Genomic DNA, 47851 nt, shown 5'->3' with positions numbered 1-47851 from the left:
ATCATGGCCGCGCCCATGCAGGCGAAGGCCAAAATCCACAGTGGGTTGACAAAAGTGATGTTGACCATCCAGCCGGTGATGACGAACACCCCCACGCCAACGGCCAAGCCCCGCACCACCGATGAGCCCACATAGGCCACAAACCAGCTGCGGTGCGACAAGGGTGTGAGCAACAAAAACACCAAGCTGCCCATGATCTTACTTTGCACCAAGCTGGACGAGCTGTTGGCAAACGCGTTTTGCAGCACGCCCATCATCATCAGGCCCGGCAGCAAAAACGAGGTGTAAGCCACGTTGTCATACACCTTGACATGGTCTTCGAGCACATGGCCAAAGATCAGCATGTAAAGCACGGACGTCAGCACCGGCGCGCCCACCGTCTGGAAAGCAACTTTCCAAAAGCGCAGCACTTCTTTGTAAAGCAAGGTTTGCCAACCGGTCATGCCAAGGCTCCGGTAGCGGTTTGTTTTCGGTTCATCACTTCCAAGAAAACGTCTTCCAGATCGGCCTGACGGATCTCGACGTCTTCGACCACCAGCCCGGCTGTGCGCAGGGTGGCCAGATGGTTTTCGATTTCGGCCGCGTTGTGCACAGGCAACTGCACAATGCGCCCCGTCACCCGGGCGATGGCCGACACGGCGGGAGGCAAGTCGCCGTCGAGCTTGAAGCGCAGCACCTGGCTGGTGGCCGAGCGTAGCAAATCAGACGTGCGCTCCAGCGCCAGCAACTGGCCACGCTTGAGCATGGCGATGCGCCCGCACAGGGCTTCGGCCTCTTCCAGGTAATGGGTGGTCAGCAAGACGGTGTGGCCTTGCTTGTTGAGTTTGGCGATAAAGGCCCACAAGGTCTGGCGCAGCTCGACATCGACTCCGGCGGTGGGTTCGTCGAGCACGATCACCCGGGGCTTGTGCACCAAGGCTTGTGCCACCAGCACGCGGCGTTTCATGCCGCCCGAGAGTTGGCGCATGTTAGAGCCCGCCTTGTCGGCCAGACCCAGACTTTCCAACAGCTCATCGATCCAGACCTCGTTTTTCTTGACCCCGAAATACCCAGACTGGATACGCAAAGCTTCGCGGACCGTGAAAAACGGGTCAAACACCAACTCTTGCGGCACCACGCCCAGCAGTCGGCGCGCGGCGGCGTAGTCGCTTTGCACGTCGTGGCCATGCACCAATACACGACCGGTGCTGGGCCGACTCAAGCCTGCCAAGGTGCTGATCAGGGTGGTTTTGCCCGCACCGTTGGGCCCGAGCAGGCCGAAAAACTCGCCCTCCTCCACATCGAAGCTGACCTGGTCAAGGGCTTTGAACGCGGCTGCGCCCACCTGTTTGGTCGGATAAATCTTGGAGACGGATTGGAATGAGAGCGCTGGCATGGAAGGGGACTATTTTAAGTGCTGGCCCGCCGACCCTGAGGCGCTGCCCTTGTAGAGGCCTCAAAAGACATGGAGACCACGCCTTCAAGCGGGCTGGAGCAGATCCATCACCCCATACAAACTGGCCAGTTCTCGCAAGCGCGGGGTCATACCATCGACCCGCAAGGCGCTCCCTTTTTGGATCAGAACCCTGCGCAAGCCCAACAGCACGGCCAAAGCCGAGGAGTCGAATTCAGAAAGACCCGATGCGTCCAGCACCACCGCAGACGGAAAATCAGCGGGCATTTGCGCCACCCACTTCGCCAGACAAGCATCGGCCTGGTCGTGCAGCAAAGTGGCGGGCAACTTCAGAGGGCTCATGTCCTGCGTCTTCAAGAGGTTTTGGTGTTGGATTTGTTGCGAGCAGCCAAACTGGCAATCAACGCATCGATGCCACCGACATTGATCTCTTTGGTGAACTGGTTGCGGTAGTTTTCGATCAGCCACACGCCCAGCACGTTCAGGTCAAAAATCATCCAGCCTGCACCTTGACCCGGAGTTTTTTCGAGTCGGTAGTCCAACTGAATCGGGTCCGCCTTGCCGCGCACCTCGGTGTTCACCACCAGGTTTTTGTCTTCCTGGCCGGCGCGCAGGGGCTTGACCACAACCACCTGGTCGGTGATTTGGCTGAGGGCGCCCGAATAGGTGCGCACCAACAAAATCTTGAACTCTTCTTGCAGGCGTTTTTGTTGCTCGGGTGTGGCTTTACGCCAAGCTGGGCCAGTGGCAAGAGCGGTCATGCGGCGAAAGTTCACATGCGGCATCAGCTGCGTGTCGACCAGTTGCATGATTTTGCCAATGTCGCCAGTGCGCAGGGCCTTGTCCGCCTTGATGGCGTTCAGCGTGTCGTTGGTGATGCGCTGGATGAAGGCCTCGGGTGCCTCATCGGCGGCCACGGCCAGGCCCGAAGCGCCCAGCATGCTGGCGGCACATGCGGCCACAATCACACGGCGGCGGTTCAGTAAAAGAGCGGTATCGGTTTGGAGCATGAAATAACTATACGGCCTGTAGCCAGAATGCGTGTGAACAACTGTAACGGGCTTATTTATGGCTGGCCTCGTCATCCCCATAGTCGAAACTTGAGGGCGGGTTGCCGTCGTGAATATCGTTGCGTCGTTTTTGCAGGAAGCCGTCACGCACAAACGAGTAAGGGTCCAGCGATGCGGCCATGACCACGTCCACGGTTTGCAGCAGTCCCGTGCGGATGTCCAAAACGCGTGTCACGGTCAAAGCATTGCGGGTGGCCTCATCCGAAAACTGCCGCGAAACATCGCCGCGCATGTCCAGCGGCAAGGCCAGGGTGTCGCGCACTGTGGACGGGCCCAGCAAGGGCAGCACCACATAAGGGCCTGGCTTAACGCCCCAGTAACCCAAGGTCTGTCCGAAGTCTTCCTTGCGCTTTTCCAGGCGCATTTCGGTGGCCACATCCAGCAAGCCGCCCAGGCCAAAAAAGGTGTTCACGTTGATGCGCATGAAAGTCTCCGCCGTGGCCTGCCCCTTGAGCTGCAGGGCGCTGTTGGCCATGGACCAAACATCTCCCAAATTGCCAAAAAAGTTGCTGACACCCTTGCGCACAAAGCCGGGCAAAACTTTCGCATACAGCTCGGCTGCGGGCTTGATGGCCGCGGTGTCCACCACATCGTTGAATTGGTAGACGCTGCGGTTCATCGACTCCCAAGGGTCACGCGCATCGGCGGTTTTCACGGTGGCGCAGCCTTGCAAGGCCAGCACAGCAGCCAGCAGCGCCAACGATGCACTGCGTTTGATCCAGACGATCATGGTTTTTGACTTTCGGGAGTGGATTTCTCGGCCTGGCTGAACAGGAACTGGCTGATCAGGTTTTCCAGGATGACGGCCGATTGGGTGGAGCCAATGCGGTCTCCGGCAGCCAGATTTTTCTCGTCAGCCCCAGGGGCGACATCGAGGTATTGCTCACCCAGCAAACCGCTGGTGAGGATTTTGAGGGAGCTGTCTTGAGGAAAGGTGTGCTGGGTCTGCATGCCCAACGTGACCTTGGCCTGGAAGGACTCGCCGTCGAATTCGATTTTCTTGACGCGCCCAACCACCACCCCGGCGCTCTTGACCGCAGCGCCGGGCTTGAGCCCGCCAATGTTGTCGAACTTGGCCGTGACCTCGTAATCCTGGCTGAAACTCCAGGTGAGCAAGTTGGCCGCCTTGAGCGCCAGAAACAGCACGGCCACTGCGCCCAACAAGACAAACAAACCGACCCAAATATCATTTTTTGAACGTTGCATGCCGTCCTCCTAAATGCTGAACATCATCGCGGTCAAGATGAAATCCAGTCCCAACACCGACAAAGAAGAAACCACCACACTGCGTGTGGTGGCACTGGCCACACCTTCGGGGGTGGGCTTGGCCACATAGCCTTGCAACAAGGCAATGAAGGTCACGGCCAAGCCAAACACGACACTCTTGACGATGCCGTTGCCCACGTCCTTGAAGACATCGACACCGCCTTGCATCTGGCTCCAAAAAGCACCCGAGTCGACACCGATGAGCAAGACGCCCACCACGTAGCCGCCCAAAATGCCCACTGCACTGAACACCGCCGCCAACAAGGGCAAGGCGATGATGCCACCCCAAAAGCGGGGGGCTAAAATTCTTTGAACCGGGTCCACCGCCATCATTTCCAGCGCGGTGAGTTGCTCACCGGCCCGCATGAGGCCGATCTCGGCCGTGAGCGAGGCACCGGCACGACCCGCAAACAACAAGGCGGCCACCACGGGGCCCAACTCGCGCACCAAGCTCAGCGCCACCAGCAAGCCCAGCGCCTCGGCCGAGCCATAGCGTTGCAAAGTGTAATAACCCTGCAAACCCAGCACAAAACCCACAAACAGGCCCGACACGGTGATGATGGCCAGCGAGTAATTGCCCAAAAAATGCACCTGGTCGCGCACCAGGCCAAAGCGCTTGAGCGCTGCGCCCGACATGCCCATCAACTTGAAAAACAGGCGCGCGGCAAAACCCCAATCGGCCAGCATTTGGCGGGTGGATGCACCCAAAGCGCCCAGCATGTTGGAGATCATGCCGACCTCCCGTCGTAGTCTTGTGCGGCCGAAGGGGCCGGGTAATGGAAAGGCACCGGCCCATCGCTCAATGCATGTACAAACTGGTAAATCAACGGGTCGGTGCTGGCCCGCAGCTCGGCAGGCGTGCCCTGCGCGGCCACTCCGCCATGCGCCAGAATCACCACATGGTCGGCGATCTCGAAGGTCTCGGTCACGTCGTGGGACACCACCACGCTGGTGATGCCCAAGCTGTCGTTCAGGCGACGAATCAATCGGGCCGCTGTGCCCAGCGAGATCGGGTCGAGGCCGGCAAAGGGCTCGTCGTACATGATCAAGTCCGGGTCGAGTGCGATGGCGCGGGCCAGAGCCACTCGGCGGCTCATGCCGCCAGAAATTTCAGAGGGTTTGAGGTCCCGCGCTCCGCGCAAGCCCACCGCATCGAGCTTCATTAGCACGATGTCGCGGATCAGGTCTTCCGACAAACGGGTGTGTTCGCGCAAAGGAAAAGCCACGTTGTCGAACACGCTCATGTCGGTGAACAAGGCCCCAAACTGAAACAGCATACCCATGCGACGCCGGGCCTCATAAAGCTCGGCTTGTCGCATCGGCGTGATGTCATGGCCATCAAACAACAATTGACCCGCGCTGGCACGGATCTGCCCGCCGATCAAGCGCAAGACCGTGGTCTTGCCGCCCCCAGACACGCCCATCAGGGCCGTGACTTGGCCACGCGGCACGTTGAAGCTGAGGTTCTTCAAAATGACACGGTCGCCGTACCCGAAAGTCAGGTCGCGCAATTCAACAAGTGGCGGTGGTGTGGATGGGGTGTTCATGTAAAACAAGAGTCGGAAGTGCGGCTCTTGTGGTTTTGGCAGCTCTGGGCGGACTTTTGCATACCAAAAACATTCGAGGGATTTTACCTAGAACGAATGTACTTAACGCGGCAGGTCGCTCTGGCCCATCAGGAACTCGTCCACCGATCGTGCCGCTTGACGTCCTTCACGGATGGCCCAGACCACCAACGACTGACCACGGCGCATGTCGCCTGCAGCAAAGACCTTGGGCACGTTGGTGGCGTAGCCCCCTGTGAAGTTGGTGTTCGCCTTGGCGTTGCCACGGGCGTCTTTGTCAACGCCAAAGGCGTCAAGCACGGTGGCAACCGGGTTGGTGAAACCCATGGCCAGCAAAACCATGTCGGCTTTGTATTCTTTCTCGGTGCCAGGCACCTCGACCATCTTGCCATCCTTGAATTCGACGTGAACCGTCTTCAAGCCCGTGAGCTTGCCTTTTTCGCCAATGAACGACTTGGTGGAGATGGCAAATTCTCGCTGCAGCAGTCCTTTTTCGGCGCTCTCGTCGTGGCTTGAGCTGGTGCGCAGCTTCATGGGCCAATAGGGCCAAACCATGGCCTTGTTTTCTTTTTCGGGCGGCTCAGGCATCACCTCGAACTGGGTCACGCTCACGGCGCCGTGGCGTGTGCTGGTGCCCACGCAATCGCTGCCGGTGTCACCGCCGCCAATCACGATGACGTTTTTGCCATCGGCACGCAACTGGCCCTTGACCTTGTCGCCCGCATTCACCTTGTTTTGCTGGGGCAAGAATTCCATCGCAAAATGGATGCCATCCAGATCGCGGCCAGGGACGGGCAAGTCGCGCGACTGCTCAGAGCCACCGGTCAGCAGCACCGCATCAAAGTCTTTCTGGAGCTGTTCGGCGCTGATGGTTTCCTTGGCCCAGTTGGTGATCTTGGAATCCTTGGGCCACTCACCGACCAGCACGCTGGTGCGGATTTTCACGCCTTCGGCTTCGAGCTGTTGAACGCGGCGGTCGATGTGCGTCTTTTCCATCTTGAAGTCGGGAATGCCGTAGCGCAACAAACCGCCCACTCGGTCGTTCTTCTCGAACAAGGTCACCTCGTGGCCCGCACGCGCCAGCTGCTGCGCAGCGGCCAGGCCTGCAGGACCAGCGCCGATCACGGCCACGGTTTTGCCAGTCTTGATTTTGGCGGGACGGGGCGTGACCCAGCCTTCGGCCCAGGCGCGGTCGATGATGGCGTGCTCGATGGACTTGATGCCCACGGCGTCGTCATTGAAGTTGACCACGCACGCCGCCTCGCAGGGGGCGGGGCAAATGCGGCCGGTGAACTCGGGGAAGTTGTTGGTGCTGTGCAGCACCTCGATCGCGTTTTTCCAGTCGCCTTCAAACACCAGGTTGTTGAAGTCGGGAATGATGTTGTTGACCGGGCAGCCGCTGTTGCAAAACGGTGTGCCGCAGTCCATGCAACGCGCCGCTTGTGTTTTCGACTGCGCTTCGGTCAGACCGATCACGAATTCGCCGTAGTTTTTCAAGCGCTCGGAGACGGGTTTGTAGCCCTCTTCGATGCGCTCAAATTCCATGAAACCGGTGATTTTTCCCATGATGATTTTCCTTCAATCTTGACGTTCGGCTCAGGCGGCCACGGGCTGGGCAGCCTTGGCCGCGTTCGCCGCTTTGCGTGCGTTGATCTCGCCCAAGGCGCGCTTGTATTCGTTCGGGAAGACCTTGACGAACTTGGTGCGGGCGGTGGCCCAGTGGTCCAGCAACTCGCGGGCTCGCTGGCTGCCGGTCCACTTGTGGTGGTCCTCCAGCAGTTTCTTGAGCTGCGCTTCGTCGCTCTGGTCGCGGTGCCAGACCTTGCGGTCCACTTGCGCTTCTTGCTCGGCCACAGTCAACACTTTTTCCATGCTGACCATGGCGGTGTTGCAGCGAGAGGCGAATTCGCCGTCTTCGTCGTACACATAAGCGATACCCCCACTCATGCCTGCGCCAAAGTTGCGGCCGGTCATGCCCAACACAGCCACCGTACCGCCGGTCATGTATTCGCAGCCGTGGTCGCCCGTGCCTTCGACCACCGAAGTGGCACCCGACAGGCGCACCGCAAAGCGCTCACCGGCCACACCAGCGAAGAAGGCTTCACCGGTGGTCGCTCCGTACATGACGGTGTTGCCGACGATGATGTTTTGCGAGGCCACGCCACGGAACTCCAAGCTTGGGCGCACCACGATGCGGCCACCCGACAAACCTTTGCCGGTGTAGTCGTTGGCCTCACCAATCAAGTACAGCGTGATGCCCTTGGCCAGGAAGGCACCAAAAGACTGACCGCCTGTGCCTTCCAGTTGGATTCGCAGGGTGTCGTCCGGTAAACCTTCGGGGTGTACCTGGGTCACTGCTCCGGACAACATGGCACCGACCGAGCGGTTCACGTTGCGGGTCACTTCCATGAACTGCACTTTTTCGCCCTTGTCGATGGCGGCGCGGCTCTTGGCGATCAGCACGTTGTCCAAGGCTTTTTCCAGGCCGTGGTCTTGCTTGTCCACATGGCGCACGGCCACAGTAGAGGCCACTTGCGGCACGGCCAGCAAGCGACCAAAGTCCAGGCCCTTGGCTTTCCAGTGCTCTACACCGCTTTTCATGTCGAGCAGGTCAGCGCGGCCCACCAGGTCGTCAAACTTATGGATGCCCAGCTGAGCCATGATCTGGCGCACTTCTTCGGCGATGAAGAAGAAGTAGTTCACGACATGCTCAGGCTTGCCGGTGAACTTGGCGCGCAAAGTGGGGTCTTGCGTGGCCACGCCCACAGGACAGGTGTTGAGGTGGCACTTGCGCATCATGATGCAGCCCTCGACCACCAGCGGCGCGGTGGCGAAGCCGAATTCGTCCGCACCCAACAACGCGCCAATGGCGACGTCACGGCCAGTCTTCATCTGACCGTCGGCCTGCACGCGGATGCGACCGCGCAGGCCGTTGAGCACCAGCGTCTGCTGGGTTTCGGCCAGACCGATTTCCCAAGGCGAGCCTGCGTGCTTGACCGACGACCAAGGCGATGCGCCTGTGCCGCCGTCGTGACCTGCGATCACCACATGGTCGGCCTTGCACTTCGCCACGCCGGCAGCAATCGTCCCGACGCCAATTTCAGACACCAATTTCACGCTGATGTCGCTGTGCGGGGCCACGTTCTTCAGGTCGTGGATCAGCTGGGCCAAGTCCTCAATCGAGTATATGTCGTGGTGCGGCGGTGGCGAGATCAGTCCCACGCCGGGCACCGAGTGGCGCAGCTTGCCGATGTAGTCGGACACTTTGCCGCCAGGCAACTGACCGCCTTCCCCGGGTTTGGCGCCCTGGGCCATCTTGATCTGGATCTGGTCGGCACTCGAGAGGTATTCGGCAGTCACACCGAAGCGGCCCGAAGCGACTTGCTTGATGCGCGAGCGCAGCGAGTCACCTGCTGCCAAAGGCATGTCGACTTCCACGTTCTCTTCGCCAATCACGCTTTTCAACGAATCGCCCAATTTGATCGGGATGCCCTTGAGTTCGTTGCGGTAACGGTTGGCGTCTTCACCGCCCTCGCCGGTGTTGCTCTTGCCGCCGATGCGGTTCATGGCCACGGCCAGGGTGGCGTGGGCTTCGGTGGAGATCGAGCCCAGCGACATCGCGCCGGTGGCGAAACGCTTGACGATCTCGGCGGCAGGCTCGACCTGCTCCAGCGGGATGGCTTTGGACGGGTCGATCTTGAACTCGAACAGGCCGCGCAGCGTCATGTGGCGCTTGCTTTGGTCGTTGATGATCTGCGCGTATTCCTTGTAAGTACTGAAGTTGTTGGCACGGGTGGAGTGCTGCAACTTGGCGATCGCATCAGGGGTCCACATGTGCTCTTCGCCGCGGGCGCGCCAAGCGTATTCACCGCCCGCATCCAGCATGGTGGCCAGCAGCGGGTCGTCACCAAAGGCTGCGGCGTGCATGCGGAAGGCTTCTTCGGCGATCTCGAACACGCCGATGCCGCCCACGCGGCTGGAGGTGCCGGTGAAGTACTTGTTGATGGTTTCTGTATTGATGCCGATGGCTTCAAACAACTGCGCGCCGCAGTACGACATGTAGGTGGACACGCCCATCTTGGACATGATCTTGGACAGGCCCTTGCCGATCGCTTTGACGTAGTTGTAAAGGGCTTTTTCGGCCGACAAATCACCGGGCAGCTCTTTGTGCAACGCGGCCAGTGTTTCCATCGCAAGGTAGGGGTGCACGGCTTCGGCGCCGTAACCGGCGAGCACCGCAAAGTGGTGCACTTCGCGGGCGGTGCCGGTTTCGACCACCAAGCCGGCGGTGGTGCGCAGACCCGCAGTGACCAGATGCTGGTGAATGGCCGACAGAGCCAGCAAGGCGGGTACCGCCACCTGGGTGGCGGTCACGCCCCGGTCGCTGATGATCAGGATGTTGTGGCCACCCTTGATGGCGTCCACCGCTTCGGCGCACAGCGAAGCCAGCTTGGCTTCCACGCCTTCGCGGCCCCACAAGACGGGGTAAGTGATGTCCAGCGTCGCGCTCTTGAACTTGCCCTGGGTGGCTTGGTCGATGTGGCGCAGCTTGGCCATGTCGGCGAAGTCCAGGATTGGCTGACTCACTTCGAGGCGCATCGGTGGGTTGACCTGGTTGATGTCGAGCAGGTTCGGCTTGGGGCCGATGAAAGACACCAGGGACATCACGATCGCTTCGCGGATCGGGTCGATCGGGGGGTTGGTCACTTGCGCAAACAACTGTTTGAAGTAGTTGTACAGCGGCTTGTTCTTGTCGGACAGCACGGCCAACGGGCTGTCGTTGCCCATGGAGCCGATGGCTTCTTCGCCGGCAGAGGCCATGGGGGCCAATAGGAACTTGATGTCTTCCTGGGTGGTGCCAAAGGCTTGTTGCAGGTCGAGCAGGGCCACGTCAGAGGCGGGTGCCACGGGGGCGGCGGCCACATCGTCCAACTTGACGCGCAGGTTTTCAATCCATTGCTTGTAAGGCTTGGCACTGGCCAGCCCGGCTTTCAATTCTTCGTCGTTGATCATGCGGCCTTGTTCCAGATCAATCAGGAACATCTTGCCGGGCTGCAGACGCCACTTGCGTACGATCTTGCTTTCGGGAATCGGCAACACGCCGGTTTCCGAACCCATGATGACCATGTTGTCGTCGGTGATGATGTAGCGTGAAGGGCGCAGGCCGTTGCGGTCCAAGGTGGCACCAATCTGGCGGCCATCGGTGAACACGATCGACGCAGGGCCATCCCATGGTTCGAGCATGGCCGCATGGTATTCGTAAAAGGCCTTGCGGCGCTCGTCCATGGTGGTGTGCTGCTCCCAAGGCTCGGGGATCATCATCATCACGGCCTGGCTGATGGGGTAGCCCGCCATCGTCAGCAGTTCCAAGCAGTTGTCAAAAGTGGCGGTATCGGACTGACCGGCGAAGCTGATGGGGTAGAGCTTTTGCAGGTCGGCGGCCAGCACGGGCGAAGACATCACACCTTCGCGGGCCTTCATCCAGTTGTAATTGCCTTTGACGGTGTTGATCTCGCCGTTGTGCGCCACATAGCGGTAGGGGTGCGCCAATGGCCACTCGGGGAAGGTGTTGGTGGAGAAACGCTGGTGCACCAAGCCCAATGCCGAGACGCAGCGCTCGTCTTGCAGGTCCAGGTAATACGTACCGACCTGATCCGCCAACAACAAGCCCTTGTAGACCGCTGTGCGGCTGGACATGCTGGGGATGTAGTACTCGTTGCTGTGGGTCAGGCGCAGGTTCTGGATGGCGGCGCTGGCGGTCTTGCGGATCACATACAACTTGCGCTCCAGGGCGTCTTGCACGATCACGTCGGCACCACGGCCTATGAAAATCTGGCGCATCACAGGCTCTTTTTCGCGCACGGTGGGCGACATGGGCATGTCACGGTTGACGGGTACATTGCGCCAGCCGAGCACCACTTGGCCTTCGGCCTTGACGGCGCGTTCCAGTTCTTGCTCGCAAGCCATGCGCGAAGCGTGTTCCTTGGGCAAAAACACCATGCCCACGCCGTACTCGCCAAACGGGGGCAAGGCCACGCCCACAGAACCATCGGGGGCCGTTCCAGCCCGGGCCATCTCTTCGCGGTACAGCGCATCGGGCAGCTGAATCAAGATACCGGCACCGTCGCCCATGAGCGCATCGGCGCCCACAGCACCCCGGTGGTCCAGGTTTTGCAAAATCTGCAGCGCTTGGGTCACGATGGCGTGCGTCTTGTGTCCTTTGATGTGGGCGACAAAGCCGACACCGCAAGCATCGTGTTCATTGGCCGGATCGTACAAACCGGTCGATTGGAAATGTTCTTTTGCACTGGCCGAAGTCATGGGCGCTCCTAAGGGTTTTCACGCAGACCGAAGAGTGTAGTGCAGAGCAGCATCCATGCCAAACTTTTTAATTGGGGTCAGATCCCAATTAATTTAGATTTTGGCTTGACTTTGAATTAATTGGGGACAGATTCAATCAGCCATCTTCTTGAATGGCCGCCCGGCCTTGCCTGGCATCAGTCGGCGCGCTGTGGATTGCTGCAATTGCCCCACAAAATCAACCGAACCCAGGGCCCAACCCGACAGGGCGCTTTGCGTCAACTGCTCCTTTTGTGACTGCGCCAAACCGCCTTGCACCAAACCGGCATAGGCCGCTTCTCGCGCAAAGGGCGTGTTGCCCAAGCCCCAAAACAGCGCATGCGGCGTCACCCATTTGTCGCTCAACTGCCCAATACAGTGCCTGTGGCTGGACCATTTGAAGTCGGCAGCCTGCCCAACCATGCCCGCCCGCACCGGGTTCAGGTCGATGTAAACCATGCACGCCAACAGATAACGCTCACTCTCAATGAGGTTGCTGCGGTAACGGCCTTCCCACAAAGTGCCGGTGCGCTGGTGCCGCAAATTGAAGTAACGCACATAGGCCCGGCCTACCGCCTGCATCATCTGCGGCAGGCCATCGTCTGTTTCAGGCGTGAGCAGCAAATGAAAGTGGTTGTCCATGATCACGTAAGCATGGATGGCCACCTTGAAATTTTGCGCATGCTCTTGCCACAGGGCCAGCAAGCGCTCACGGTCTGCATCGTCGCGCACGATGGCCTGTCGGTCGTTACCACGCTGGATGACGTGGTGGGGATAGCCTGCAACGGTCAGGCGGGGCTGACGGGCCATGAGAGAACTCCGAAAGTGAGAGCGCCAGTTTAATTGGGATCTGACCCCAATTAATGACCCCAATTAAATCAATCATCAAAAGTACTTCTCATCGATGCAAAAATAGAGATATATTTTTGTATTTTTGTATTTTTGCCCAAGGTCATCATGAACCCTGTTTTCAAAGCTTTGGCTTTTTGTCTGTCGCTTTGGCTGTCCGCCAACGCTCATGCCATGACCTTGGAGCGCGTGGGCAATGACCTTTACGCCACTGGCCCCACCGTCGATCATGATTTTTTGCAGTTCAAGGAAGCCTTCGCCAAAGGCGGCATTGAGCGGCTGGTTTTGGTCAACGGACCCGGGGGTGACCTCTGGACCGGTATGCAGGTGGCGCGCATGGTGCAAGACGCCAAGATCACCACCGTGGCTTCGGGCGCCTGCATGTCGGCATGCTCTCTGATTTTCATGGCCGGCCAAGCCCGAACCTTTGGCACGGGGAACTTGCCAAGGGTGACCATGGTCGGCATTCACGGCGCACACGACCGGGACACCAAACGCGTTAATCCCACGCTCATGCCCCAAATGTACGCCTTGTACAAGCAGCAAATGGGCAACAAATTTGATGCCCAGGTCATCAACCAGGCTTTGTACGACATCAAGGAAGCTTCTGGATTTTTAAGGATTCGCGAACTCCAACGCACACAAGAAAAGGACCGCACGCCCTGGTTCTGCCCCACCGGTCAAACCCCTTTCGATCAGTGCCAACGACATACCGGCAAAGACGCCTTCAGCCTGGGCGTGGTGACCCAAACCGAGACCGTACCCCTGCAGTTGCCTGAGAGCATGAAGGTGCAGCTCGGCTTTTTTGGCAAGTCCTTGGGGGCGCCCATGGTCGATCTGCATGACCGCTCCGATACCCTGATTGAGGGACTGTGCAAAGGGCAGTTGCTGTGCAAGACCATTGGACAACGCACCTTCAACAACTATTTGAGCGCCAACCACAACAAAGCCATGGCGATTGGCTGGGGCAAAACGGGTTATGGCGTGCGCTGGGGCGCAGATGACCCCGGACTTGCCATGCTCGGGGCGCTCTACCACTGCAACCACGCCAAAAACAACCCCAAACTCTGCCGCCTGGTGTCTGTCAACGAGCACGAGGTGCTGCCGCTCTACGACGAGGCGAGTACCCAAGCCGCTGCCTTCTTGGGTCAGTTACAAACACCTTCACCCGAACGCACCCAGGCAGAACGCGAAGAACCCGGCGCAAGAACGCCGTCCAAATTGCGTTGGGGCCATGCACTCACGGGCATGACCCCTAAAGCGCTGGAGGGAATTCAACGCTGGGATACCGCCACGTTGGTCCAAGCCCTGCAGCAACCCGGTCGACCAGTGGTCATTGATGTAGCGAACTTTGGACCTGTGATTCCCGGCGCACTCAGTTTCATCAAAAGCGGCCTGGCTTTCGAAGATGACAAGTTGGAGCAGCCCTACGCAGAGCGCTTTGGCCAGATGCTGCGGGCGGCTGCACCAGACCTGAACCAACCGGTGGTTTTTTACTGCAGCAACTCGGAAAGCTGGCTGTCCGTGAATGCGGCCATGCGTGCGCGCCTGATGGGCTACACCCAAGTCATTTGGTACCGAGGCGGTTTCACGGCATGGACCCAAGCGGGCTTGCCCACCGTGGGCAGGGTGCCAGTGGCCGTGTTGTATTGAACCCAACCTATGAGATCGCATGGCGCCCGCCACGCGGATCGGAAAACGATACAGACTGGATCATCAAACGCCTGAATCAGGTGCTTGCTTTTACAACAGCAGCCGCCACCATCGGATACCGCCCACCCATCAGCCCCTCCACCCCAAACTCCTGCAGAAGCGCCAGCAGCCGCTCGCCCGCTGCACGCTTTTTTTGACCGGTGTATTTGCCCAGAATCAGCTCGTTCTTCATGGAGTGCTCCCAGCCCACCAGCTCGGTCACGGTGACGGTGTAGCCTTGCGACTCCAGATACAGGCAGCGCAGCACATTCGTGAGCTGACTGCCGACTTCGCGGGTGTGCAAGGGGTGCCGCCACAGCTCGGCCAATGGCGAACGCTGCAGGTTCAACGCCTTGCTCTGGTTCAGGGCGCGGGCCAGCTCGGCTTGGCAGCAGGGCACCAGCACCATGTATTGGGCTTTCTTTTGCAGGCCAAAGGCGATGGCGTCGTCGGTGGCGGTGTCGCAGGCGTGCAACGCGGTGACCACGTCGATTTGCTCGGGCAGCTCGGCGCTGTGCGCCGACTCGGCCACGCTCAGGTTGAGGAACTGCATGCGCTCAAAGCCCAGCCGCTGGGCCAGTGCTTGGGACGACGCCACCAATTCGCTGCGGGTCTCGATGCCGTAGATCGTGCCTTGGCCCAAGGCTTTGAAAAACAGGTCGTAAATGATGAAGCCCAAATACGACTTACCCGCCCCGTGGTCGGCCAGCGTGGGACCGGTGTCGCTGGCGGGCAACTCTTTGAGCAGCTTGTCGATGAACTGGAAGAGGTGATAAACCTGCTTGAGCTTGCGGCGCGAGTCCTGGTTGAGCTTGCCGTCGCGGGTCAGGATGTGCAATTCTTTGAGCAGCTCCATCGACTGGCCGGGGCGCAGGTCGAGGTCAAGAGGTTTGGGGGCGATGGTGAGTTTCTGTTTGGGCATGTATCCATTGAACCTATTTTTTGACATTGAGACAGATTGATGCCGTTGCAACCATGTATTTCTTCCACAACTTGGAAGAAATTCATGGTTTGTCTCCCTCAAAAGTCGTGCAACCGGTGTCCGCATCAATGAAGGCAATAGCTTCATTGGGGGCGCACTGCCAAATGAGACTCTACTCAGGACGTCAGAATGACCGACTCAGTCGTGCGGCCCCACATCCAGCTTTTTCCAGCCCTCAGTCCCCAGCTTCTTCAGGGTCTCGATGTTGGTCTCGTAAATCATTTCGGCTTCGGGGAAAGCTTCCACCGCCCGGTCGATGCTTTCTTCGCGCAGCAGGTGCAGCGTGGGGTAAGGCGAACGGTTGGTGCAATTGCCGATGTCGTCCGGCTCGGTGTCAGCGAACTGGAACTGCGGGTGAAAACTCGCCACCTGAAACACGCCCTCCAAATCGAGCTCTTGCAACACGGCGTCGGCCTCGTCCAGAAAGTCGTTGAACTCCAGAAAATCCTGCAGCATCTGCGGCACGATCAAGAGCACGGTCTCGCGCTCTTCGGCGGGCGTTGCGGCCAGCGCCTGCAACTGCTCAATCAGCTCATCACGCAAGCCTTCCAGGCCTTTGGCCTCGCTCAGCACGCAATGGATCTGGCCCTTGACGTGCGGGGCTTTGGCAAAAGGGCACAGGTTCAGGCCAATCACGGCGCGTTCGAGCCAACGCACGGTGTCGGCGATTTCGGGGGTGTTCAGGTCGGTCATGGGCGAGATTGTGCCTGCGAGAGCAAACGTCCTGCAGCCCAAGCCAGCACCGCACCTACCGCACAACATCCCAGGGTAAACAACGGTGTGAGCTGCCAGCCGCCCGCGCGCGCCGCCAAGGCCGCCACCACGGGCGGCCCGACAAACTGGCCCAGCGCGGACAACTGCTGCACCCAGCCCACAGTGGTGGCCACCTGCTGCTCGCCCGGGGCCAGACGCACCGCCAGGCTGAACAGCGTGCCCGGCACCAGACCGCCCATGCCCGAGAACAGCAGCACCCCGGCAAAGCGCAGCCAAGGCTGGGTTTCGGTGAAGCTCGTAAAGGCCACGGTGCTGCCCAGCGCCATCGCGCCGAAGCCCAGCCACAGCGTGGCGCGAGGAGCCCAGCCGCGCTGCAGCAAGCGACCCGAGGCCATATTGCCCACGATGTTGACGGCGGCCGCCAAGGCCGTCAGCAAGCCCAGCAGCACTCCGCTGACGCCAGCGGCTGCGTAAATGGAGGGCAAAAAACCCACCACCGCCAACCACTGGCCCGAGTACATGCCAAAGGTCAGTGCCACCAGCCAAGGGCCGGGGGTGCTCAAGGTCAGGCGCAGGCGATGCCATGGGCCTGGGCGTGTTTGGCTTGGCTCCACCCTTGGCCCGGTGCATGTCACCACGGCGGGCAGCACCGTTGGGTCGGCAGGCAAGCTGCGAAAAACCCACATCGCCATGGCCAACGACACGGCGGCAAACAGCCACCACCAAGCAATCCAGCCCCAAGCAGGAATGAACAACGGTCCGACCAGCAGCGCCAACGCCGTGCCGGTCGGCATGTACGCACCCCACACACCCAGCATGCCGGGCAACTGCGCGGGCGGCACCAGACGGCGGATCAATGCAGGTGCGGGCAAGGCCACCAGCAAAAAACCCAGTCCTTCGATGGCCCGCAGCGCCAGCAAAGCGGTGACCGAGGTGGCGAAACCACCCCAGCCACTGGCCAGCGCCAGCAGGCACAGGCCGCGCACCATGCTGCGCCGCAGGCCCATGCCGTCGGCCCACAAGCCCATGAACACCGCCAAACTCATGCCGGCGAGTTGCACCATGGACAAGAGGAAACCGGACTGCACCAGCGTCAGGCCCAGCTCGGCTTGCAGCGCGGGCAAGGCGGGGGGGAGCTTGCCCACCTGCAAAGCTGCCACCCCCCCGGCCAGCACGACGAGCCAGGCGGCGCGCTGAGCTGGCAAAGAACTCACAACAGCTTGCGCCCCGTCAGGCGTTCGTGTTCGCGCAGGGCAAAGCGGTCGGTCATGCCGGCGATGTAATCGGGCACCGAACGGTGCAGGTTGGCGTTGGCGGCGAAGTCGGCGGGCATTTCTGCTGGTTGACTGACGTAGGCAGCAAACAACTCGCGCACCACCTGCTGCGCCTGCACGGTCGTGTGCATGACCTGCGGGTGGCGGTAGAGCTGAGCAAACAAAAACTTTTGGAGTTCGCTGCTGCGTGTCTTCATCCCGGCGCTGAAAGCCACCAACGGCCCGGCCAATCGGGCTTCGACCAGCGTGCGCACACCCGCCTGAGCCACGGCCTGGCGCGTGGTGTCGATCACGTCGTACACCTGGTCGCTCAGCATGCGGCGGATGGTTTCGTACAGCAAGCGGCGCGGTTTTTCAGACAAATCCGGATACTCGTCTAAGGTCTGCCGGTGGTAGTGCGCAAACAGTTCCACTTGCAGCAGTTGTTCGATGCTGATCAGACCCGAGCGCACGCCGTCGTCGATGTCGTGCGCGTTGTAGGCAATGGCATCGGCCAGGTTGCACAGTTGCGCCTCCAAGCTGGGCTGGGTGCGGTCGATGAAGCGCCGCCCCACCCCACCGGGCTCGGCCCGTTCCAAATGTTCGGCATTGGCGCGTGAGCAGTGTTTGAGCACACCCTCGCGGGTTTCAAAGCTCAAGTTCAGGCCATCAAACGCCGGGTAACGCTCTTCGAGTTGGTCGACCACGCGCAAGCTTTGCAGGTTGTGTTCAAAGCCGCCGTGCTCACGCATGCATTCGTTCAGCGCATCTTGTCCGGCGTGGCCAAAAGGCGTGTGGCCCAAGTCGTGCGCCAGCGCAATGGCTTCCACCAAATCCTCGTTCAGGCCCAGGGCGCGGGCTATGGAGCGGCCCAGCTGCGCAACTTCGAGCGAGTGCGTGAGCCGCGTGCGAAACAAATCGCCTTCATGGTTCAGAAAGACTTGCGTCTTGTAAACCAGCCGCCGGAACGCGGTGGAGTGCACGATGCGGTCGCGGTCTCTTTGATACGCATTGCGCGTGGGCGCTGCGGCTTCAGCAAACCGTCGACCCCGGGTTTGCGCCGGGTCGCAGGCCAGGGGCGACAAAGGGCCGACTGCTTGCACAGACCCGGGTGATGAATCGCTGAGCAACATCGCAGCGCCTCAGGCGCAGCAGGCGTTGATCACCTCGCGCACCATGGCATCGGGCGCACCGCACACAGTGGCTTTGCCAGGCCCATCGATCACCACAAACTGGATATCGCCGCCGATGGCTTTTTTATCGAGGCGCATGTGTTCGATGTAATGGCCTGCGTTGTCGGTCGCATCAATCATGGGGCCGCGCACCGGCAGCCCCGCACGCTCAATCAAGGCGCGCAGGCGTGCCACAAAAGCAGCATCGACCTTGCCCAGACGCTGCGACAGCTCGGCCGCCATGACCATGCCGCAACCCACCGCCTCGCCGTGCAGCCAGACGCCAAAGCCCAGACCGGCTTCGATGGCATGGCCAAAAGTGTGGCCAAAGTTGAGGATGGCGCGCAAGCCCGCTTCGCGCTCGTCTTGCCCGACCACCCAGGCCTTGATCTCGCAGCTGCGCTGGACAGCGTGCGCCATCGCGGCCGGGTCTTGTGCGATCAGGGCGTCGATGTTGGCCTCGATCCAATCGAGGAAAGCCATGTCGGCAATCGGGCCGTATTTGATGACTTCGGCCAGGCCCGCGCTCAACTCGCGCGAGGGCAAGGTGACCAGCGTGTTCAGGTCGCACACCACCCGCACGGGTTGGTAAAACGCACCGATCATGTTTTTGCCCAACGGGTGGTTGATGGCGGTTTTGCCACCCACCGACGAGTCGACCTGCGACAAAAGCGTGGTCGGCACCTGCACAAAGGGCACACCGCGCATGTAACTGGCGGCCGCAAAGCCCGTCATGTCGCCCACCACACCGCCGCCCAAGGCAAACAGCACGGTTTTGCGATCGCAACCGTGGCCCAGCAGCGCGTCAAAAATCAAGTTCAGAGTTGGCCAGTCTTTGTGCGCCTCGCCATCGGGCAGCACCACGGTGTGCACTTGTTTGTAATGCGGGGCGATGGCGCTGCGCAACGCGGCTTCGTACAGCGGGGCAATCGTGTCGTTGGTCACGATCATGGCGGTGCTCGCCTTGGGCAAGCCGACCCAAGTTTCAGTGCGGCCCAACAGGCCTTGACCAATCTGGATGTCGTAACTGCGGTCGTCCAGTGAAATGGCGACCGTTTGAACAGGTGCGGTTGGGGGGGCGGTTTGGAGGGGGAATGTGGACTCAGACATAGGCCCCAAGTGTAGATGTTTCGATTGGCCATCCCACTGACCCAGCGAACCGGTACTGGGCGCAGACTGGCGTGCAGCCTGTCAAACGGACGGACGCATGGCAGGGCTGAAGGCCCAGGCCATGCGCCTTGCCAGCGACTCAGAGCTTGAAGGCCACCACTTTTTGGGTCTGCTCGCCCAGACCGTCGATACCCAAACGCATGACGTCGCCGCGCTTCAAATACACAGGCGCAGACTTGCCGTCGACCTTGACACCCATGCCCACGCCCGGCGGTGTGCCGGTGGTGATGATGTCGCCTGGCTCCAGCGTCATGAATTGGCTGACGTAGCTCACAAGTTTGGCCACGCCAAAGATCATGGTCTTGGTGTTACCGGTTTGAAAGCGCACGCCGTTCACATCGAGCCACATGCCCAAGGCTTGGGGGTTGGGCACTTCGTCGCGCGTGACCAACCAAGGACCCACGGGGCCGAAGGTGTCGCAACCCTTGCCCTTGTCCCAAGTGGCGCCGCGCTCGAGCTGGTATTCACGCTCGCTCACGTCGTTGACCACGCAATAGCCGGCCACATGGTTCAAGGCGTCCTTTTGAGTGACATAGCGGGTGCGGGTGCCAATGACGATGCCCAGCTCGACTTCCCAGTCGGTTTTCTTGGAGCCTTTGGGCAGCATCACGTCGTCATCCGCACCTTGAATGCAAGAGATGGTTTTGGTGAACACAATCGGCTCGGCCGGAATGGGCATGTTCGACTCGGCCGCATGGTCGGCGTAGTTCAGGCCGATGGCGATGAACTTGCTGGTGTACGAGATGGGCGTGCCGAAGCGTTTTTTGCCGCGCACCAGGGGCAGCTTGTCGGTCTTGACCTTGGCCAGTTTGGCCAGGGCCTTGTCGTTCAGTTGGTCGGGCGAGATGTCTTTGACGACGCTGCTCAGGTCGCGCAAGCGGCCGTCGGCGTCGATCAGGCCGGGTTTTTCTTTGCCGGGTTGGCCATAGCGAACGAGTTTCATGGTTGCCTTTCAGTTTTCAAAAGAATCAATACGTGGAGCGGCCGCCGGACAGGTCAAAGACCGCGCCGGTGGAAAAGGAACATTCTTCGGTGCTCAGCCAAGTCACCATGGCGGCGACTTCTTCGGGCTCGCCAAAGCGGGCCATCGGGATCTTGGAGAGCATGAACGCGATGTGCTCGGGCGTCATTTGATCAAAAATCGCCGTCTTCACAGCCGCCGGGGTGACACAGTTGACGCGCACGCCGGTGTCGGCCAACTCTTTGCCCAGCGATTTGGTCAGCCCAATCACGGCGGCCTTGCTCGCGCTGTAAGCGCTGGCGTTGGGGTTACCGTCTTTGCCCGCGACCGAGGCGATGTTGACGATGCGCCCGTAGTTGCGCGACTTCATGTGGGCGCTGATTTCGCGGCAGCAATGGAACAAGCCGTGCACGTTCACATCGAACACCTGCTTCCAGGCATCGACCGGGTAATCCCACACTTTGACGTTGGGGCCGGTGATGCCGGCGCTGTTGACCAGCACATCGACACCCGCCAGCGCCGTGGTCTGCGCGGTGGCTTGCACCACCGAGGCATGGTCGGCCACATCGACCTGCACGGTGTTGACCACCGCACCCAGCTGGCCCTTGCGCAGTTGCTCGGCCGCTTGGGCCATGCCCACCACATCGCGGTCCCAAATGGTGACCGGTGCACCGGATGCGAGCATGCGCTGCGCGATGGCATAGCCCAGACCGGTGGCCCCACCAGTGATGACCGCGTGGCGGCCTTTCATGTCAAGCAAGTTCATGTGTGTCTTTCTGCGGTTGAGGTGTGGCGGATCAAATGGTCATGCCACCGTCGACCATGTAGGCATTGCCGGTGGCGAAGATGGATTCGTCGGAAGCGAGGAAGGTGACGATGGGCGCGATCTCGTGCGCCTGCGCCAAACGCCCCATGGGCTGGCGGTTGATGAAGTCCTGCCGCGCCTGCACCGGGTCGGCATAGCTGTTGATGCGGTCTTGCAGCGAAGGCGTGTCTACGGTGCCGGGGCAAATGCAATTGCAGCGAATGCCCTTGCGCACATAATCGGCCGCCACGCTCTTGGTCAAGCCAATGACGGCCGCTTTGCTCGCACCATAGATGAAACGGTTGGGCAGGCCGCGAACGCTGGAGCACACGCTGGCCATGTTGATGATGCTGCCCCCCTGGCCGTCTTTTTCAAACTGCGCCAGCATTTTGGGGATGGCCGCTTGGATCATCCAGAACTGCGAGCGCACGTTCAGGTTGAAGGCGAAGTCCCAATCCTCGTCGGTGGCCAGTTCGATGCTGCCGTTGTGCACAAAGCCTGCGCAGTTGAAGATGATGTCGATGCGCGGCAGGCTGGCCACTTGGGCGGCAATCGCTTTTTTGTCGAGCACGTTCAGCACGGCGGTGTGAACATTCGCCACGCCTTGGTAAGACTTGAGCAGCTCGGCGTTCACATCGGTCGCATAGACCGTCGCGCCCTCAGCGGCCATGGCCAATGCCGCCGCTTGGCCAATGCCTTGCCCGGCGGCGGTGACGAGTGCAATTTTTCCTTTGAGTCTCATGGTGCTTTGATCTCCAGTTGGGTGATTTGTTTGGCGGTGATGGCGGCCCAGTCCCAGGCGATGCCCAGGCCAGGGGTTTCGGGGGGCAGTGCAAAACCGTCCCGAACCTGCATGCGCGAGGTGGTGATGTCATCGAGCTGCGGAATGTATTCGACCCAGGTGGCGTTGGGCACGGCCGCGCACAGGCTCACATGCAACTCCATCAAGAAGTGCGGGCACACCGCCACGTCAAAGGTTTCTGCCAGGTGCGCGGTTTTGATCCATGGCGTGATACCGCCAATACGCGCCACATCGGGCTGCACGATCGAGCAAGCGCCCTGCTCCAGGTATTCGCGAAACTGCATCGGGTGGTACATCGATTCACCCACCGCCACAGGGATGGTGGTGTGCTCGCGCAACTGGCGGTGGCCGGACACGTCTCCGGCGGGCAAGGGCTCTTCCATCCAAGCCAATCCCAGACCGTCAAAAGCCCGCGCCCGGCGCACTGCTTCGGCCCGGTTGAAGCCTTGGTTGGCATCGGTCATCAGCTCAAAGCCTGGCCCCACCGCATCGCGCACCGCAGAGAGGCGCGCCACGTCTTCGCTCACATGAGGGCGGCCAATCTTGATCTTGGCGCCCTTGAAGCCTTGGGCTTGCGCCTCCAGCGTTTGGTCCACCAGCGCTTGGGGCGACAAATGCAGCCAGCCGCCTTCGGTGGTGTAAAGCGGTACGCGCGGCTGCGCCCCGCCCAGCAGCTGCCACAGCGGCAAGCCCTGGCTTTGCGCACGCCAGTCCCACAAGGCGGTGTCCACACACGCCAGCGCCAGGCTGGTCATGGCCCCCACGGCGGTAGCATGGGTGTGAAAAAACAGGTCTTTCCAGATGGCCTCGACCAAGACCGGGTTGCGGCCGACGAGGCGCGGCGCCAGGTGGTCCTTGAGCAATGCCATGACCGAAGAGCCACCGGTGCCAATCGTGTAAGCGTAGCCCGTGGCCGCGATGCCGTCGCTGCAATGGAGCGTGAGCAAAATCGTTTCTTGCGTCACAAAGGACTGGATGGCGTCGGTGCGCAAAACCTTAGGTGGCAAGTTGACTTGCCGAAGGCTCACGCGGTCAATGGTGACGGGGGTCATGTGGGGCAGCAGGGAGGGTAAAAAAACAGGCGAAAGAGATCAGCTGCCAGCAGCGGCACCTGCAGCGACACATGCCGCATTGTGGGTTTCAAGGCCTTGCAGCATGAGACATCTCCACCGCACCGTGCGTCGTTTGCGTGACAGCCGCCATGCGGGTTTGTGCGGAGTTGCAATGGCTTTTGATCATGTGATGATTGTGCAACTGGTCTGACCACTTGTCCAATTCACGTTATCCCTGATTCCCCATGCCCTTGCATACCGTTGCCCCGCAGCGCCTTTACCGCCAGATTGCCGAGCAGCTTCGGCAGCTGATGGCGTCGGGCGAGTTCGCGCTGGGCTCGCGTCTGCCGGCTGAACGTGACCTCGCCATCCAATTGGGCGTGAGCCGCCCTTCGGTGCGCGAAGCCCTGATCGCGCTGGAGGTCGAAGGCATGATCGAGGTGCGCACGGGGTCTGGCATTTATGTGCGGCAAAACACAGGGGCCAAGTCGGCAGCATCCACGGCAGAGTCAGACGACAACACCCCGGCCAACTGGGGGCCTCTGGAGGTCATGAGCGCCCGCATTTTGGTCGAGGCCGAAGTGGCGGCCCTTGCCGCTGCCAACGCCCAAAAGGGCGACCTCAAAGCCATCAAGAGCGGACTGCAACAAATGAAGCTCGAAGCCGCGCGGGATGAAGTGCCTCGCCAAGGCGATGAAGCGTTTCACGAAGCCATTGCCCAAGCCTGCGGCAACAGCGTGCTGCTGGACACGGTGCAGCGCTACTGGATGGCCCGTAACGGACCCTTGTTTGAACGGCTGGGAGATTATTTTGAACACCCCGTCTCATGGCAAACCGCCATTGCAGAACACATGGAAGTGATGCAGGCTATCGAGGCGCGTGACAGCAGCGCAGCCCGAAAAGCCATGCAAAAGCACCTGAAGCAAGCCCACAAAAGATACAGCGCGAGCTGGCGCCGCGCACCCGCCCGTTAGGGTGGTTTTTCTGTTCCCGCGTCAGCAATTTTCAAACCCCAATGAGGAGACCAAGATGAGCAAACGATTCACACTGAAAACCCTGGCCGCCGTCGGCGCCATAGCCATGGGCACGCTGCTGGTCAGCACCGGCGCCATGGCCCAGCAAAAGCTGAAATGGGCCCACGTCTATGAGACATCAGAGCCGTACCACACCGAATCGGTGTGGGCTGCCGAAGAGATCAAAAAGCGCAGCAACGGCAAGTTCGACATCCAGGTCTTCCCGGCCTCCACACTGGGCAAAGAGACCGACATCAACCAGGGCCTGACCCTGGGCACGGTGGACATGATCATCAGCGGCTCTTCGTTTGCGGCACGCAATTACCCACGGTTTGGCATCGCCTACTACCCCTTCATCTTTCGGGATGATGCGCATTTGATCGCCTACTCCAAAAGCCCAGTTTTTCAGGAAATGGTCAACGAATTTCGCGCCAAGACCGGCATCCAGGTCACGGCCTACACCTATTACGGCGCGCGCCACACCACGGCCCAAAAAGCCTTCACCAACTGCGCAGGCATGAAGGGCATCAAGATTCGCGTGCCCGACGTGCCCGCCTACCGCGCCACGCCTGAGTCCTGTGGTGCCAACCCCACGCCCATTGCTTTTGCCGAGGTGTACCTGGCCCTGCAAAACGGCACTGTGGAAGCGCAAGAAAACCCCTTGACCACCATCGAAGCCAAGAAGTTCTATGAAGTGCAAAAAGCCATCATGCTGACAGGACACATCGTGGACGGTTTGATCACTCAAGTTGCGCCTCACGTATGGAATAAATTGAGCGATGCAGAAAAAAGAATGTTCACTGAAGTGACGCAGCAAGCAGCTGCGCGTGCCACGGCCAAAATCAAGGCTCGTGAGTCCGAGTTGGTGGACGAGTTCAAGAAAAAAGGACTGCAAGTGGTGCAGGTAGACCGCAAGTCTTTCCAAGACGCTGTCCTGAAAAACAAGCCCCTGACCGGCATGGGTTTCACACAGTCTGACTTCGATAAGATCCAAGCGGCCAAGTAAGCCCAATGGCTGAGCAGGTCGGACCCGCAAGGTCCGACCTGCTGCGTTTTTCGATTTCAAGGATTCCCCATGAGCAACCTCCCCGACATCGACGCCATGCCCAAAGTCATGGGCGACGACGGCCAGTTTCACGCGACCGATGACGAAGTCGATCTGTCAGGGACTCCCATTGAGGCTTGGGTGGCTCTGGCCTTCTTCTGGGCCTTGGGACTGACGGTTTTTTACCAATTTTTCACGCGCTATGTGTTGAACAATTCGGCCTCGTGGACCGAAGAGATTGCGCGTTATTTGCTCATTGCCACCGTCTTCACGGGGGCCACGATGGGTGTGGCCAAAAACAACCACATCCAGGTGGACTTCTTCTTTCGCTTCATGCCCGACTGGATGGGTCGCGCCATGGGCACTGTGGTCGATGTGGTGCGCATCGCCTTTTTTGCCACCGCCACATTCCTCACCGGCCAGATGATGCAAAAGCTGGGCAGCTACAAGATGACCATCATCGACTTGCCGATGAACCTGGTTTATGGCGTGGTCATGGCCGGTTTTGCGGCCATGTGCTTGCGCTCCATTTGGGTGGCCAAGGTGCATTGGCAACGCGGCTACACCGTACTTCAACGACCCGAATCCGAAATGACCGACCGCTGAAATCGCTCCTCCTGAAAGTGTTCCCATGTTGAAAATCATTTTTCTATTTCTCATGAGTGGCGGTATCCCGGTGGCCATTGCCATGGCGGGCGCGTCTTTGATTTACATCTTGTTTACCCAAAGCTCGCCGCCCTTTGTGGTGATCCACCGCATGGTCTCGGGCATCGACAGCTTTCCATTGCTGGCCGTGCCCTTCTTCATCTTGGCCGGTAACCTGATGAACAACGCGGGCATCACCAACCGCATTTACAACTACGCGCTGGCCTTGGTGGGCTGGCTCAAGGGCGGTCTCGGTCACGTCAACGTGGTGGGCTCGGTGGTGTTTGCGGGCATGAGCGGCACGGCCATTGCCGATGCTGCAGGCTTGGGCACCATCGAGATCAAGGCCATGAAAGACCATGGCTACAGCACCGAATTTGCCGTGGGCGTCACCGCCGCATCGGCCACGTTGGGCCCCATCATTCCGCCCAGCTTGCCCTTTGTGATCTACGGCATGATGGCCAACGTCTCGGTGGGTGCCTTGTTTCTGGCGGGCATCTTGCCCGGCATCTTGATGGCGCTGCTGATGATGCTGACGGTCGCCTACTTTGCGCACAAAAACGGCTGGGGCGCCGATGTGAAGTTTGAGTGGCCCAAGGTCATCAAGGCCTTGGCCGAAACCGCTGTGGTGGTGGGCTGGCCTTTGGCCGTTTGGTGGCTGGTCACAGCCATGGGCACGCCCCCTCAACTCACGGTGTTTGCGGCCCTGATCGTTTTGTTCGCCGCCGACAAGTTTTTCAACTTTCAGGCCGTGCTGCCCATCATGACCCCGGTCATCCTGATCGGCGGCATGACCACCGGCGTGTTCACCCCCACCGAGGGCGCGATCGCCGCTTGCGTTTGGGCCATTGCATTGGGCTTCTTTTGGTACCGCACGCTCAACTTCAAGATGTTCGTCAAGATCAGTCTGGACACCGTTGAAACCACGGCCACCGTGCTGTTCATTGTGGCTGCTGCCAGTATCTTCGGCTGGATGCTCACCGCCACAGGCGTGACCACCGCCATCTCCGCTTGGGTACTGGGCTTCACCCAAGAGCCTTGGGTGTTCTTGCTGCTGGCCAATGCGCTGATGCTGTTTGTCGGTTGCTTCTTAGAGCCCACTGCCGCCATCACGATTCTTGTGCCGATTTTGGTGCCGATTTGCCAGCAGCTGGGCATCGACCTGGTGCACTTTGGACTGGTGATGGTGCTCAACTTGATGATCGGCCTGTTGCACCCGCCCATGGGCATGGTGCTGTTTGTGTTGGCGAGGGTGGCCAAGCTCAGTGTGGAGCGCACCACCATGGCCATCTTGCCCTGGCTGTTCCCTTTGCTGGGCAGCCTGGCGGTCATCACCTACGTCCCCAGCTTGGTGTTGTGGTTGCCTAAGCAGTTTTATTGACCCCTCGGGGTGAAGTCTGGCCCCGTTTTTGAACGACGCTCAACATGTCCAATCTCTTCATCCGCCTGCACCCGTCTGACGACGTGGTCATCGCCCGCGCCCAACTCATGAGCGGCAGCACCGTAGACGGCATAGCCGTGCGCGGCCTGATCCCCCCAGGCCACAAAATCGCCGCCCGCGCCATCGCTGTGGGCGAGCCGGTGCGCCGTTACAACCAGATCATTGGTTTTGCACACCAGCCCATTGCGCCAGGCGAACATGTGCACACACACAACCTGAACATGGGTGCCGAAAAAGGCAACTTCGAGCGCGACTACGCCATCGGGCAAGACGTCAAGCCCGAACCAGTGCGCCAACAAGCGACCTTCATGGGCTACCAGCGCAGCGGCGGCCGCGTGGCCACACGCAACTACATCGGTGTGCTGTCCAGCGTGAACTGTTCGGCCACTGCAGCACGCGCCATTGCCGACCATTTTTCCAAGCGCAACAACCCCGCCGCGCTGGCCAACTTTCCGAATGTGGACGGCGTGGTGGCACTGACCCACGGCACGGGCTGCGGTATGGACACTGAGGGCATGGGTATGCAGCTGCTGGAGCGCACGCTGGCCGGTTACGCCACACACGCCAACTTCTGGGGCGTGGTGGTGGTGGGCCTGGGCTGCGAGTCCAACCAACTGGGCACCTGGCTGGCACACAGCAGCCTGCGCGTGGGCGACACGCTCAAGGTCTTCAACATCCAGGACACGGGTGGCACGCGCTTGACGGTGGAAAAGGGCATCCAACTCATCGAAGAGATGCTGCCCCGCGCCAACGCCACCCAACGCGAGCCTTGCAGCGCCGAACACATCACCATCGGTCTGCAGTGCGGCGGCTCGGACGGATATTCGGGCATCAGCGCCAACCCCGCTTTAGGCGCGGCGGTGGACCTGCTGGTGCAGCACGGCGGCACCGCCATCCTGAGCGAAACCCCTGAGATTTATGGCGCCGAGCATTTACTCACGCGCCGCGCCGTCAAGCCCGAAGTGGCGCACAAACTCATCGAGCGCATCAAATGGTGGGAAAACTACACCGCCATCAACGGCGGCGAGATGAACAACAACCCCTCACCCGGCAACAAAGCCGGTGGCCTGACCACCATCCTTGAAAAGTCGCTGGGTGCGGTGGCCAAAGGCGGCACCAGCAACCTGCAAGCGGTGTACGAATACGCCGAGCCGGTCAAGGCCAAAGGCTTTGTCTACATGGACACCCCCGGTTACGACCCGGTGAGCGCCACGGGCCAGGTGGCGGGTGGGGCCAACCTGATTTGCTTCACCACCGGGCGCGGCAGTGCGTACGGCTGCGCGCCCTCGCCCAGCCTCAAGTTCTCGACCAACACCGCTCTGTGGAAAAAGCAGGAAGAAGACATGGACCTGAACTGCGGCGAGATCGTGGACGGCGGCGTGAGCATCGCCGAGATGGGCCAACGCATTTTCGACATGATCCTGGCCGCCGCATCGGGCGAACCCACCAAGAGCGAACGCCACGGCTACGGGCAAAACGAATTCGTGCCGTGGCAAGTTGGCGCGGTGATGTGAGCCCTTGCGACTTCTTAACCCAGAAAAATTTCACATGAGCCAAAACATCCAAGCCGCAGAACTGCGCCAACACGTCACCCGCATCATCGCCATGACCGGCAGCACCCATGCCGAAGCCGCGCAGGTGGCCGACAACCTGGTCATGGCCAACTTGAGTGGCCACGACTCGCACGGTGTGGGCATGGTGCCGCGCTATGTGGACGCGGTGCTCGAAGGGGGCCTGTCCCCGAACACGGGCGTGAAAGTGCTGCTCGACACCGGCCCGCTGCTGAACCTGGACGGCCAGCGCGGCTACGGCCAGATCACCGGCGTGCAAGCCATGCAAATGGGCATCGAACGCGCCAAGCAACACGGCGTGTGCACCGTGGCCCTGAGCCGATCGCACCACCTGGGCCGCATTGGTCACTTTGCCGAAATGGCCGTGGCCCAAGGTTTGGTGTCAGTGCATTTTGTGAACGTGCTCTCGCGTCCTGTGGTCGCCCCCTTTGGCGGTGGCGACGGCCGCTTTGGCACCAACCCCTGCTGCATCGGCGTGCCCATGGGCAAGCGCGCGCCCTTTGTGCTGGACTTTGCCACCAGCCGCGTGGCGCAAGGCAAGATGCGCGTGGCCCACAACAAGGGCGAGCAAGTGCCGCCCGGCTATTTGATCGACGAACACGGCCACCCCACCACCGACCCCGGCGTGGTGGTGGTGCCGCAGTCGAACGGCCTGTTCGGTGCGCTCATGACCTTTGGCGACCACAAAGGTTTTGGCATGGCCATGGCTTGCGAGCTGCTTGGCGGCGCACTGACCGGCGGTGGTACCTGGCACCGCGAAGCCGACCACCAACGGGCGGTGCTCAACGGCATGCTGACCATGCTGATCGACCCGGTGCGCCTGGGCACACAAGCCGTGTTTGAACAAGAAGCCCTGGCCTTTGAGGACTGGCTCCGTCAAAGCCCCGATGCCCCAGGCAGTGATGGCGTGCGCATGGCAGGCGAACCCGAACGCTCGGCACGCGCTGACCGCGAGCAAAACGGCATCTGGATCGACGACGCGACTTGGGCCGAGATCGAGGCTTCTGAAAAAAAACTACAGCGGGGTTGAGCGTTCGGCGTTCGGCGTTCCGCGTTCGGTGTCGAGACTTAATCTCTATTCGCACAACCCTCAACCCTCAACGCCCAATTCTGGACAAGTAGCGTGTCACTTTCTGCCCTCAGCCTTTCATCGCTGCCCCAGCGTGTTCAAACGCCCAGCTATGACCGCCTCCACCACGCCCCCGGCGTGGTGCACTTAGGCTTGGGCGCTTTTCACCGGGCGCACCAAGCCATGGTGTTTGACCAATTGCTGAGCGGTGGTGACACACGCTGGGGCATCCACGGGGTGGGCATGACACGGCCGGATCTGGTGAACCAACTCGCAGCACAAGACGGCCTGTATGCCGTGCGCGTGGCCGATGGTCAGGGTGTGAAGTGGCAAGTGCCCGGTGCACTGTGGCGCACGAGCGTGGCCACCACCGGGCGCGATGCCGTGGTGCAAGCCATCGCCGCGCCCAGCACCCGCTGGGTCACGATCACCGTCACCGAAAAAGGCTACACGCCTGCCCTGGCCCAGCTGCTGCTGGACGGCTTGCGCCTGCGCCAGCAAGCGGGTCTTTCGGGCATCACCATCGCATCGTGCGACAACCTGCAAGGCAACGGCCACAAGCTGCAGGCTTTGGTCAAAGCCGCCGCTGCGTCACAAGACTCCGAGGTGCTGAGCTGGATCGACGCGCACTGTGCCTTTCCGTGCAGCATGGTCGACCGCATCGTGCCCGCTGCCACACCTGAAGTGCTGGCCGCAGCGCAAGAGTCGCTGGGCGTTAAAGACCACTGCGCTTTGAGCACTGAAGGCTTTTGGGAATGGGTGATCGAAAACCGCTTTGCCGACCCGGCTGACGTAGCCCTGTTGCAAAGCGCAGGCGTGCGTGTCACGCCCGATGTGCACAGCTACGAAGAGGCCAAGCTGCGCATGCTCAATGGCAGCCACACGGCCATGGCGCTGATGGGCGCGGTCACGGGCAGACCTTTCATTGCCAGCTGCATTGGCGCGCCACACATCCGAGAATTTGTGTTCCGCTTGATGGGCCAAGAAGTCTCGCCGCACCTTAGCCGCAGCGACTGGGCTGATTACCGAACTGCCTTGATCGCCCGCTTTGGCAACCCGTATCTGAAACACAGCGTGCACCAAATCGCCACCGACAGCTCGCAAAAAATCCCGCAGCGCTGGCCGCCCTCGGTGATGGGGCAAATCGCGCAAGGCGCTGCGTTTGAACACCACGCGCTGGCCGCGGCCGTGTTCGTGCGCTACACACTGGGCGTGGACGAGCAAGGCCAGGCCTACGCCCTGAACGACCCACAAGCCGAGAGCCTGATGGCGATGGGCGCTGCGCAACGCACCACACCCGAGGCCTGCGTGCTTGCCCTGCTGGCCCGCGAAGACCTGTGGGGCAGCGCCCTGCCCCGACACGCAGACTGGATCGCCCGCGTCACGCACTGGCATCAGCAAGTTTTGCAACACGGCGTGGACCAGGCTGCCCAGCAACTGCTGTTGACACAAGCATGACTTCAACGGCAAAACATGAAACCCCGTTGCTTTTTTCCGTAGGTCGGCGCCTTCAGGTCCGACGTTTGTCCGCTTCGGCACAGGCCTCATGTCGGGGCTAAAGCCACCGACCTGCCAAATCCAGTCCGACGTTATTGCAGGACACTGCAACCACTCACGCTCACCACGCCATGAAAATCACCGCCGCCCGCGTCATCGTCTGCAGCCCCGGCCGCAACTTCGTCACCCTCAAGATCGAGACCGACCAAGGTGTTTATGGCGTGGGCGATGCCACGCTCAACGGCCGAGAACTGGCCGTGGTCAGCTATCTGGAAGACCATGTTCTGCCCTGCCTGATCGGGCGCGACCCGCAGCAGATCGAAGACATCTGGCAATACCTCTACAAAGGCGCCTACTGGCGGCGCGGCCCGGTGACCATGAGCGCGATTGCCGCGGTGGACACCGCGCTGTGGGACATCAAGGCCAAGATGGCGGGCATGCCGCTCTACCAGTTGCTGGGCGGGCGCAGCCGCACCGGGGTGATGGTCTACGGCCACGCCAATGGCCGCGACACGGCAGAAACCGTGGACGAAGTTTTGCGCCACAAGGAAGAAGGCTACCTGGCCATCCGCGCTCAGAGCGGCGTGCCAGGCCTGAACAAGGTCTATGGCGTGAGCGGCACGAACCGCATGTACGAGCCCGCTGATGGCAACTTGCCCAGCGAGCACGACTGGAGCACCGAAAAGTATTTACGCCACACCCCCGGTCTGTTTGAAGCCGTGCGCGAAGCCGTGGGCCCCGACATCCATTTGCTGCACGACGTGCACCACCGCTTAACGCCCATCGAGGCGGGGCAACTGGGCAAAGCGCTGGAGCCGGTGCGCATGTTCTGGATGGAAGACCCGACCCCGGCCGAGAACCAGGAAGCATTTCAGTGGATACGTCACCACACCACCACGCCGATCGCGGTGGGTGAAATTTTCAACAGCATCTGGGACTGCAAGACGCTGATCGAAAAACAGCTGATCGACTACATCCGCACCACCGTGGTCCACGCGGGCGGCATCACGCACCTGCGGCGCATCGCTGACTTGGCAAGCTTGTATCAGGTGCGCACCGGCTGCCACGGAGCGACCGATCTGTCACCCGTGTGCATGGGCGCAGCCCTGCACTTTGACACCTGGGTGCCCAACTTTGGTGTGCAAGAGTTCATGCCCCACAGCGAAGAAATGCTGTCGGTTTTCCCACACGACTACCGCTTTGAGCGCGGCATGATGCACTGCGGCGAATCCCCCGGCCACGGGGTGGACATCGACGAAAAGCTGGCCGCCAAGTACCCGTACCAAAGGGCTTATTTACCCGTGAACAGGCTGCAGCATGACGGGACGCTTTGGAATTGGTGAGGTGCTTTGAATGAGGGCTCTGGTTGCTGGGGCGGCAGGCTTCAAGGTCTTTGCATCGTCAGCAGCCAAGAAGTCATAAGTGGGCGCGCAAGGGTGCCTCCATTTGGCGGTGCATAGGTCATTGCTAAATCTCCTCGACTTGCGCCAAAAACTCGGCAAGTATTGTGCAAAATAAAACATTCCGCTCCAAATGCACAGCGTGAGCGCACCTGGGTAAAACGGCGAGCGATGCGCGTGGGATGCAACGCCACAGCAGCTCAATTTGTGACCAACTGTAGGTTCGGTCATTTTCCCCCCAGATGACCAGGGTGCTCTGCTCAATGCGAGGCAAATTCTCGCGACCATCCCAATGCTCCATGGCGCTCAGACCGGCACTCGCAGCCTGTTCGCTGGCAAGAGTAGCCAGCGAAGCCAAGTCTTCAAAAGCCGGTGAAGATTCGTTATCGAGCAGCCAAGTTGCACTGATGCGTCTGGCCGTCCTTTGCACGCCGTCTTCTCTCAAGCGCTCGCGAGAGCGCTCCATGGTTTCAAAACGACCCGGAATGCACCCAATAGGACCTGTGGCGTAAAGCACCAATTTGAGCACCCGATGAGGGGCCTGTTTGACGATTTCCTGTACCACCATGCCACCCATTGAATGGCCCAACAAATGGAAGCGATTGATGCCCATATGTTCCAGCGTGGCCAGCACATTTCGAGCATGATCGGCCATATTGGAGGGGGCGGTCAGGTGATTGGCCATGCCGTATCCAGCCAGATCCAGCGTCACCACTTCAAAGTATTGATCGAGCAAGGGCAGCTGCGAATCCCACTGACTGGAACCTCCCAAATAACCGTGCACCAGCACCAATGGCGTGCCAGCGCCATGCCTCTGAGAAGGCAGAATTTGCAATGCATCCATTTCAAGATTTTTGGAGTTCATGTCAGGGTCTTTGGTCATTTTTGCCATCTTTTTGGGACTGCCACCAAGCCACGCAGGCTGTAGCCAGTGCCGCAGTGCTGTCAACACACTGCGTGCGAAGCGGTGATTGGATTGCATCCAGCGCCAAAGGTGTTTCGGTGCAAGCCAGAATCACTGCGCTTACGCCTTGGTTCAGCAGTGACTCAACGGCTTTTTCAATGAGCTTTCCTGCGCTCAAAGCGTCGCCAGCCTTGACCCGCTCAATCCCAGGCAAAACCAAGGTGCTCATTGTGATCACGTCTGGCAAAACGACGGTATAGCCCGCGCGGTGCAGTACTGGATCAAAAATTTGGGCCGCCAAAGTAGCGCGTGTGGCGATCACGCCGATTTTTGAACCCGCATCAGCCAGAAGCGTGAGCCGATTGACACTCGCATCCACAATGCTTAAAAAAGGAACTTTGCATCCCTTCAGCAGATCGGGGTACCAAAAATGTGCGGTGTTGCAAGGCATGGCCAAGGCCATGGCTCCAGCGGAAATCAGGCGATCTCGCCCGGCCATCAATTCAGGCAGTGGCGAGCGCCCCCCATTCAAAATTGCTGCGGGTCGCGGCGCAATACGTGGGTCGGACTGCATCAGAATGGGGACATGATCGGCATCTTCTTTGGCAGGCGTTGCCGCAATAACTTTGCTGAAGAAATCAAGGGTTGCCAAGGGTCCCATCCCGCCTAAAACACCGATCATGATGGTGACTCCTACAGATATTGCTCATTGAACGGTGATCAAATAACCACCAGCCATAAATGCCAAGCCAAGAGTGACAAAGAAAATCATGGCTATTGGCCTCCAGCCGAGCTGAGTGACCTCTTTAAGAGAGGTCTTCAAACCCACGCCCGCAATGGCAAGCACCAGAAATGATTGCGATAAAAAGGATGCTCCAGACTGCACGCTGGTGGGAACCCAACCCGTGCTGTTGAGCAACATGAATACGACAAACGCAACGGTGAACCATGGGAGCAATGGCGTTTTGGAAGTGTTCACATCATCTTCCGATGCCGGCTTGTCAGCCGTTCGAACGCGAAGCACCAAGGAGATGACAACCAGCACGGGCATCAAAAAAGCCACCCGCATCAACTTGGTGATGGTTGCCGCATCACCCGCTTCTGTAGACAGACTGTAGCCAGCACCAACCACCTGCGCTACATCGTGAATCGTTGCGCCTATAAACTTGCCTGACATCACCTCATCAAAACCCAGCCACTTTGTGATGAGCGGGTACACCACCATCGCCATGGTGGACAGGGTGGTCACACCCACCACCGTCAAAGTGGTATTGCGCTCGAGGTGGGCGTTTTTGGGCAATACGCTTGAAATGGCCAGTGCGGCTGATGCACCGCAAATAGCGGTTGCCCCCCCTATCAACAAACCCAAGCTGCTTTCCACTTTAAACAATCGGGCTAAGAACAAGCCCATCAAAATCGTAAGACTCACGGCCAGCATCAAAGCGACAACGGTTTGCCAGCCCAGCGTGACGACGTGGTCAATCGTTATCCTCAAGCCCAGCAAGGCAACACCAAGACGCAAAACCGTACTGGACGCAAACTGAATGCCAGCAGAACACCGTTTGTCTTCGCTGACAAAATGCAAGGCTAACCCAAGCAGCAGGGCAAAAAGGAGCACCGAGCCTTTGTAATGGCTGCCTAAAAAGGCAGCAGCCATTGCGACCACAAGGGTCACCAGCAGGCCGGGTGCACGTGATTTTGTAAACTCCAGTGCAGAACCCGGCGCAAGCTTAGTCATCAAGTCAGGACTTAAAGAGGTTCCAAACCATTAAAAGCATCCATGTAGCCGTACAGCGCTACCGAGCCACCGGTGTGCAGGAAAACGACGTTTTCTCCCTTCTTGAAATGCCCCTTGCGGCACAGATCAATCAGGCCCGCCATGCCCTTACCCGAATACACAGGGTCAAGCAATATCCCTTCGAGTCTGGCCATCATCGTCACGGCTTCAATCATGCCGTCTGTCGGGACACCGTAACCGCCACCCACATAATCGCAGTTGGCTTTCACGCTGTCGCGACTGATGCTGCCGGGCACACCCAAGAGTTCGGCTGTTTTGACGGCCAGGTTGTAGACGTTGGTTTCTTGGGTTTCTTTAGCAGCACGCACGCCAATGCCCAGTACCGGAATCTGACTGCGTGTGCCTTCAAATCCAGCCACCAAACCAGCCTGTGTGCCGGCACTTCCGGTGGCGTGCACCACGGAACTGACATTTAATCCTTGGGTATTGAACTGATCGACCAACTCTAATGCACAAACCACATAACCCAGTGCACCAATGGGGTTAGAGCCGCCGCCAGGAATGATGTAGGGCTTCTGGCCTTTGGCAACCAGCTCTTCAGCCAGCTTGGCCATAGCGGCATTCATGTCTGTTCCGCCTGGCACTTCTTGCACGTTGGCACCATACAAAATATCGAGGAAAACGTTTCCAGATTTTTTGTAATTTTCATCTTTCGAACCGGTGCGATCTTCGAGGATTATTTCGCACTTCATGCCCATCTTTGCGGCAATGGCCACGGTCTGACGTGCGTGGTTGGATTGGGTGGCACCTTGCGTGATGATGGTGTCTGCACCGTGCTTGACGGCATCGGCCATCAAAAACTCAAGCTTGCGCGTTTTGTTACCGCCAGAGCCCAGCCCAGTACAGTCGTCCCGTTTGATGTAAAGGTTGGGGCCACCCAATGCCTCCGTCATGCGGGGCATGAATTCAAGCGGTGTAGGACCATGGGTGATGCGAACTCGGGGGAAGTTGGTGATTTTCATATGTGCTTTCTTTTGTGGTTTGAAATGGATGCAGTACCCGTGATCTCTAAGTTGCTGCGGCTATCTGGGTAGAAACCAAGACGATTTTTCCGATCAAAACGCAGTCCTCGTCGGTCAACGACAAGGGCGTGCGCAAATCCAGCAATTGATCCAAAACTGCCTTTGAATTTGGAATTTCAGGCTTGCAGGCAAGGTAATGCCAGTGCTCGTAATTGCTGGTAAATGCGACCGGTGCAGGGGTGCCAAACCACTTGATGTAGAGACCACGCAAACCGCATTGCTTGAGAAATTGCTCAATTTGATGTGGCTTTAGATTCAAGGTGAATTGAATCGAGCTGGCAATGAATTCTTCTCTTGGATCGCGCGCAGGAACCATCACATGTTGTGCTTTTGTCAGCTCGCGCTCAAGTGTGGCGTAAATATGATTCCAACGGCGGCCACGATCTCCCAACTGCCCGATTTGTGGCCGCAGCAATGCAGCGGCCAAGTTTGACATGCGCATACTGAAATTGGGTGTGACGTACTTCCAACGCTCAAACACCTCTGCATTGGGCTTGAGGACATGCTGGTCGTACATCATGTAGCAACCCGACATCAATATGGCTTGGGCTGCGACATCCTCGTCATCGGTCACCAGCAAACCACCTTCACCCGAGTTGATGTGTTTGTAAGTTTGCGCGCTGTAGCAACCCACATCGCCCCAAGTACCCGTGTGTTTCCCATCCCACTTTGCGCCCATGGTGTGAGCGCAGTCTTCCACGATCGCGATGCCGTTTTGATCGCAAATGGCTTTGATGGCTTGCAAGTCAGCAATGTGGCCACGCATGTGCGAGAGCAAAAAAACTTTGGCACCACTTGTCGCTGCCTTGCGCTCCAGGTCAGCCAAGTCAGTCATGTAGTTGTCGCTGGTTTCGATCAAAATCGCATCAGCGCCAGCATGGGCAATGGCCCCCGGTACAGGAGACAGTGTGAAGGTATTGGTTAACACCTTGTCTCCCGTTCTCACACCCAGCGCCTTGAGCGCAATGAACATTGCCGCACCGCAGGAACTGACGGCTACGCAGTATTTGCTGCCCACATATTCAGCGTATTCTTGCTCCAGCAGCGAAGGCTCCGGATAACCCTTGCCTTGCTCACCGTAACGGTGCAAGCGTCCCGAACGCATGAGAGCAATGGCGCGCTCGATGGCTTCTTCAGGTATCGGCTCGCTGGTGCTCAAGTCTTTGCCGAACCACAGGCCGTCAGGCTCAAGCGGCATGGCAGAAGTGGGTGTGGAGATGCTTGAGGACATGGCTTGATCAGTGTTGATGGCCAGCCAAGTTGCCCAGCTCAAAGGCCTCTTGCGGATAGTATTTTTTCAACCGGATGTCACCGGTGCGCGCATGTCCTTCCATGCCTTCAAGGCGCGAAATTCTGGCGGCAACCTGCCCTACGGCACGACTGGCGCTTTGCGTGAGACGTTGGTAGGTCACGGTTTTGATGAACTTGCCGACGCTCAGACCCCCTGAGTAGCGAGCAGCGCCACGTGTCGGCAGGATATGGTTCGGGCCAGCGCATTTATCGCCATAAGCCACCGTGGTTTCTTCACCCAAAAACAATGAACCGTAATTGGTCAGATGGCTCAACCACCAGTCAAGGTCTTTGGCGAAAACTTGTAAATGCTCCGGCGCGTATTGGTCACTGATCTCTACCATTTCCTCGCGGCTCCCGACCAACACGACCTCGCCATAATCACGCCATGCAGCCGTAGCTGCATTGCGGGCCAATTCGGGCAGTGCGGCAATCACGGAGGGCATGAGCTCTATGACTTTGAGCCCCAACTCACGTGACGTGGTGTACAGCCAGACCGGGGAATCCGGTCCATGCTCAGCTTGACCAGCAAGATCGGCTGCAACCAAATTCACATCGGCTGTTTCATCCGCAATGATGGCGGACTCTGTAGGTCCCGCCAGTACATCAATACCGATGCGGCCAAACAATGCGCGCTTGGCCTCTGCCACAAAGCGGTTGCCCGGGCCAACGATCACATCGGCAGCTTTGGGTGAATACAAACCATAGGCCATCGCAGCAATGCCTTGTACACCACCCAGTGCCAGCACAATGTCGGCACCACACAACTTCATGGTGTGCAAAATGGCGGGGTTGATGCCCGCATCCTTGTGACCCGGTGAGGTGGCCACAATGTTGGGCACACCAGCCACCTTGGCCGTGCAGACGCTCATGATGGCTGATGCAGCGTGAGCATATCTACCCCCTGGCACGTAGCAGCCAGCCGTATTGACCGGGATCAGTTTTTGCCCTGCAATCAGGCCATCTATCAGTTCGACTTCAAATTCATGCAGTGACTCCCGCTGACGTAAAGCGAAGTCCTTGATGCGAGCGTGCGCAAAGACGATGTCGTCTTTGACACCTTGTGATAACTTTTTTGATGCATTCACAAAGTCATCTTCACTCACCACGATACTGCCGTGCCAGCCGTCCAAGTCGCGCGCGTACTTTTCAACTGCTTCGCGGCCATTCTTTTGGATATCTGCCAGCAAAAGCTGCACCGTCTCTGAAGTTGCCGTGTCGATGGCCAGTTGCGAAGGGGTGGCTTTTTTCAAATATTCAATCGTCATGCCGTACTTTCAAAAAAGTTTGAAATGAATCACCCACGCCCCTTCCAGGGCACAACGCGTCGCTCAACAAAACGCACCAGGTGGTCAAAGGCATAAGCAATGATCGCGATCACCACAATCCCCATAATGACAATATCCGTTTGCAAAAACCTGGACGCTGACAAAACGGTGTACCCCAAGCCAGAGGTAGCGGCGACCATTTCGGCAGCCACCAGCGTCGTCCAGCCAAAGCCAATGCCAACGCGCATCGCAGTAATGATCTCTGGCATCGCTGCCGGCAAAATGACCATACGAATCACTTGCCAGCGCGTCGCTCCGAATGAATAGGCGGCATGAATCTGCTCTATGGCTGCCGACCTAACGCCTGCGCGCGCCCCCAATACCAACGGTGCGAGCACCGACAGGAAGATCAGCAGTACCTTGGATAACTCATCAATGCCAAACCAGATGATCATGAGCGGCAGATAGGCCAGTGGTGGAATTGGGCGATAGAATTCAATCGGTGGATCAAAAATACCGCGTGCAAGCGGGCTCATGCCCATTGCAATGCCCAGAGGAATCCCGATCACGCAGGCGAGCAAGAATGCGCCAAAAACCCGCAGAGTGCTGATCCATGTATGTTCCCAAAAGCTGACGCCCGTAAACCCGTCTCTCAGCATGGTCGTAAGAGCATTGATCACGTCCATCGGGGAAGGTAAGAAAAGCGGCTTGATGAAGCCGGCATAGGTGACAAACCACCAGAAAAAAATCAGGCAAGCAATCACGAACGCACTGATTTTTAAGCTATCGCCTTGGCCAGGTACGCCATATATTTCGCCGGGCTTGGCTGGCTTTGCCTTCATGAGGACAGACAAAAAGGCAGTACCGGAATTTGTGTGGGCATCACTCATCAAGGGCTCCTGCTTCGTCAGCAAAGATAATTTTCAAAATCTCTTCTCTGAGGGCAATAAACTCTGTAGAGGCTTTAATCTCTCGCGCATTACCAGTCTCAAAATAGCGCCGGCTAAATGGCAAGTCGAAAACATGCGAAATGCGGCCAGGGCGAGGTGACATGACGATCAGCTTGGTGCCCATAAACAGGGCTTCCTCTACGCTGTGGGTGATGAAAAACACCATCTTTCCGGTGTCGCGCCAAACTTTCAAAATCAGCTCTTGCGCGCGCTCTCGCGTCAGCGCATCTAGCGCGCCCAACGGTTCGTCCATGAGCAAAATTGCTGGGTCACTGGTCAGCGCCCGGGCAATACCAACACGCTGCTGCATACCGCCCGAAAGCTCATAGGTGGCAGATTGCTCAAACTGCTCCAGGCCGAGTAACTTGATGAAGTCTCGCGCAATGCTTTCGCGCTTGGCTTTGTCGTGACCTTGAATTTTCAAGCCGAAAGCGACGTTTTCCAGCACGTTGAGCCAAGGTAATAACGCATGCTTTTGAAACACCACCGAACGGTCAGCACCGGGCCCAGTGACGACGCGGCCATTGAGAGAAATTTCACCCTCGCTGGGCGCCATGAATCCGGCAATGAGATTGAGCAGAGTTGATTTGCCGCATCCCGATGCCCCCAATGCCACCACAAACTCTTTCTCAAGAATTTCGAGATTGATGTTTTTAAGAGCGTGAACAGGCGGCTTACCAGGAACCGGATAAAACACCGAAGCGTTTTTGATGGCAAGTGCAGTCATGGTGGGTCTCAAGGGTTTTGTGTCGCGTGTTGACCAAGCCGGCGCAGGTCAGGCCAACACGCGATGCATGCGAAGCCAATTACCTGCCTGCAGCCGCTCTTGCAAATTCAGGGTTGATAAATTTGCTGTAATCGTCTGCCGTCCTGGCGATGCGGCCCGCGCCCTTGAGGAATTCGGCGGTGGACTTGATGGTGGTGGCTGCACCGCCGCCCATCCAGGTGGCGGACATGACCAGATTTCCGTCTGGGTAAGTCGTGCCATCGAGCATGGGCACCACTGCTGCAGAAGTCACACCCACATTGGCCGCCACGGCCTTGACTTTGGGCGAATCCGCGTTCCATGCGGCCTTGTTGCGGTGGTAGTCGGTATTGATCTCATTCATGGCTTTCAGGAAGGCGATCAACCCTGTGCGATTGGCTGCCGAAAATTTGTTGGTAGCTACCCAGGCATTGAAGGTGGGAAAGCCTGTCTTGGCAACTTCACCTGCGGTAACCATGACCTTGCCGTTTTCACGCAATTTGGCTTGAACAGGAACCCAAACAAAAGCCGCATCAATGTCGTTTCGCGCCCACGCTGCGGCGATTTCGGCTGGCGACATGCCGAGTATGGAGACGTCTTTTTCAGTCATGCCATACATCTTCAGTGCGCCCATGAGGGAGAAATGCGCGGTGGAGCCAATCGGCACCGCAATGCGCTTGCCTTTCAGGTCAGCAGGTTTGTCAATGCCTGAACCATTACGGGTGACCAATGCTTCGGAGCTGTCAATGACTTTGCCAAAGGAGATCACCTGATAATCAATTCCGGAGCTCAGGCCGGCTGAGAGTGGCGAAGAGCCGATTTCAGAAATTTGAATGCCGCCAGAGGCCATTGCTGCGTTGACTTCTGCGCCCGAGGCGAACTGACGCCATTCAATGGTCCAACCGGTCGCCTTGTCCAGCGTCCCATCAGCAATTAGCGCTTTGTAAGGTAACGGGTCACCAAAGTGGCCGATCACCACCTTGGTTTGCACTACGGCAAGAGACACGAGACCGAAAGTAAATGCTGAGCCGACTAGCAGTGTTTTGAGCAGATTTTTCATGGTGTTTTTTCAGTAAAAAAGTTGCGGGAATTTGGTGGACTGAAATCGGTTCACATGCTCTCATCACACATGACCTCAATCAATGGTAGATAAAGCTATTTTTTAAAAATAGTGCCAGATTAAATTTTGTATAGTGCCAAAATTCAATAAGTTGAAATTTTGTTGGCTTCACTAACAAAACCTCAGACCCACCCTTAAATAATTCCGGGTTAACCCTTGCTTGATGCCTGCGTATCAACCAGGTGTCGCCTCAATCACAGTGTTGAACAGGAAAAAAGCATGCGGCAAAAACAGGAAATCACTGATATTTGGGCCAAACTTTTTCCAAAATTTTCTGGCAACAGTGCCACGCTTCAAGGTCGAGTGCGAGAGATGATGGTGCACTCCATTTTGATGGGCCTCATTCCGCCTGGCGCAAAAGTTCCAACCAGTCGCGCGCTGTCGAGTGCCTTGGGCTTGTCTCGCAACACGGTTTCACTGGCTTTACAAGTGCTCGTTGACAAGGGGTTTCTGATTGCCAGTCCTCGAAGTGGGCTGATCGTCAATGGCGATATTTTGCTTGGCCAGGTAGACCGATCGCCCCCTTCAGAGCCTGTAACCGCAGGCTTGAAGTGGTCTGAGCGGTTTAAATCGCACCTGATCAATCAGCGCAACATCATCAAACCCGCTAACTGGCAGGATTACGCTTATCCTTTTGTTTATGGCCAATTTGACGCAAGCTTGGTGCCGCTCAAAGAATGGCGCGCCTGCTCTCACCAAGCCTTGTTTGTACCGGCTGTCAAGAAATGGGCTCAGAACCATATTGACCGCGACTCTGAGGCCTTGGTGGAGCAGATTCAACACCGATTGTTGCCAGCAAGAGGCATCATGGCCAGGCGCGATGAAATTCTTGTGACCGCAGGCTCGCAAATGGCCTGCTACCTGTTGGCCAATGTGTTGGTCGATAAAAAAACCGTTGTTGGCATAGAAGACCCTGGGTACCCGGATGCGCGCAATAATTTTTTGCTGCGCAGCGACCATGTCAAAGCACTGCCCATGGATGCCGACGGACTGACTGCCTCTCGTGCCATGGGGCAATGTGCCTATGTTTTCGTGACCCCCAGTCATCAGTGCCCCACCACCGTCACCATGCCATTGAGTCGCAGACAGGAGATCTTGGGGTTGGCCAAAAAACGTGATGTTGTTTTATTCGAAGACGACCATGAGAGTGAATTGAACTTTTCCGGTCGCCCTCTGCCTGCGCTGAAAAGCCTGGATACGGATGGTCGGGTTATTTACCTTGGCAGCCTGTCCAAAACACTGGTGCACGGCCTGAGAATTGGCTATATCGTTGCACCTGCTGAATTGATACGCGAGCTTCGGGCCTTGCGTCGATTGATCATGCGCCATGAAGCCACCAACAACTCGCACACAGCCAGCTTGTTTATTGCACAAGGGCACCACGATGCATTTATGCGCAAGTTGAACGTGACTTACAAAGAGCGGCGCGAAATTTTGACCAGTGCATTTTCAAAATATTTGCCAGATTTTGAAATCGTTCCCTCACAAGGAGGTTCTGGCGCCTGGATCAAGGGGCCTGAGAGTTTGAACAGCCAGTCTTTGGCAGATTTATGCGCTACTCGTGGCGTCTTGATTGAGCCAGGTGATATTTTCTTCAGTAAATCATCGAACAAGAACCAAGCTTACTTTCGCTTAGGGTATTCAGCCATCCATGGCTCATTGATCGATGCTGGTGTGCGTGAAATCCAACAAGCTTTCAAAGACATCAAGATGAATTCATGACGCCACTTGAAACAAGTCGCCTACGGGCAGGCTCTGGTCTATTGGCGGAAAAAGGTCGCCGTCCTGCCAAGCGAGCTGCCCATGGCTTGCAAATTAACCACTTAAGTTGCAAGCCCTCTGACTCAAGGCAGAACCAAAGCTTGCTTAAATCATCCGCACCAACGCCGCCTGCAAATGCTCAGATGGCAAACGCTTGAAGCCCGAATGGGCAAAGCGCTGCAAGCGCCCCTGAATGAACGCCACCAAGATGGATGCGGTCACTTGGGCATCGGATGTGAACGTGGCGGATCCGGTGCCTTTGAGAGATTGGCGCAGTTGCGCTTCGATCTTGTCAAACAGCAAGTTGATGCGCTCTTGCAAGCGCTCGTGCTCCAGTACCAGCGCGTCGCCGTTCATGACGCGGCACATGCCAGGGTTCTTTTCGGCAAATTGCAGCAGCAGCGCCACGATGCGACTGGCTTGTTGCAGACCGGCGGGTTCACGGTCGGTCACTTGACGGATCAGGCCCATGACGGACTGGTCCACAAAGTCGATCAGGCCTTCGAACATTTGCGCCTTGCTGGCAAAGTGCCGGTACAAGGCCGCTTCGCTCACGCCAATTTTGGTGGCCAGGCCTGCAGTGGTGACGCGTTCAGCACCAGGCTGCTCAAGCATGGCCACCAGGGTTTGCAATATCTGCAACCGGCGCTCTCCGGGGCGTGGCCGCTTGCGTGCCGGCGTCGCTTCCTCGTCACGCTCGTGCTCTGAAGATGGATCTGAATCTGACATGTCTTCCCTTTGTTGAGTCGCCGCTCTTGCTGTCGGTCTGGTTTTATCGGCTGCGGATCATGGTGCCAAAAGCCTGCTCGGACAGCACCTCAAGCAGCATGGCGTGGGGCACGCGGCCGTCGATGATGTGCACCGCGTTGACGCCGCTCTTGGCCGCATCGAGTGCACCCGCAATTTTGGGGATCATGCCGCCGCTGATGGTGCCGTCGGCACACAGCTCGTCAATGCGGTTGGGCGTCAGATCGGTAAGCAGGTTGCCTTCTTTATCGAGCACGCCACGGATGTTGGTGAGCATGAGCAACTTTTCGGCTTGCAGCACGGCGGCCAGTTTGGCGGCCACCACGTCGGCGTTGATGTTGTAGCTTTCGTTGTTGATGCCAAAACCAATGGGGCTGACCACGGGAATGAAGGCGTCGTCTTGCAGGCATTGCAGGATAGAGGGGTCGATGCTTTCGATCTCGCCGACCTGGCCCACATCGTGTTCTTTGCTCGGGTCTTGGGCATCCACCAGGCGCAGCTTTTTCGCGCGGATCAAGCCGCCGTCACGGCCCGTCAGGCCCACGGCTTTGCCGCCTGCGCGGTTGATCATGCCCACGATGTCTTGCTGCACTTCGCCGCCCAGCACCCACTCCACGACTTCCATGGTTTCGGCATCGGTCACGCGCATGCCCTGAATGAATTCGCCGGTTTTACCCAAACGCTTCAAAGCCGTTTCGATTTGCGGGCCGCCGCCGTGCACCACCACCGGGTTCATGCCCACCAGCTTGAGCAGCACCACGTCTTCGGCAAAGGCTTGCTGCAGGGCCGGATCGGTCATGGCGTTGCCGCCGTATTTGATGACCAGCGTCTTGCCATGGAACTTGCGGATGTAAGGCATGGCCTGCGCCAGGATCTGGGCTTGGTCATGCGGTGCAACGGTGGAGGCAGCGGTGGTGTCGGTCATGGTGCGAAACGGGGTTGTCGAAGAAGGTTCACAAAGTTCAGGAGATTGTGCCGCAAGCCCAAGACAGCTCAGAGAATCTCGGCCAGCATGCGGTTGACACCTTGTTGCCACGGCGGCAGCACCAGCCCAAAGGCCAGTTGCAGCTTGTGGGTGTCTAAACGTGAATTCAAAGGCCGCTTGGCAGGCGTCGGGAAAGCCGAAGTGGGCACGGGGGCGATGTCGGTCACTTTCAAAGCCAGTACCGGCTGGATCTGCCGGGCCTGAGCGATCACATGGCTGGCGTAACCATGCCAGCTGGTCTCTCCCGCAGCCACCAAGTGGTAAGTGCCGGACAGGCCCGCTGCCGGGTCAGTCATGGCAATCACCAAAGCATGTGACGTCACATCGGCGATCAGGTCTGCTCCGGTAGGTGCGCCGTGTTGGTCATCGATCACCGTCAGGCGCTCGCGTTCACCGGCCAAGCGCAGCATGGTCTTGGCAAAGTTGCCGCCCCGCGCCGCATAGACCCAGCTGGTGCGGAAAATCAGGTGTTTGCACCCACTGGCCACAATGGCTTGCTCGCCCTCGAGTTTGGTCTGACCGTACACGCTGAGCGGCCCGGTGGCGTCGCCTTCTCGCCAAGGCTGGACGCCCTGGCCATTGAACACGTAATCGGTGGAGTAATGCACCAACCAGGCACCCACTTGAGCGGCGGCCTGCGCCAGTGCGGCGGGGGCGGTGGCGTTGAGGCAGCGGGCCAGGTCGGGCTCAGACTCGGCCTTGTCCACAGCCGTGTGGGCGGCGGCGTTGACGATCACGTCGGGCCGCCAGTCACGCACCGTTTGCGCCAGGCGCTCCGGGTGGCTCAAGTCACCGCAAAAGTCTGTGCTGTGCCGGTCCAGCGCCAACACTGGGCCCAAGGGGGCCAGGCTGCGCTGCAGCTCCCAACCCACTTGGCCGTTTTTGCCCAAAAGCAGAATTTTCAAAAAAGGCTCCCAAAGTCATCGCGAGGAGCGAAGCGAGGTGGCGATCCATGGATGGCCGCACTGCGCTCGCCATGACGCATCATGCGTACTGCTTGTTCACCCAGTCTCGGTAAGCACCGCTTTGCACATGGCTGACCCATTGAGGGTTGGCCAAATACCACTGCACGGTTTTGCGGATGCCGGTTTCAAAGGTCTCGGCCGGCTTCCAGCCCAACTCGGCTTCGAGCTTGCGCGCATCAATCGCATAACGTCGGTCGTGGCCGGGGCGGTCGGTCACGTAGCTGATTTGCTGGGCATAGGGCTGGCCATCAGCTCGGGGGCGCAACTCGTCCAGCAGCGCGCACACCGTTTTGACAATCTCGATGTTGGGCTTTTCGTTCCAGCCGCCCACGTTGTAGGTCTCGCCCAGACGCCCAGCCTCGAGCACACGGCGAATCGCACTGCAGTGGTCCTTGACGTAGAGCCAGTCGCGGATCTGCATGCCGTCGCCGTACACCGGCAAGGGCTTGCCCGCCAGCGCATTGACGATCATCAGCGGGATGAGTTTTTCAGGGAAATGGAACGGGCCGTAGTTATTGCTGCAATTGGTGGTGAGCACCGGCAGGCCATAGGTGTGGTGCCAGGCGCGCACCAGGTGGTCGCTGGCAGCCTTGCTCGCGCTGTAGGGGCTGTTGGGCTCGTAGCGGTGGGTTTCACTGAAGGCTGGGTCGTCTTTGGCCAGTGAGCCGTAGACCTCGTCGGTGGACACGTGCAAAAACCGAAAGTCCTTCCTCGTGGGAGCGGTCTCTGACCGCGAAGGCGCTTGTTCGGGGTCAGAGTCCGCACCCACGGGTAGGGTGCCCCAGTACCCGCGCACCGACTCCAGCAATCGGAAGGTGCCCACGATGTTGGTTTCGATGAAGTCTCCCGGGCCATGGATGGAGCGGTCCACATGGCTTTCGGCGGCGAAGTTGAGCACAGCGCGGGGTTGGTGCTCGGCCAGCAAGCGGTTGACCAGTTCGGCGTCACCGATGTCGCCTTGCACAAAGACATGCCGCGCATCGCCTTGCAGGCTGGACAAGGATTCCAGATTGCCCGCGTAGGTGAGTTTGTCGAGGTTGATGATGGGCTCTTGACTGGATGCCAGCCAGTCCAGCACAAAGTTGGCGCCGATGAATCCGGCTGCGCCGGTGACAAGAAGGGTCATGGATGAAATCTGCTCAAGGGTGCCACGGGAGGCTGCACCAACAAATGCCGATTTTAGAAGCATCGCCGAGCGATTCTGGCAAACAGCGGCTGGCTGCAACCCAGTGCCCAAAGCGGCGGCATCAGGTTACAGTGGCGGACTGTTCAGGAAGTGCACCATGGCCTCATCAAAAGACACCCCCCACAAGACCCACCCCAAGGCCGACGCCTCCGACAGCCTGGCGCCGCCGGCGCAGCATGTTTGGCTGGCCGGCTTGGGAGCGCTGGCCAAAGCGCAGCAAGAAGGCAGCAAAGCGATCGAGGCGCTGGTCAACGACGGACTGGCCTTACAGCGCAAAAGCCAGTCCGAGGCGCAACAACGCCTGCAAGAGGCCACCGAACGCCTGAGCCACATGGCGACCGACT

Annotated in this window: 44 protein-coding genes (1 of these 44 cut by a window edge); 11 read left to right on the top strand and 33 right to left on the bottom strand. The window is 58.9% G+C overall.

The genetic code is table 11. From position 1 onward, the window contains the following. The 11 genes from Q0O99_RS07750 to Q0O99_RS07700 form a co-directional block, all read right to left on the bottom strand. The coding region (locus Q0O99_RS07750; RefSeq protein WP_293750131.1) for an ABC transporter permease at window positions 1–443 on the bottom strand (443 nt) is incomplete at its 3' end. Beyond that, a complete protein-coding gene (locus Q0O99_RS07745) occupies window positions 440–1375 on the bottom strand; it encodes an ABC transporter ATP-binding protein (RefSeq protein ID WP_293750129.1) in 936 nt (311 codons plus the stop codon). The genes Q0O99_RS07745 and Q0O99_RS07750, both read right to left, overlap by 4 nt. An 84-nt stretch (window positions 1376–1459) precedes the next feature. Beyond that, window positions 1460–1735: an STAS domain-containing protein gene (locus Q0O99_RS07740; RefSeq protein ID WP_293750127.1), complete on the bottom strand. Its 276-nt coding sequence runs from the start codon at window positions 1733–1735 to the stop codon at window positions 1460–1462. A gap of 11 nt (window positions 1736–1746) precedes the next feature. Further along, window positions 1747–2403, bottom strand: a complete 657-nt coding sequence (locus tag Q0O99_RS07735; RefSeq protein WP_293750125.1) for a phospholipid-binding protein MlaC — start codon at window positions 2401–2403, stop codon at window positions 1747–1749. A gap of 52 nt (window positions 2404–2455) precedes the next feature. Further along, window positions 2456–3193: a VacJ family lipoprotein gene (locus Q0O99_RS07730; RefSeq protein ID WP_293750123.1), complete on the bottom strand. Its 738-nt coding sequence runs from the start codon at window positions 3191–3193 to the stop codon at window positions 2456–2458. Beyond that, the gene (gene mlaD, locus Q0O99_RS07725) at window positions 3190–3669 is read right to left on the bottom strand and encodes an outer membrane lipid asymmetry maintenance protein MlaD (protein ID WP_293750122.1); all 480 of its coding nucleotides are present in this window, start codon (window positions 3667–3669) and stop codon (window positions 3190–3192) included. The genes Q0O99_RS07730 and mlaD overlap by 4 nt, the downstream gene beginning before the upstream one ends. A 9-nt stretch (window positions 3670–3678) precedes the next feature. After that, the gene (gene mlaE / locus Q0O99_RS07720; RefSeq protein WP_293750120.1) at window positions 3679–4461 is read right to left on the bottom strand and encodes a lipid asymmetry maintenance ABC transporter permease subunit MlaE; all 783 of its coding nucleotides are present in this window, start codon (window positions 4459–4461) and stop codon (window positions 3679–3681) included. After that, entirely contained in the window at window positions 4458–5276 is an 819-nt protein-coding gene (locus tag Q0O99_RS07715; RefSeq protein WP_293750118.1) for an ABC transporter ATP-binding protein, read from the bottom strand. The genes mlaE and Q0O99_RS07715 overlap by 4 nt, the downstream gene beginning before the upstream one ends. A gap of 102 nt (window positions 5277–5378) precedes the next feature. Further along, window positions 5379–6860, bottom strand: coding sequence for a glutamate synthase subunit beta (locus tag Q0O99_RS07710; protein ID WP_293750116.1), 1482 nt, complete (start codon window positions 6858–6860; stop codon window positions 5379–5381). 30 nt (window positions 6861–6890) lie between these two features. Further along, window positions 6891–11615: a glutamate synthase-related protein gene (locus Q0O99_RS07705; RefSeq protein ID WP_293750114.1), complete on the bottom strand. Its 4725-nt coding sequence runs from the start codon at window positions 11613–11615 to the stop codon at window positions 6891–6893. Between the two features lie 132 nt (window positions 11616–11747). Then, window positions 11748–12443 (bottom strand): transposase, encoded by a 696-nt coding sequence (locus tag Q0O99_RS07700; protein WP_293750112.1) that lies wholly within the window; start codon window positions 12441–12443, stop codon window positions 11748–11750. Window positions 12444–12590: 147 nt separating this feature from the next. Here Q0O99_RS07700 and Q0O99_RS07695 point away from each other — a divergent pair, with 147 nt between their 5' ends. After that, window positions 12591–14135 carry a rhodanese-like domain-containing protein gene (locus Q0O99_RS07695; RefSeq protein ID WP_293750110.1) on the top strand — a complete coding sequence of 515 codons (1545 nt, stop codon included), beginning with the start codon at window positions 12591–12593 and terminating at the stop codon, window positions 14133–14135. Window positions 14136–14211: 76 nt separating this feature from the next. Here the strand turns inward: Q0O99_RS07695 and Q0O99_RS07690 are convergent, their stop codons facing one another. The 9 genes from Q0O99_RS07690 to Q0O99_RS07650 all read right to left on the bottom strand — a co-directional run bounded on the left by Q0O99_RS07690 (window position 14212) and on the right by Q0O99_RS07650 (window position 23085). Further along, complete coding sequence (locus Q0O99_RS07690) at window positions 14212–15096, bottom strand: SAM-dependent methyltransferase (RefSeq protein ID WP_293750109.1); 885 nt, start codon at window positions 15094–15096, stop codon at window positions 14212–14214. A 198-nt stretch (window positions 15097–15294) separates the two neighbouring features. Beyond that, a complete protein-coding gene (locus Q0O99_RS07685) occupies window positions 15295–15849 on the bottom strand; it encodes a DUF1415 domain-containing protein (protein WP_293750107.1) in 555 nt (184 codons plus the stop codon). Next, window positions 15846–17084, bottom strand: coding sequence for a CynX/NimT family MFS transporter (locus Q0O99_RS07680; protein WP_293750105.1), 1239 nt, complete (start codon window positions 17082–17084; stop codon window positions 15846–15848). The genes Q0O99_RS07685 and Q0O99_RS07680 overlap by 4 nt, the downstream gene beginning before the upstream one ends. Next, the gene (locus Q0O99_RS07675) at window positions 17081–18256 is read right to left on the bottom strand and encodes a deoxyguanosinetriphosphate triphosphohydrolase (protein ID WP_293750104.1); all 1176 of its coding nucleotides are present in this window, start codon (window positions 18254–18256) and stop codon (window positions 17081–17083) included. Before Q0O99_RS07675 ends, Q0O99_RS07680 begins: the two co-directional genes overlap by 4 nt. A 9-nt stretch (window positions 18257–18265) precedes the next feature. Then, window positions 18266–19405, bottom strand: coding sequence for a 3-dehydroquinate synthase (gene aroB, locus Q0O99_RS07670; protein WP_293750102.1), 1140 nt, complete (start codon window positions 19403–19405; stop codon window positions 18266–18268). 139 nt (window positions 19406–19544) lie between these two features. Continuing rightward, on the bottom strand, window positions 19545–20408 hold the full coding sequence (locus Q0O99_RS07665) for a fumarylacetoacetate hydrolase family protein (RefSeq protein WP_293750100.1): 864 nt from the start codon (window positions 20406–20408) through the stop codon (window positions 19545–19547). A gap of 25 nt (window positions 20409–20433) precedes the next feature. After that, window positions 20434–21192 carry an SDR family NAD(P)-dependent oxidoreductase gene (locus tag Q0O99_RS07660; RefSeq protein ID WP_293750098.1) on the bottom strand — a complete coding sequence of 253 codons (759 nt, stop codon included), beginning with the start codon at window positions 21190–21192 and terminating at the stop codon, window positions 20434–20436. Between the two features lie 31 nt (window positions 21193–21223). After that, window positions 21224–21973, bottom strand: coding sequence for an SDR family oxidoreductase (locus tag Q0O99_RS07655; RefSeq protein ID WP_293750096.1), 750 nt, complete (start codon window positions 21971–21973; stop codon window positions 21224–21226). Further along, complete coding sequence (locus tag Q0O99_RS07650) at window positions 21970–23085, bottom strand: mandelate racemase/muconate lactonizing enzyme family protein (RefSeq protein ID WP_293750095.1); 1116 nt, start codon at window positions 23083–23085, stop codon at window positions 21970–21972. The genes Q0O99_RS07655 and Q0O99_RS07650 overlap by 4 nt, the downstream gene beginning before the upstream one ends. A gap of 245 nt (window positions 23086–23330) precedes the next feature. Here Q0O99_RS07650 and Q0O99_RS07645 point away from each other — a divergent pair, with 245 nt between their 5' ends. From Q0O99_RS07645 to manD, 8 genes are all read left to right on the top strand, one after another. Further along, complete coding sequence (locus tag Q0O99_RS07645) at window positions 23331–24059, top strand: FadR/GntR family transcriptional regulator (protein ID WP_293750093.1); 729 nt, start codon at window positions 23331–23333, stop codon at window positions 24057–24059. Between the two features lie 55 nt (window positions 24060–24114). Beyond that, window positions 24115–25104 carry a sialic acid TRAP transporter substrate-binding protein SiaP gene (locus Q0O99_RS07640; RefSeq protein ID WP_293750091.1) on the top strand — a complete coding sequence of 330 codons (990 nt, stop codon included), beginning with the start codon at window positions 24115–24117 and terminating at the stop codon, window positions 25102–25104. Window positions 25105–25173: 69 nt separating this feature from the next. Next, window positions 25174–25749, top strand: coding sequence for a TRAP transporter small permease (locus Q0O99_RS07635; protein WP_293750089.1), 576 nt, complete (start codon window positions 25174–25176; stop codon window positions 25747–25749). Between the two features lie 25 nt (window positions 25750–25774). Beyond that, window positions 25775–27169 (top strand): TRAP transporter large permease, encoded by a 1395-nt coding sequence (locus Q0O99_RS07630; protein ID WP_293750087.1) that lies wholly within the window; start codon window positions 25775–25777, stop codon window positions 27167–27169. Between the two features lie 44 nt (window positions 27170–27213). Beyond that, window positions 27214–28743, top strand: a complete 1530-nt coding sequence (locus tag Q0O99_RS07625) for a UxaA family hydrolase (RefSeq protein WP_293750086.1) — start codon at window positions 27214–27216, stop codon at window positions 28741–28743. A 34-nt stretch (window positions 28744–28777) separates the two neighbouring features. Continuing rightward, on the top strand, window positions 28778–29830 hold the full coding sequence (locus Q0O99_RS07620; RefSeq protein WP_293750084.1) for a malate/lactate/ureidoglycolate dehydrogenase: 1053 nt from the start codon (window positions 28778–28780) through the stop codon (window positions 29828–29830). Window positions 29831–29923: 93 nt separating this feature from the next. After that, window positions 29924–31327, top strand: a complete 1404-nt coding sequence (locus Q0O99_RS07615; protein WP_293750082.1) for a mannitol dehydrogenase family protein — start codon at window positions 29924–29926, stop codon at window positions 31325–31327. Between the two features lie 170 nt (window positions 31328–31497). Then, a complete protein-coding gene (manD, locus tag Q0O99_RS07610; RefSeq protein ID WP_293750080.1) occupies window positions 31498–32709 on the top strand; it encodes a D-mannonate dehydratase ManD in 1212 nt (403 codons plus the stop codon). Window positions 32710–32833: 124 nt separating this feature from the next. Here the strand turns inward: manD and Q0O99_RS07605 are convergent, their stop codons facing one another. The 9 genes from Q0O99_RS07605 to Q0O99_RS07565 all read right to left on the bottom strand — a co-directional run bounded on the left by Q0O99_RS07605 (window position 32834) and on the right by Q0O99_RS07565 (window position 41803). After that, window positions 32834–33631 carry an alpha/beta hydrolase gene (locus Q0O99_RS07605; RefSeq protein WP_293750078.1) on the bottom strand — a complete coding sequence of 266 codons (798 nt, stop codon included), beginning with the start codon at window positions 33629–33631 and terminating at the stop codon, window positions 32834–32836. 1 nt (window position 33632) lies between these two features. After that, the gene (locus tag Q0O99_RS07600; protein ID WP_293750077.1) at window positions 33633–34352 is read right to left on the bottom strand and encodes an amino acid racemase; all 720 of its coding nucleotides are present in this window, start codon (window positions 34350–34352) and stop codon (window positions 33633–33635) included. A gap of 24 nt (window positions 34353–34376) precedes the next feature. Further along, the gene (locus Q0O99_RS07595; protein WP_293750137.1) at window positions 34377–35408 is read right to left on the bottom strand and encodes a putative sulfate exporter family transporter; all 1032 of its coding nucleotides are present in this window, start codon (window positions 35406–35408) and stop codon (window positions 34377–34379) included. An 11-nt stretch (window positions 35409–35419) separates the two neighbouring features. Beyond that, window positions 35420–36430: a D-cysteine desulfhydrase gene (locus tag Q0O99_RS07590; RefSeq protein WP_293750075.1), complete on the bottom strand. Its 1011-nt coding sequence runs from the start codon at window positions 36428–36430 to the stop codon at window positions 35420–35422. 46 nt (window positions 36431–36476) lie between these two features. Further along, a complete protein-coding gene (locus Q0O99_RS07585) occupies window positions 36477–37649 on the bottom strand; it encodes a DegT/DnrJ/EryC1/StrS aminotransferase family protein (protein WP_293750073.1) in 1173 nt (390 codons plus the stop codon). Between the two features lie 79 nt (window positions 37650–37728). Beyond that, window positions 37729–39048, bottom strand: a complete 1320-nt coding sequence (hisD, locus tag Q0O99_RS07580; protein ID WP_293750071.1) for a histidinol dehydrogenase — start codon at window positions 39046–39048, stop codon at window positions 37729–37731. 29 nt (window positions 39049–39077) lie between these two features. Further along, a complete protein-coding gene (locus Q0O99_RS07575) occupies window positions 39078–39938 on the bottom strand; it encodes an ABC transporter permease subunit (RefSeq protein ID WP_293750070.1) in 861 nt (286 codons plus the stop codon). Continuing rightward, a complete protein-coding gene (locus Q0O99_RS07570; RefSeq protein WP_293750068.1) occupies window positions 39931–40725 on the bottom strand; it encodes a taurine ABC transporter ATP-binding protein in 795 nt (264 codons plus the stop codon). Before Q0O99_RS07570 ends, Q0O99_RS07575 begins: the two co-directional genes overlap by 8 nt. 79 nt (window positions 40726–40804) lie before the next feature. Further along, window positions 40805–41803 carry an ABC transporter substrate-binding protein gene (locus Q0O99_RS07565; RefSeq protein WP_293750067.1) on the bottom strand — a complete coding sequence of 333 codons (999 nt, stop codon included), beginning with the start codon at window positions 41801–41803 and terminating at the stop codon, window positions 40805–40807. A 279-nt stretch (window positions 41804–42082) separates the two neighbouring features. On the opposite strand from Q0O99_RS07565, the gene Q0O99_RS07560 reads away from it, so the two are divergent. Beyond that, window positions 42083–43585: a PLP-dependent aminotransferase family protein gene (locus Q0O99_RS07560; RefSeq protein WP_293750065.1), complete on the top strand. Its 1503-nt coding sequence runs from the start codon at window positions 42083–42085 to the stop codon at window positions 43583–43585. A 144-nt stretch (window positions 43586–43729) separates the two neighbouring features. On the opposite strand, the gene slmA is transcribed toward Q0O99_RS07560, so the two are convergent. The 4 genes from slmA to rfbB all read right to left on the bottom strand — a co-directional run bounded on the left by slmA (window position 43730) and on the right by rfbB (window position 47447). Beyond that, the gene (gene slmA, locus Q0O99_RS07555) at window positions 43730–44353 is read right to left on the bottom strand and encodes a nucleoid occlusion factor SlmA (RefSeq protein WP_293750063.1); all 624 of its coding nucleotides are present in this window, start codon (window positions 44351–44353) and stop codon (window positions 43730–43732) included. A 43-nt stretch (window positions 44354–44396) separates the two neighbouring features. Continuing rightward, window positions 44397–45296 carry an acetylglutamate kinase gene (gene argB / locus Q0O99_RS07550; RefSeq protein ID WP_293750061.1) on the bottom strand — a complete coding sequence of 300 codons (900 nt, stop codon included), beginning with the start codon at window positions 45294–45296 and terminating at the stop codon, window positions 44397–44399. Between the two features lie 68 nt (window positions 45297–45364). Further along, complete coding sequence (gene rfbD / locus Q0O99_RS07545; protein WP_293750059.1) at window positions 45365–46261, bottom strand: dTDP-4-dehydrorhamnose reductase; 897 nt, start codon at window positions 46259–46261, stop codon at window positions 45365–45367. A 79-nt stretch (window positions 46262–46340) separates the two neighbouring features. Continuing rightward, window positions 46341–47447: a dTDP-glucose 4,6-dehydratase gene (rfbB, locus tag Q0O99_RS07540; RefSeq protein ID WP_293750057.1), complete on the bottom strand. Its 1107-nt coding sequence runs from the start codon at window positions 47445–47447 to the stop codon at window positions 46341–46343. Between the two features lie 157 nt (window positions 47448–47604). Here rfbB and Q0O99_RS07535 point away from each other — a divergent pair, with 157 nt between their 5' ends. Next, window positions 47605–47851 carry the 5' portion of a phasin family protein gene (locus tag Q0O99_RS07535; RefSeq protein ID WP_293750055.1) on the top strand. It continues 344 nt past the right edge of the window, so the window shows 247 of its 591 coding nt (coding positions 1–247); its start codon is at window positions 47605–47607; its stop codon lies off the right edge, out of view.

It is taken from the genome of Limnohabitans sp. Rim8 (assembly GCF_945901735.1).
GTDB lineage: Bacteria > Pseudomonadota > Gammaproteobacteria > Burkholderiales > Burkholderiaceae_C > Limnohabitans_A.
This window is presented reverse-complemented; position numbering and strand designations above follow the sequence as displayed.

Bases quoted from the DNA above. Each gene is read 5' to 3' on its own strand.
- Q0O99_RS07630 (WP_293750087.1), top strand. From the start codon at position 25,775: ATGTTGAAAATCATTTTTCTATTTCTCATGAGTGGCGGTATCCCGGTG.
- rfbB (WP_293750057.1), bottom strand. From the start codon at position 47,447: ATGACCCTTCTTGTCACCGGCGCAGCCGGATTCATCGGCGCCAACTTT.
- Q0O99_RS07730 (WP_293750123.1), bottom strand. From the start codon at position 3,193: ATGATCGTCTGGATCAAACGCAGTGCATCGTTGGCGCTGCTGGCTGCT.
- manD (WP_293750080.1), top strand. From the start codon at position 31,498: ATGAAAATCACCGCCGCCCGCGTCATCGTCTGCAGCCCCGGCCGCAAC.
- Q0O99_RS07685 (WP_293750107.1), bottom strand. From the start codon at position 15,849: ATGACCGACCTGAACACCCCCGAAATCGCCGACACCGTGCGTTGGCTC.
- mlaE (WP_293750120.1), bottom strand. From the start codon at position 4,461: ATGATCTCCAACATGCTGGGCGCTTTGGGTGCATCCACCCGCCAAATG.
- Q0O99_RS07745 (WP_293750129.1), bottom strand. From the start codon at position 1,375: ATGCCAGCGCTCTCATTCCAATCCGTCTCCAAGATTTATCCGACCAAA.
- Q0O99_RS07640 (WP_293750091.1), top strand. From the start codon at position 24,115: ATGAGCAAACGATTCACACTGAAAACCCTGGCCGCCGTCGGCGCCATA.
- Q0O99_RS07600 (WP_293750077.1), bottom strand. From the start codon at position 34,352: ATGATCGGTGTTTTAGGCGGGATGGGACCCTTGGCAACCCTTGATTTC.
- Q0O99_RS07690 (WP_293750109.1), bottom strand. From the start codon at position 15,096: ATGCCCAAACAGAAACTCACCATCGCCCCCAAACCTCTTGACCTCGAC.
- Q0O99_RS07710 (WP_293750116.1), bottom strand. From the start codon at position 6,860: ATGGGAAAAATCACCGGTTTCATGGAATTTGAGCGCATCGAAGAGGGC.
- Q0O99_RS07675 (WP_293750104.1), bottom strand. From the start codon at position 18,256: ATGTTGCTCAGCGATTCATCACCCGGGTCTGTGCAAGCAGTCGGCCCT.
- Q0O99_RS07650 (WP_293750095.1), bottom strand. From the start codon at position 23,085: ATGACCCCCGTCACCATTGACCGCGTGAGCCTTCGGCAAGTCAACTTG.
- Q0O99_RS07595 (WP_293750137.1), bottom strand. From the start codon at position 35,408: ATGACTAAGCTTGCGCCGGGTTCTGCACTGGAGTTTACAAAATCACGT.
- mlaD (WP_293750122.1), bottom strand. From the start codon at position 3,669: ATGCAACGTTCAAAAAATGATATTTGGGTCGGTTTGTTTGTCTTGTTG.
- Q0O99_RS07740 (WP_293750127.1), bottom strand. From the start codon at position 1,735: ATGAGCCCTCTGAAGTTGCCCGCCACTTTGCTGCACGACCAGGCCGAT.
- Q0O99_RS07620 (WP_293750084.1), top strand. From the start codon at position 28,778: ATGAGCCAAAACATCCAAGCCGCAGAACTGCGCCAACACGTCACCCGC.
- slmA (WP_293750063.1), bottom strand. From the start codon at position 44,353: ATGTCAGATTCAGATCCATCTTCAGAGCACGAGCGTGACGAGGAAGCG.
- Q0O99_RS07700 (WP_293750112.1), bottom strand. From the start codon at position 12,443: ATGGCCCGTCAGCCCCGCCTGACCGTTGCAGGCTATCCCCACCACGTC.
- Q0O99_RS07660 (WP_293750098.1), bottom strand. From the start codon at position 21,192: ATGAACTTGCTTGACATGAAAGGCCGCCACGCGGTCATCACTGGTGGG.
- Q0O99_RS07560 (WP_293750065.1), top strand. From the start codon at position 42,083: ATGCGGCAAAAACAGGAAATCACTGATATTTGGGCCAAACTTTTTCCA.
- Q0O99_RS07645 (WP_293750093.1), top strand. From the start codon at position 23,331: ATGCCCTTGCATACCGTTGCCCCGCAGCGCCTTTACCGCCAGATTGCC.
- Q0O99_RS07575 (WP_293750070.1), bottom strand. From the start codon at position 39,938: ATGAGTGATGCCCACACAAATTCCGGTACTGCCTTTTTGTCTGTCCTC.
- Q0O99_RS07695 (WP_293750110.1), top strand. From the start codon at position 12,591: ATGAACCCTGTTTTCAAAGCTTTGGCTTTTTGTCTGTCGCTTTGGCTG.
- hisD (WP_293750071.1), bottom strand. From the start codon at position 39,048: ATGACGATTGAATATTTGAAAAAAGCCACCCCTTCGCAACTGGCCATC.
- aroB (WP_293750102.1), bottom strand. From the start codon at position 19,405: ATGTCTGAGTCCACATTCCCCCTCCAAACCGCCCCCCCAACCGCACCT.
- argB (WP_293750061.1), bottom strand. From the start codon at position 45,296: ATGACCGACACCACCGCTGCCTCCACCGTTGCACCGCATGACCAAGCC.
- Q0O99_RS07605 (WP_293750078.1), bottom strand. From the start codon at position 33,631: ATGAACTCCAAAAATCTTGAAATGGATGCATTGCAAATTCTGCCTTCT.
- Q0O99_RS07590 (WP_293750075.1), bottom strand. From the start codon at position 36,430: ATGAAAATCACCAACTTCCCCCGAGTTCGCATCACCCATGGTCCTACA.
- Q0O99_RS07705 (WP_293750114.1), bottom strand. From the start codon at position 11,615: ATGACTTCGGCCAGTGCAAAAGAACATTTCCAATCGACCGGTTTGTAC.
- Q0O99_RS07715 (WP_293750118.1), bottom strand. From the start codon at position 5,276: ATGAACACCCCATCCACACCACCGCCACTTGTTGAATTGCGCGACCTG.
- Q0O99_RS07570 (WP_293750068.1), bottom strand. From the start codon at position 40,725: ATGACTGCACTTGCCATCAAAAACGCTTCGGTGTTTTATCCGGTTCCT.
- Q0O99_RS07735 (WP_293750125.1), bottom strand. From the start codon at position 2,403: ATGCTCCAAACCGATACCGCTCTTTTACTGAACCGCCGCCGTGTGATT.
- Q0O99_RS07655 (WP_293750096.1), bottom strand. From the start codon at position 21,973: ATGAGACTCAAAGGAAAAATTGCACTCGTCACCGCCGCCGGGCAAGGC.
- Q0O99_RS07635 (WP_293750089.1), top strand. From the start codon at position 25,174: ATGAGCAACCTCCCCGACATCGACGCCATGCCCAAAGTCATGGGCGAC.
- Q0O99_RS07665 (WP_293750100.1), bottom strand. From the start codon at position 20,408: ATGAAACTCGTTCGCTATGGCCAACCCGGCAAAGAAAAACCCGGCCTG.
- Q0O99_RS07565 (WP_293750067.1), bottom strand. From the start codon at position 41,803: ATGAAAAATCTGCTCAAAACACTGCTAGTCGGCTCAGCATTTACTTTC.
- Q0O99_RS07625 (WP_293750086.1), top strand. From the start codon at position 27,214: ATGTCCAATCTCTTCATCCGCCTGCACCCGTCTGACGACGTGGTCATC.